This is a genomic window from Undibacterium sp. RuTC16W, assembly GCF_049339445.1.
In the GTDB taxonomy this organism is placed as follows: domain Bacteria; phylum Pseudomonadota; class Gammaproteobacteria; order Burkholderiales; family Burkholderiaceae_D; genus Undibacterium.
Map to the genome: position 1 here is coordinate 115,344 of NZ_JBMPPE010000009.1, position 54,644 is coordinate 169,987.

General features: G+C 48.5%; 49 protein-coding genes and 1 pseudogene (1 of these 50 only partly in view). 30 read left to right on the forward strand and 20 right to left on the reverse strand.

Annotation, left to right across the window (positions count from 1 at the left end; genetic code table 11):
* A protein-coding gene (locus ACO0K4_RS16560; RefSeq protein WP_422957766.1) for a hypothetical protein crosses the window boundary here: on the reverse strand, nucleotides 1-208 show its 5' portion. It extends 104 nt beyond the left edge of the window; only the first 208 of its 312 coding nucleotides appear in the window; its start codon is at nucleotides 206-208; its stop codon lies beyond the left edge, outside the window.
* 288 nt (nucleotides 209-496) lie between these two features.
* Between ACO0K4_RS16560 and ACO0K4_RS16565 the strand changes: the two genes are divergently transcribed.
* Complete coding sequence (locus tag ACO0K4_RS16565; protein WP_422957767.1) at nucleotides 497-2,695, forward strand: OsmC domain/YcaO domain-containing protein; 2,199 nt, start codon at nucleotides 497-499, stop codon at nucleotides 2,693-2,695.
* A gap of 58 nt (nucleotides 2,696-2,753) precedes the next feature.
* Here the strand turns inward: ACO0K4_RS16565 and ACO0K4_RS16570 are convergent, their stop codons facing one another.
* The 5 genes from ACO0K4_RS16570 to ACO0K4_RS16590 all read right to left on the reverse strand — a co-directional run bounded on the left by ACO0K4_RS16570 (nucleotide 2,754) and on the right by ACO0K4_RS16590 (nucleotide 7,688).
* On the reverse strand, nucleotides 2,754-3,293 hold the full coding sequence (locus ACO0K4_RS16570) for an REP-associated tyrosine transposase (protein WP_422957768.1): 540 nt from the start codon (nucleotides 3,291-3,293) through the stop codon (nucleotides 2,754-2,756).
* A gap of 472 nt (nucleotides 3,294-3,765) precedes the next feature.
* Entirely contained in the window at nucleotides 3,766-4,479 is a 714-nt protein-coding gene (locus tag ACO0K4_RS16575; RefSeq protein WP_422957769.1) for a hypothetical protein, read from the reverse strand.
* A complete protein-coding gene (locus ACO0K4_RS16580; RefSeq protein WP_422957770.1) occupies nucleotides 4,476-5,015 on the reverse strand; it encodes a hypothetical protein in 540 nt (179 codons plus the stop codon). The genes ACO0K4_RS16575 and ACO0K4_RS16580 overlap by 4 nt, the downstream gene beginning before the upstream one ends.
* Nucleotides 5,012-5,848: a ParA family protein gene (locus ACO0K4_RS16585; RefSeq protein ID WP_422957771.1), complete on the reverse strand. Its 837-nt coding sequence runs from the start codon at nucleotides 5,846-5,848 to the stop codon at nucleotides 5,012-5,014. Before ACO0K4_RS16585 ends, ACO0K4_RS16580 begins: the two co-directional genes overlap by 4 nt.
* A gap of 73 nt (nucleotides 5,849-5,921) precedes the next feature.
* On the reverse strand, nucleotides 5,922-7,688 hold the full coding sequence (locus ACO0K4_RS16590) for a glutamine--tRNA ligase/YqeY domain fusion protein (protein WP_422957772.1): 1,767 nt from the start codon (nucleotides 7,686-7,688) through the stop codon (nucleotides 5,922-5,924).
* 400 nt (nucleotides 7,689-8,088) lie between these two features.
* On the opposite strand from ACO0K4_RS16590, the gene ACO0K4_RS16595 reads away from it, so the two are divergent.
* Both ACO0K4_RS16595 and ACO0K4_RS16600 read left to right on the forward strand, forming a co-directional pair.
* On the forward strand, nucleotides 8,089-9,216 hold the full coding sequence (locus ACO0K4_RS16595) for a DUF2157 domain-containing protein (protein ID WP_422957773.1): 1,128 nt from the start codon (nucleotides 8,089-8,091) through the stop codon (nucleotides 9,214-9,216).
* 151 nt (nucleotides 9,217-9,367) lie between these two features.
* The gene (locus tag ACO0K4_RS16600; RefSeq protein WP_422957774.1) at nucleotides 9,368-10,159 is read left to right on the forward strand and encodes a DUF1223 domain-containing protein; all 792 of its coding nucleotides are present in this window, start codon (nucleotides 9,368-9,370) and stop codon (nucleotides 10,157-10,159) included.
* 144 nt (nucleotides 10,160-10,303) lie between these two features.
* Here the strand turns inward: ACO0K4_RS16600 and ACO0K4_RS16605 are convergent, their stop codons facing one another.
* The 4 genes from ACO0K4_RS16605 to ACO0K4_RS16620 all read right to left on the reverse strand — a co-directional run bounded on the left by ACO0K4_RS16605 (nucleotide 10,304) and on the right by ACO0K4_RS16620 (nucleotide 13,745).
* Complete coding sequence (locus ACO0K4_RS16605; RefSeq protein WP_422957775.1) at nucleotides 10,304-10,855, reverse strand: hypothetical protein; 552 nt, start codon at nucleotides 10,853-10,855, stop codon at nucleotides 10,304-10,306.
* Between the two features lie 411 nt (nucleotides 10,856-11,266).
* A complete protein-coding gene (locus ACO0K4_RS16610; protein WP_422957776.1) occupies nucleotides 11,267-11,752 on the reverse strand; it encodes a GNAT family N-acetyltransferase in 486 nt (161 codons plus the stop codon).
* A 15-nt stretch (nucleotides 11,753-11,767) separates the two neighbouring features.
* Complete coding sequence (locus tag ACO0K4_RS16615; RefSeq protein ID WP_422957777.1) at nucleotides 11,768-12,607, reverse strand: LytR/AlgR family response regulator transcription factor; 840 nt, start codon at nucleotides 12,605-12,607, stop codon at nucleotides 11,768-11,770.
* Between the two features lie 49 nt (nucleotides 12,608-12,656).
* Nucleotides 12,657-13,745: a sensor histidine kinase gene (locus ACO0K4_RS16620; protein WP_422957778.1), complete on the reverse strand. Its 1,089-nt coding sequence runs from the start codon at nucleotides 13,743-13,745 to the stop codon at nucleotides 12,657-12,659.
* 514 nt (nucleotides 13,746-14,259) lie between these two features.
* On the opposite strand from ACO0K4_RS16620, the pseudogene ACO0K4_RS16625 reads away from it, so the two are divergent.
* Nucleotides 14,260-16,062: pseudogene (locus ACO0K4_RS16625) on the forward strand (M2 family metallopeptidase).
* Between the two features lie 169 nt (nucleotides 16,063-16,231).
* On the opposite strand, the gene ACO0K4_RS16630 reads toward ACO0K4_RS16625, so the two are convergent.
* Both ACO0K4_RS16630 and ACO0K4_RS16635 read right to left on the reverse strand, forming a co-directional pair.
* Nucleotides 16,232-16,795, reverse strand: coding sequence for a glycine zipper 2TM domain-containing protein (locus tag ACO0K4_RS16630; RefSeq protein ID WP_422957779.1), 564 nt, complete (start codon nucleotides 16,793-16,795; stop codon nucleotides 16,232-16,234).
* 112 nt (nucleotides 16,796-16,907) lie between these two features.
* Nucleotides 16,908-18,164, reverse strand: coding sequence for a CaiB/BaiF CoA transferase family protein (locus tag ACO0K4_RS16635; protein ID WP_422957780.1), 1,257 nt, complete (start codon nucleotides 18,162-18,164; stop codon nucleotides 16,908-16,910).
* A 55-nt stretch (nucleotides 18,165-18,219) separates the two neighbouring features.
* Here ACO0K4_RS16635 and ugpQ point away from each other — a divergent pair, with 55 nt between their 5' ends.
* From ugpQ to ACO0K4_RS16680, 9 genes are all read left to right on the forward strand, one after another.
* Nucleotides 18,220-18,951 (forward strand): glycerophosphodiester phosphodiesterase, encoded by a 732-nt coding sequence (gene ugpQ, locus ACO0K4_RS16640; protein WP_422957815.1) that lies wholly within the window; start codon nucleotides 18,220-18,222, stop codon nucleotides 18,949-18,951.
* A gap of 170 nt (nucleotides 18,952-19,121) precedes the next feature.
* The gene (locus tag ACO0K4_RS16645) at nucleotides 19,122-19,457 is read left to right on the forward strand and encodes a hypothetical protein (RefSeq protein ID WP_422957781.1); all 336 of its coding nucleotides are present in this window, start codon (nucleotides 19,122-19,124) and stop codon (nucleotides 19,455-19,457) included.
* A 225-nt stretch (nucleotides 19,458-19,682) separates the two neighbouring features.
* Nucleotides 19,683-22,295, forward strand: coding sequence for an alanine--tRNA ligase (gene alaS, locus ACO0K4_RS16650; protein ID WP_422957782.1), 2,613 nt, complete (start codon nucleotides 19,683-19,685; stop codon nucleotides 22,293-22,295).
* A 100-nt stretch (nucleotides 22,296-22,395) separates the two neighbouring features.
* A complete protein-coding gene (locus tag ACO0K4_RS16655) occupies nucleotides 22,396-22,809 on the forward strand; it encodes a GNAT family N-acetyltransferase (RefSeq protein WP_422957816.1) in 414 nt (137 codons plus the stop codon).
* Between the two features lie 10 nt (nucleotides 22,810-22,819).
* On the forward strand, nucleotides 22,820-23,341 hold the full coding sequence (locus ACO0K4_RS16660; RefSeq protein WP_422957817.1) for an NUDIX domain-containing protein: 522 nt from the start codon (nucleotides 22,820-22,822) through the stop codon (nucleotides 23,339-23,341).
* A gap of 178 nt (nucleotides 23,342-23,519) precedes the next feature.
* Nucleotides 23,520-23,747: a sulfurtransferase TusA family protein gene (locus ACO0K4_RS16665; protein ID WP_422957783.1), complete on the forward strand. Its 228-nt coding sequence runs from the start codon at nucleotides 23,520-23,522 to the stop codon at nucleotides 23,745-23,747.
* Nucleotides 23,748-24,061: 314 nt separating this feature from the next.
* A complete protein-coding gene (locus ACO0K4_RS16670) occupies nucleotides 24,062-24,814 on the forward strand; it encodes an electron transfer flavoprotein subunit beta/FixA family protein (protein ID WP_422957784.1) in 753 nt (250 codons plus the stop codon).
* Between the two features lie 71 nt (nucleotides 24,815-24,885).
* Nucleotides 24,886-25,815, forward strand: a complete 930-nt coding sequence (locus ACO0K4_RS16675) for an electron transfer flavoprotein subunit alpha/FixB family protein (protein WP_422957785.1) — start codon at nucleotides 24,886-24,888, stop codon at nucleotides 25,813-25,815.
* A 148-nt stretch (nucleotides 25,816-25,963) separates the two neighbouring features.
* Nucleotides 25,964-27,754 carry an acyl-CoA dehydrogenase gene (locus tag ACO0K4_RS16680; protein ID WP_422957786.1) on the forward strand — a complete coding sequence of 597 codons (1,791 nt, stop codon included), beginning with the start codon at nucleotides 25,964-25,966 and terminating at the stop codon, nucleotides 27,752-27,754.
* A 66-nt stretch (nucleotides 27,755-27,820) separates the two neighbouring features.
* Here the strand turns inward: ACO0K4_RS16680 and ACO0K4_RS16685 are convergent, their stop codons facing one another.
* Complete coding sequence (locus ACO0K4_RS16685) at nucleotides 27,821-28,237, reverse strand: NINE protein (protein ID WP_422957787.1); 417 nt, start codon at nucleotides 28,235-28,237, stop codon at nucleotides 27,821-27,823.
* A 197-nt stretch (nucleotides 28,238-28,434) separates the two neighbouring features.
* Between ACO0K4_RS16685 and rpsP the strand changes: the two genes are divergently transcribed.
* From rpsP to ACO0K4_RS16725, 8 genes are all read left to right on the forward strand, one after another.
* Complete coding sequence (gene rpsP / locus ACO0K4_RS16690) at nucleotides 28,435-28,686, forward strand: 30S ribosomal protein S16 (RefSeq protein WP_262838614.1); 252 nt, start codon at nucleotides 28,435-28,437, stop codon at nucleotides 28,684-28,686.
* 35 nt (nucleotides 28,687-28,721) lie between these two features.
* Entirely contained in the window at nucleotides 28,722-29,264 is a 543-nt protein-coding gene (rimM, locus tag ACO0K4_RS16695; protein WP_422957788.1) for a ribosome maturation factor RimM, read from the forward strand.
* A gap of 47 nt (nucleotides 29,265-29,311) precedes the next feature.
* Nucleotides 29,312-30,061 carry a tRNA (guanosine(37)-N1)-methyltransferase TrmD gene (gene trmD, locus ACO0K4_RS16700; RefSeq protein WP_422957790.1) on the forward strand — a complete coding sequence of 250 codons (750 nt, stop codon included), beginning with the start codon at nucleotides 29,312-29,314 and terminating at the stop codon, nucleotides 30,059-30,061.
* Nucleotides 30,062-30,176: 115 nt separating this feature from the next.
* Nucleotides 30,177-30,560 (forward strand): 50S ribosomal protein L19, encoded by a 384-nt coding sequence (gene rplS / locus ACO0K4_RS16705; RefSeq protein WP_422957791.1) that lies wholly within the window; start codon nucleotides 30,177-30,179, stop codon nucleotides 30,558-30,560.
* Between the two features lie 120 nt (nucleotides 30,561-30,680).
* Nucleotides 30,681-31,346 (forward strand): CoA pyrophosphatase, encoded by a 666-nt coding sequence (locus ACO0K4_RS16710; protein WP_422957792.1) that lies wholly within the window; start codon nucleotides 30,681-30,683, stop codon nucleotides 31,344-31,346.
* A 116-nt stretch (nucleotides 31,347-31,462) separates the two neighbouring features.
* On the forward strand, nucleotides 31,463-32,413 hold the full coding sequence (locus ACO0K4_RS16715; protein ID WP_422957793.1) for a CobD/CbiB family protein: 951 nt from the start codon (nucleotides 31,463-31,465) through the stop codon (nucleotides 32,411-32,413).
* 85 nt (nucleotides 32,414-32,498) lie between these two features.
* Nucleotides 32,499-32,936, forward strand: coding sequence for an inner membrane protein YiaA (gene yiaA, locus ACO0K4_RS16720; protein WP_422957794.1), 438 nt, complete (start codon nucleotides 32,499-32,501; stop codon nucleotides 32,934-32,936).
* A 323-nt stretch (nucleotides 32,937-33,259) separates the two neighbouring features.
* A complete protein-coding gene (locus ACO0K4_RS16725; protein ID WP_422957795.1) occupies nucleotides 33,260-33,616 on the forward strand; it encodes a DUF3579 domain-containing protein in 357 nt (118 codons plus the stop codon).
* A 48-nt stretch (nucleotides 33,617-33,664) separates the two neighbouring features.
* Here ACO0K4_RS16725 and ACO0K4_RS16730 read toward each other — a convergent pair whose 3' ends face one another.
* Nucleotides 33,665-34,579, reverse strand: a complete 915-nt coding sequence (locus ACO0K4_RS16730) for a LysR family transcriptional regulator (RefSeq protein WP_422957796.1) — start codon at nucleotides 34,577-34,579, stop codon at nucleotides 33,665-33,667.
* Nucleotides 34,580-34,683: 104 nt separating this feature from the next.
* Between ACO0K4_RS16730 and ACO0K4_RS16735 the strand changes: the two genes are divergently transcribed.
* The 5 genes from ACO0K4_RS16735 (at nucleotide 34,684) to ACO0K4_RS16755 (ending at nucleotide 40,221) form a co-directional block, all read left to right on the forward strand.
* A complete protein-coding gene (locus tag ACO0K4_RS16735) occupies nucleotides 34,684-35,418 on the forward strand; it encodes a histidine phosphatase family protein (protein WP_422957797.1) in 735 nt (244 codons plus the stop codon).
* A 10-nt stretch (nucleotides 35,419-35,428) separates the two neighbouring features.
* Entirely contained in the window at nucleotides 35,429-36,211 is a 783-nt protein-coding gene (locus tag ACO0K4_RS16740) for an SDR family oxidoreductase (protein WP_422957798.1), read from the forward strand.
* A 53-nt stretch (nucleotides 36,212-36,264) separates the two neighbouring features.
* A complete protein-coding gene (locus tag ACO0K4_RS16745) occupies nucleotides 36,265-37,494 on the forward strand; it encodes an acyl-CoA dehydrogenase (protein ID WP_422957799.1) in 1,230 nt (409 codons plus the stop codon).
* A 104-nt stretch (nucleotides 37,495-37,598) separates the two neighbouring features.
* Complete coding sequence (locus ACO0K4_RS16750; protein WP_422957800.1) at nucleotides 37,599-38,363, forward strand: SDR family oxidoreductase; 765 nt, start codon at nucleotides 37,599-37,601, stop codon at nucleotides 38,361-38,363.
* 160 nt (nucleotides 38,364-38,523) lie between these two features.
* Complete coding sequence (locus ACO0K4_RS16755; protein WP_422957802.1) at nucleotides 38,524-40,221, forward strand: long-chain-fatty-acid--CoA ligase; 1,698 nt, start codon at nucleotides 38,524-38,526, stop codon at nucleotides 40,219-40,221.
* Nucleotides 40,222-40,342: 121 nt separating this feature from the next.
* On the opposite strand, the gene ACO0K4_RS16760 is transcribed toward ACO0K4_RS16755, so the two are convergent.
* The 4 genes from ACO0K4_RS16760 to ACO0K4_RS16775 all read right to left on the reverse strand — a co-directional run bounded on the left by ACO0K4_RS16760 (nucleotide 40,343) and on the right by ACO0K4_RS16775 (nucleotide 45,117).
* Complete coding sequence (locus ACO0K4_RS16760) at nucleotides 40,343-40,852, reverse strand: GAF domain-containing protein (RefSeq protein ID WP_422957803.1); 510 nt, start codon at nucleotides 40,850-40,852, stop codon at nucleotides 40,343-40,345.
* 281 nt (nucleotides 40,853-41,133) lie between these two features.
* Complete coding sequence (gene sppA / locus ACO0K4_RS16765) at nucleotides 41,134-42,990, reverse strand: signal peptide peptidase SppA (RefSeq protein WP_422957804.1); 1,857 nt, start codon at nucleotides 42,988-42,990, stop codon at nucleotides 41,134-41,136.
* A gap of 249 nt (nucleotides 42,991-43,239) precedes the next feature.
* Nucleotides 43,240-44,253 carry a S1/P1 nuclease gene (locus tag ACO0K4_RS16770; protein WP_422957805.1) on the reverse strand — a complete coding sequence of 338 codons (1,014 nt, stop codon included), beginning with the start codon at nucleotides 44,251-44,253 and terminating at the stop codon, nucleotides 43,240-43,242.
* A 150-nt stretch (nucleotides 44,254-44,403) separates the two neighbouring features.
* On the reverse strand, nucleotides 44,404-45,117 hold the full coding sequence (locus ACO0K4_RS16775) for a PEP-CTERM/exosortase system-associated acyltransferase (RefSeq protein ID WP_422957806.1): 714 nt from the start codon (nucleotides 45,115-45,117) through the stop codon (nucleotides 44,404-44,406).
* A 427-nt stretch (nucleotides 45,118-45,544) separates the two neighbouring features.
* On the opposite strand from ACO0K4_RS16775, the gene ACO0K4_RS16780 reads away from it, so the two are divergent.
* Both ACO0K4_RS16780 and ACO0K4_RS16785 read left to right on the forward strand, forming a co-directional pair.
* On the forward strand, nucleotides 45,545-45,961 hold the full coding sequence (locus ACO0K4_RS16780; protein ID WP_422957807.1) for a hypothetical protein: 417 nt from the start codon (nucleotides 45,545-45,547) through the stop codon (nucleotides 45,959-45,961).
* A 204-nt stretch (nucleotides 45,962-46,165) separates the two neighbouring features.
* A complete protein-coding gene (locus ACO0K4_RS16785; protein ID WP_422957818.1) occupies nucleotides 46,166-47,797 on the forward strand; it encodes a peptide chain release factor 3 in 1,632 nt (543 codons plus the stop codon).
* A gap of 70 nt (nucleotides 47,798-47,867) precedes the next feature.
* Here ACO0K4_RS16785 and ACO0K4_RS16790 read toward each other — a convergent pair whose 3' ends face one another.
* Entirely contained in the window at nucleotides 47,868-48,602 is a 735-nt protein-coding gene (locus ACO0K4_RS16790) for a YoaK family protein (protein WP_422957808.1), read from the reverse strand.
* A gap of 122 nt (nucleotides 48,603-48,724) precedes the next feature.
* On the opposite strand from ACO0K4_RS16790, the gene ACO0K4_RS16795 reads away from it, so the two are divergent.
* Nucleotides 48,725-49,612: a pirin family protein gene (locus tag ACO0K4_RS16795; RefSeq protein WP_422957809.1), complete on the forward strand. Its 888-nt coding sequence runs from the start codon at nucleotides 48,725-48,727 to the stop codon at nucleotides 49,610-49,612.
* A 1-nt stretch (nucleotide 49,613) separates the two neighbouring features.
* Here ACO0K4_RS16795 and ACO0K4_RS16800 read toward each other — a convergent pair whose 3' ends face one another.
* Nucleotides 49,614-50,585, reverse strand: a complete 972-nt coding sequence (locus tag ACO0K4_RS16800; protein ID WP_422957811.1) for a cupin-like domain-containing protein — start codon at nucleotides 50,583-50,585, stop codon at nucleotides 49,614-49,616.
* An 886-nt stretch (nucleotides 50,586-51,471) separates the two neighbouring features.
* On the opposite strand from ACO0K4_RS16800, the gene ACO0K4_RS16805 reads away from it, so the two are divergent.
* Nucleotides 51,472-54,189, forward strand: coding sequence for a TonB-dependent receptor (locus ACO0K4_RS16805; RefSeq protein WP_422957812.1), 2,718 nt, complete (start codon nucleotides 51,472-51,474; stop codon nucleotides 54,187-54,189).
* The last annotated feature ends 455 nt before the right edge of the window (nucleotides 54,190-54,644 follow it).

Sequence of the window (54,644 nt, forward strand, 5' to 3'; positions counted from 1 at the left end):
CCGGTGCGCCAGCGATTGTCAGTGTGCATTCGCCTTGCAATACATACAGTACAAAAGCATGCCCCGCCTTGATGCTGACCGCTTCAGACGCCGGGTAGGTATTCAGATACAGCTTATGGGATTCTGCCGGATGTAATTCACGCACTGTGTCTTCAGAAATAGCAAGCGGTGATAAATCAGACCAGGATTGTGGGTGGGCGTGCGTCATATGGATTCCTTTCAATATGTCAGATAAAGAGCCAGCCAGCGCTACAGCCTATTTGCCAAAAGGCGCGAGTATAAGAGAAAACGCGGTGAGAAGACAGCGAGCCGGCAGAAATAAATGTGAGCAAGCGCCATGTGGGACGCGTGATCTGTCGGTCGCAAGCCGATACCATCACACTGGCTGAAATGCTTCTGAGTAGCAAGGCTATTTGTGCGAATACACCTAAAAGAACGGATAATGGCGCCTAACTCACTTTTAATGCGCTTTTGGCCGCCTTTTTGGAACACTCTCATGGAAATTAAAGTCAACTTTCTCGATAAGCTTCGCCTCGAAGCCAAGTTCGATGATTTTACGGTCATCGCTGATCAGCCTATTCGTTATAAAGGCGACGGCTCGGCACCTGGGCCTTTCGATTACTTCTTGGCGTCATCGGCGTTGTGCGCCGCTTATTTTGTGAAGTTGTATTGCAATACGCGCAATATTCCTACCGAAAATATCCGCCTCTCGCAAAACAATATTGTTGATCCAGAAAATCGTTACGCGCAAATCTTCAAGATTCAAGTTGAATTGCCTGCCGATATTTCTGATAAAGATCGTCAAGGCATTTTGCGTTCTATCGACCGCTGTACAGTAAAAAAAGTCGTGCAAGAGGGACCAACGTTCGTGATCGAAGAAGTAGAGAGTCTCGACGCCGATGCGCAGGCTTTGTTGACCTTAAATCCAGATGTGGATGCTGCCACCTACATCCTCGGAAAAGACTTACCGTTGGAAAAAACCATCGCCAATATGTCTGGCTTGCTGGCGGGTCTCGGCATCAAAATTGAGATTGCCTCATGGCGCAATATCATCCCGAATGTATGGTCACTGCACATCCGCGATGCGCATTCACCGATGTGTTTTACCAATGGCAAAGGCGCGACCAAAGAAAGCGCTCTCGCATCGGCATTGGGTGAGTACATTGAGCGACTGAGTAATAATCATTTTTACGCCGGTTCGTTCTGGGGCGACGACATCGCCAACGCCGAGTTCGTCCATTACCCCAACGAGCGCTGGTTTAAGCCAGGGAAAAAAGATGCGTTGCCAAAAGAGATATTGGATGACTACAGCCGGGATATATACAACCCGGATGGCGAGCTACGCGGCTCGCATCTGATTGACACCAACTCCGGCAATGCAGAACGCGGCATTTGCTCATTGCCATACGTGCGGCAGTCGGATGGCGAGACTGTTTATTTCCCGTCCAACCTGATCGAAAACCTGTTCGCTAGCAACGGCATGAGTGCCGGTAATACGCTGGCAGAAGCGCAGGTACAATGTCTGTCAGAGATTTTTGAACGCGCCGTCAAACGTGAAATTCTCGAAGGCGAAATCGCCTTGCCTGATGTGCCCCAAGAAGTGCTGGCGAAATATCCCGGCATCCTGGCAGGTATTCAAGGTCTGGAAGAACAAGGCTTTCCAGTGCTGGTAAAAGATGCCTCGCTTGGCGGACAATATCCCGTCATGTGCGTCACCTTGATGAACCCGCGCACAGGCGGTGTGTTTGCCTCCTTCGGTGCGCACCCGAGTCTGGAAGTAGCATTGGAACGTAGCTTGACCGAGCTACTGCAAGGTCGCAGTTTTGAAGGCCTCAACGATTTACCTCAGCCCACCTTTGTCAGCCAGGCTGTTACCGAGCCGAATAACTTTGTCGAACACTTCATCGATTCTAGCGGCGTCGTGTCATGGCGCTTTTTCAGTGCCAAGTCCGACTACGAATTTGTAGAATGGGACTTCACCAGCGAAGGTAGCAATGCCAATGCGGACGAAGCCGCCACCTTATTCGGCATCCTCGCCGAGATGGGCAAAGAGGTCTACATGGCGGTCTACGACCAGTTAGGCGCGACCGCTTGCCGCATTCTGGTGCCGGGCTATTCTGAAGTGTATCCAGTCGAAGATTTGATCTGGGATAACACCAACAAAGCCTTGTTATTCCGCAACGATATTTTAAATTTGCATCAGCTCGACGACGACGCCTTAGAAGCACTGCTAGATCGTTTAGACAACAACGAGTTAGACGACTACAGCGACATCGCCACCTTGATTGGTATCGAATTTGACGAGAACACGGTCTGGGGACAACTCACCGTGCTGGAATTAAAACTCTTGATCAATCTCGCCTTAGAACAATTTGAAGAAGCGCAAGAGCTGGCGCAAACCTTCTTGCAATACAACGATAATACGGTTGAACGCGGATTGTTTTATCAAGCCTTGAATGTAGTGTTAGAGGTCACGCTGGATGATGACTTAGAGCTAGCCGATTACGAAGTCAATTTCCGCCGCATGTTTGGCAACGAGCGGATGGACGCGGTACTGGGATCAGTCAACGGCAGCGTGCGCTTCTTTGGCTTGACGCCAACCAGTATGAAGCTGGAAGGCTTGGATAGACATCAGCGTCTAATTGATAGCTACAAGAAGTTGCATGTAGTGCGGGCGAAGAGTCGCGGTCAATAAATCAAAGATCATTAGAGGTAGGGTGCGCCATGCGCACCAATCTATCCACAGCACATACCTATTCCCCAAAGACCCCGACAACATTGGCAGCAATCCCCCAATCCGACGGCAACATCTCTTGCGCCACATAACGATGAAAAGTCGAATGTGGCCAATCACCCGCACGCGTAACCAGACCATGCTTTACCGGGTTCCAATGAATATAATCGACATGCCGTGCGAAGTCATTCTCGTCACGGATTTGATGTTCCCAGAAGCGTCGTTGCCAGATACCCGATTCTTTTCTTTGCGTTCGTGAGGCAGATAAATCATCCACGCCAAACTCATCGGCACAAGCTTGTGAGACCAAACGTTTGATCATCGACCAGCGAACAGAGAAGTCCTCATCACCCTGCGGCAGCGTCCAGATGCAATGCAAATGATCTGGTAGAAGCACCCATGCATCAATCTCAAACGGATGTGTCAGACGTGTTTTTTGAATCGCCAGGCGTAAAGCATCACGCAATGATTCGGTGGCCAAAATTGGCCGACGACGAGAGCTATTCACGGTGAAGAAATACATGCCGCCAACGATATGTGAGCGTCGGTAATTAGACATGAGAAATGCAGGAGAAATAACATCACAGCCCGCCTTGAACGCAATAGCTCGTTAATCTTTATGAAAACAATACCCCAGCAAAGATGCCCCCCGTGGCACAAAAACACGCCACAAGCCGCATAAAAATTACGTAGGGTGCGCCATGCGAACCAATGATCGAAAAACGAACGGCTTAAAAAATGAGAATATCCATTGAAACGGTGCGCATGGCGCACCCTACGGAGGCACGCACGCTACGCTTGCTGCTTTGAACGCGATATCTCGTCAATCTCTGTGAAAACGATCCCCCAACAAAGATGCGCCTCGTGGCACAAAAACACGCCACCAGCCGCATAAACATTACGTAGGGTGCGCCATGCGCACCAATGATGGAGAAACGAACGGCTTAAAAATGGGGGTATCCGGTGGAATGGTGCGCATGGCGCACCCTACGGCGGTACGCACGCTACGCTTGCTAATTTTTCTTTATAAATCAGTGACCATTTAAATATTTTTTGATGGATTTATCCAAACTAGCGGTTACGATTTCTTTATTCTCGAAATGCATTTTCAAAAAATAGTTTTTATAAAAAATACATCCAATTGCCAAAACTATTCTAGAGGTATCGATTATGATTTTTTTCGCCTCGCTCGAACTTTGTTTGTCGAAAGACGGAAAAGTATTCAGTGCACTTACGTGAGCCATATTTTTTGTAGTTGCAGTATGCACGTCTTTGCAAAGCTCTCCATAGATTGTCTCTAATTGTGCGAACAATTTTCCTTCGATCTGCCGCTGAAAAAAAGCAGTTTTTTTTGCTTCGTCGAGCACACCAAAAACACTTTTGCTGACTAAAACATTTGGAAATTCATTGGCAGTAATTCCTTTTATAATTGTCTCGATTGAACTACGAATCATTATCTTACTTGGCTTAATCGTTCCATGAATAAAACAAAAATATGATGAACCAATATCTGAAATTGATTCTTTAAAATATGAATGGGTTTGTAAAAAATTAGGATCTTGTAGGAGCCTTGAGTCATTTGCCTGGGTTTCAACCTCTGCGAGAAGGGTAAGCAGAGCGAGATATCTTTTGTGAATGCCCTTGAGAAGTGGTGCGAAATCTTGATCAGCTAACTTGTCATTGAGTGTGTATTTTTCTAGAAACGAAATCAGCGAGGCATAGTCCTTCGGAATAGTTCGACTCATTTCGTTAGCCGTTTTATTGTGTCGTTCCACGAAAAATATTTGTTTTCTCTTTTTTCGTTTGCTATTCGTTCGATATTTGAATCGCTTTCGACAATTGCAGTAAGTTTAGATACCAAGTCATAAATTCTATTTTGTTCAAATTCATTTATTTTACAAATTACCAAACCAATTAGTTCATATCTTGATCTTTTCTCAAAACGAGAAACAAGAACATCAAGTACCTCATGTGTGAACTCAGCAATGTCTTTGTTTGTAGGGAAAATATCGAGATTCTGAAAGAGGTTTGGGAGTATTCCTATAAGCAGGTGTTTATTGGGATCACTTGACCTGAAAGAGTTTGTTGCAGTTTCTAGTTTTCTACTTTGGAGTTTATTTTCTTGATTGACTTCGTAGCGAACATCCACAAGAAATTCACGTAGATCTTGTAAGCTTGAATGAGTTTGTTTGGAGTCTAATAACCAGAAAAGTTCTTCAATAAAAGAGATAGCTTCTGCAACCCGCTTCCTTTTTTGGTTCGAATCATTTCGTGAAGTCATATGTCCCCCAATCTTTTTCTAAGTTCACTTGTAATTCCGGCTAATGCAAGTCGTGAAGGTGCATGTTGTGAGTCACAAATAAGCTTATGATTCATTTGTTCACGTGCGATCTCAGTTCGTTTGAGAAGCATTTTTTTAAAAAGTAGCTTGCTGTGATCTGGATCCTTTTCCAAGTAATTTTTGCAAATTGAATATACTTTAGTTGACTCTTCAACGATTGTCATCACAATGCCAATGCAAGTTATATTTAGACCGAAGTTTTCTTTTTTGTCCTCCACTACGGATTTCAGTAAATCAATTCCTGTGAAGGATATTGGATCTGGTTTTACAGGTATTAGATAAAAATCGGATGCTAATAGAGCACTTGTCATCCACACTGATGGAGTAGGTGGTGTATCAATTATGACGTAGTCATAATTATTAGTAGATTTTAGATGTTCTACAAAAATTTTTAACCTGTTTTCTCTTCCACCTCCAGCAGGCATCTCCATTTTGTAAAGGTTCAGATTGCCCGGCAATAAGTCAAACCCTGCACTCGTTTTTATTGGAACAATGGTTTGAAGCGATTTGCTTTTTACTAAAGTCTTTCCAGTGACGGCGCTCGCAGTCGCCTTCGAGTTTGCTTCGAAAATGTCTAAAATGCTATCTTTTCCAGCATCTAAGTGTTTTTCATACTCTTCAGGTTTTATTAGACATTGTGTAGCATTAAATTGAGGGTCAACATCTATAACTAAAACTTTCCTGCCATTACGGGTTAAATCATGCGCGACATTAATGGCCAATGTTGTTTTAGCTACGCCGCCTTTCATATTTATGAAACTTATCACGTACATGGCTTACCCTTTTGAGATATAAATATTTTGTTCGTTCAGGATTTTTCTAAAATCGACTTTCGAAATCAATTTCTCACTTCCCCCACGAATCCTTCAAAGTAGTCACCCGATTAAACACCGGTTTCCCGACTACAGAATCCACACGATCAGCAACAAAATAGCCGTGACGTTCAAATTGCAAACGCGTATCGGGCGTCACGTCTTTCATGCCTGGTTCTACGTAGGCTTTGACGACTTCTAGTGCGCTTGGATTGAGCAAGGTCATGAAGTCTTTGCCGCCCGCATCTGGGTTTGCATCGGTGAACAGGCGGTCGTACAAGCGCACTTCGACCTCTAGTGCATCGGCAGCGCTCACCCAGTGGATGTTGCCTTTGACTTTGTAATTGGCGCTGCCTTCGGTGCCGGATTTGCTGTCGGCGAAGTAGTTGCAGTGGACGGCGATGATGTTGCCGTCGGCATCTTTGTCTGCGCCTGTGCATTCGACTACATAGCCGTAGCGCAGACGTACCTTGTTACCCGGGAAGAGGCGGAAGTAGCCTTTGCTTGGGACTTCCATAAAGTCTTCTTGCTCGATCCAGAGTTCTTTGCTGATGGTGAATTCGCGGTTGCCGCGCTCTGGGTGGTGTGGGTGGACTGGTGCGCTACAGGCGACGTTTTCACCCTCTGGGAAATTGTCGATGATAAGTTTGAGCGGGCGCAGCACGGCGGTGGCGCGTGGTGCTTTGGGGTCGAGGTCTTCGCGCAGGCAACCTTCTAGCGTGCTGTAGTCGATCCAGCCGTCAGAGCGGGTGACGCCGATGCGTTCGCAAAACAGTTGCAGTGCTTCTGGTGTGTAGCCGCGACGACGGATGCCGACGATAGTGGGCATGCGTGGGTCGTCCCAACCGCTGACGATGTTTTGTTCTACCAGTTGGCGTAGTTTGCGTTTGCTGGTGACGACGTAGGTCAGATTGAGGCGGGCAAATTCGTATTGGCGTGGCACGGGTTGTTTGAAGAAACCGCCTTCGGCTGCGCGTTCGATAATCCAGTCGTAGAACGGACGGTGATCCTGAAACTCTAAGGTGCAGATCGAGTGGGTGATGTTTTCAATCGCGTCTTCCAACGGATGGGCGTAGTCGTACATCGGATAGATGCACCATTTGTCGCCGGTACGATGATGATGCGCTTGACGGATGCGGTAGATTGCCGGGTCGCGCATATTCATATTGGGTGACGCCATGTCGATTTTGGCGCGCAGGATGTGTTCACCGCCTTGGAATTCACCAGCCTTCATACGACGGAATAAATCCAGGGATTCTGCTGCTGTGCGGTCGCGGAAAGGCGAGTTGACGCCGGGCTTAGAAAAATCACCGCGATTGGCAGCCATGTCGTCCGCAGATTGGCTGTCGACGTAGGCGTGTCCGGCGTTGATCAGGTATTCGGCAATAGCGTAGAAGGTGTCGAAATAATCGCTGGCGTAATACAGGTGACTGCCGCCGCCCTGTTCAGGGCTGTCGTTCCAGTCGAAGCCCAACCATTTGACGCTGTCGATGATGGTATCGACATATTCCTGATCTTCTTTTTCTGGATTGGTATCGTCAAAGCGCAGGTGGCAACGACCAGCATAATCGCGTGCCAGACCAAAGTTCAGGCAGATCGATTTGGCATGGCCGATGTGCAGGTAGCCGTTGGGTTCTGGCGGGAAGCGGGTGATGACGTTGGGCAAACCGTCGCGGGTGTATGTGCCGGCGGCAAGGTCGTGATCGATGATGCCACGCAGGAAATTCGATACTGGGGCAGGGGTGTGGGCGGATGCGTCAGATTTGGTATCGGTTTTTTTTGTGTTTGCGTCGTTGCTCATGGTGCCAGTCATTCCAATAAATAATGTGATGACAAGCATTTTACCGCAGGGCACTACGATCCCGTAGTGCTGAGCTGTATAAATCTGGGATTGTGGTTGTTGGCGTGCGCAAGCTGCACACGCTGTGGCTGGGCGAGCTTGCTATTCGCTTGCATTAGCTTGTACTAAGTCGCGCCTGGATCAATCTGGCGGTAGAAAAAATCGAGGCAAAAAAAGCCGCAGACATCACGACAAAAGGTGATCTGTAGAAACAGGTGCACAGATTTTTCTTATTTTAAGGTCAATATTCTCGACCTGAAGTATCGACTCGCGATACTTCCTGAGTACTTCCCATCTTGCGGACAAAAAGGATTTTAATAAGCTCTGCAGTAAAAAAATGATGAGGTCGGAGGGACACAGAATGAGCAAATTATGTAAGCGAGACGCCTTGATGGAGGCGGCAGATTTGGGCTTGTTGCACTACGGACAGGTGGATCCGTTGTTGCAATTTTTGGAAGCACGGGCGCGCAAATCCGGATACAAAGGCCATAGCGGCATGATCGGTCGCCAGACTCCGACACGATTTAGCGGGACGACGGTGCTGTATTACCTGGGCGGGATGCTGGCGATTGCGGCGTGCTCGTTATTTAGTACGCTGGCGGTGGAGCGTTGGGGCATGCCTGTGCTGCTTGATATGAGTCTGGTGTATCTGGTGTTGGCAGTGGCGGCGGCGACCTGGCTGGATAAGCGCGGTCTGGGCGTGCCGGCGGGGATATTTGCGACGCTGGCGATTGCGCTGGTACCGCTGGCGATATTTGCACTCCAGCATGTGCTGGGCTGGTGGGCTGATGGCGTTGATAGGGCGACGACAGAGCATTATCGGGATTTTCATCGCTGGATAGACTGGCATTGGCTGACGATGGAGCTGGCGACCTTGCTGGCAGGCGCGCTGATGCTGTGGCGCTTTCAATATAGTTTTTTGGTGATGCCAATCTCTGTGACGCTGTTTTATATGGGCATGGATGTGGTGCCTGCGATCCTGTTGCAAGATGATGCTGGCATGTTGAGCGGCAACTGGCATGTGCGTCAGCAGATTTCGCTGGTGTTTGGTCTGGGGATGCTGGTATTGGCTCTGATTGTGGATTTGCGTTCGCGTCGCGGGGTTGATTATGCGTTCTGGCTGTATCTGTTTGGCTTGCTGACGTTCTGGGGCGCGTTGTCGTCGATGGGCAATGGTGCGCTGTCGGGTAAGTTGATTTATCTGGCGATTAACGCGGGCCTGATCTTTATCGGGGCGATTCTGGCGCGCCGGGTATTTGCGGTGTTTGGCGGGATCGGTCTAGCGATGGTACTGGGGGATTTGTCCTGGCATTTGTTCAAAGACAGTTTTGTGTTTGTGGCTTTGCTGACTTTGCTGACTTTGCTGGGCTTCGCGCTGATTGCGGCGGGCTTGTGGTGGAGTAAGCATGAGGCACGTATCACGGAGGCATTGTCGGCGATGTTGCCGGAGTCTTTGCAGTCGCGACTGATCTTGCGCGGTATCGCCTGACAAGGTTGTAAGGAAATCGACCTCTTCTGCGACTATGATGAACAGGGTGTGGTTTGCACTGCATCGTCGTGTTTGACATTGAGATTGACATTGAGATTGACATTGAGATTGACATTGAGATCGCCATCGCCAATGTCGCAGAGGAGGTTCTATGCAGCATAACAATTCCCGTTGGGTATTTTGCCTGACGTCGGTTCTGACACTAATCCTGGTGGCAAACACCGCCACAGCAGCAAGCACACCCGCATGCAGCAAGAGCAGCCCGCTGCATACGGTGGCCTTGCTGGAGCTGTACACCTCGGAAGGTTGCGACAGTTGTCCTCCCGCCGATAAATTTGTCAGCAATCTCTACCAATCCACAGGCCTGACCGCCGATCAATTATTGCCGCTGTCTTTGCACGTCGATTACTGGGATTACATTGGCTGGAAAGATGTATTCGCCAAACCCGCGTTCACGCAACGCCAGCGCTGGCTGGCAGAGCTAGCCTCGTCACGCAGTGTGTACACGCCAGAGATGTTCGTCGCCGGACATGAATTGCGCAACTGGCGCGGGGATGTGAAGGAGACAGTCAAGCGTATCAATCAGGTACCGGCGCGTGCGGATATCCGCATCAGTCTGGACGCGTTACATGGTCAGCAATTGTCGGTGCGTGTCGACAGCAAGACCGAGCATCCGGGTAAATTGTATGTTGCCTTGCTTGAAAATAATCTGGTATCGAATGTGCAGGCAGGCGAGAACCGCGGTGTGAGCTTGCAACATGATTATGTGGTGCGCGAATGGGGCGAGCCGGTTCGCATGATGAATAACAGTGCCAACGTGACGCGGCAGATCAGCATCCCGGTGAATGCGGTACGAAAGAATCTGGCGGTTGCTGCGTTTGTGCAATCGGATAAAGGAGATGTCTTGCAGGCATTGTCCTTGCCCTTGTGCAGCAATCTGTAAAACAGGAAATGCTTGCCGTCTTGCAGGATACTGTGATGACGGCAAGCATTCATGTGGTGCCTTATGTTGTAACCGAGTTCGCAACTGAGTTTGCAGCTAAGGCCGCAAATAAGGTGGTAACTAATCTGGCAACTAATTTGACAACTAATGTGGCAATTGTTGAGGCGATTGATGCAGGGTGCCACGTGTTGCCAGCAGTCGCTGAGTGACAAAAACTTGCCAGTCGGTGCTACCGTAACTGGCCATCAGATCGTAGCCTGCCGTGCGCCAGCGCGGTGTATCGACCTGGAGACCAATCATTGCAAGATAAGGTGGTTCGACCACGACAAACTGCGTGCCATACGGCAGCAAAAAGCGGTCTGCGCTTGCCTGGACAAAAGCTAGCGCGACATCGTATTCCACAAACCAGGCGTTCATAAAGACACTACAGGCTTTGTCGTCATACCAGAATTGCCCCATATCGTCGCCAATTTTTGCCTCGCCTTGCAATACGGTGCGTGCATGATCCCAGCTACGAAATCCAACCTCGATTGAGACCAGATTCAGACAGAGTTGCAGACTGTATGTATCGGGCTGTGGACGGCGGGCGCGTTTCGAGAGTTGCTGGACTTTGAGTATCGCTGCCGGGGTTTGTTTCTCTAGGGCGTTGAGTAAAATGCGGGCGCGGGTTTTGAGTTCGTCAGTCGCTTGCTTCATGATGGTTCTCCCATGATGCTTGATAACGACAGAAGGCTGAGTTTGCTCTGAAGAGCGTTTAAAAAATGGCAGAGAAGTGTTTGCATGTGCTTGTTCCTTTTCGTGTATCGGCTGCCCGCTGCGCCATACGAATTGGTCAATCACATCCATAAACGGAAGGAGTAAATAAGGGTGAGAGCCTCTTGTGCGGGAGGGCGTCCCTTTACGCCCGGCTATGCTGTTTTTTTAAATTTGCAGCATGCCGGATTGTACAAGAGAAAAGGGGGAGGTTCAAATGGATTTCTATCAGCTTAATGAGTGGGAACATCCGGCAGAGCCGATGACATGAAGTGCGTTGATAGGCAAGCTGACTATATGATTCGGTTAGATAGATGAGATAATTTGACCAGATAATTTAATCAGATGCTCTCACTAAGCACTGCTCGCTGGACGCAGCATTTCCACATGCGGAATATCATCTTCGAGATACATTTCCGATACGGTGACAAAACCGAAACTGGCATAAAATTTTTCCAGATAGGCTTGCGCACCGATACGCACCGGCTGTTGCGGATAGTGTTTTTCCAGGTGGAGCAGTCCCTGTATGATTAGCTCTTTACCTGCACCGCTACCACGAAAATCTTTGGTCGTGATGACCCGTCCTAGCGATGCTTCTGTAAAAGTAAGGCCTGGCGGAACAATACGCAGATAGGCGGCGACGGCTTCTTTGCCGTCCCGCTTACCCCAGCCTGTCAGGTGCAGACAGACTTTATCCACACCGTCCATGTCGAGAAAAACACAGTTTTGTTCGACCACGAAGACTTCGCTGCGTGCGGCAAACACATCGTAGAGTTGAGTCGCCGTCATGGCATCGAGACTGGCACATTGCCATTGCAGTTCTGTAGATTGAGTAGTCATAAAGCGATCTTGATTTTACATTTGCTTGAAGAGATGGGCGTACACACGGCTAACCTGAAGCTTATCATCACTGCCGCGCAGTTTGAGTGTCAGTTTGCCGGTCTCATCTTTGATGGCGGTATGAATGTAGTGTGTATTGACGACCGTGCTGCGATGGATTTGCCAAAACTGGTTGCCGTCCAGCTGCGGTAACAGCTCGCGCAAGCTCACGCGTATCAGCGAGGAGTGTTCGGCAGTAACGACATTGATGTATTTGTCTGTCGCTTCAAAATATAAGACATCGCCAATCGGGATCATGCGAATCTGATTGCCGATGGCTGCGCGTATTAAGCTGAGTTTTTCGACATGGCTGTTACCGGTATTGCTTGTGCTTCCTATGCCGCCGGAGTTCGCAGAATTACCGATGCCGGGCATCAGATTACGTAGTTGTGCCACTACCCGCTCCAGTTCGCCGGATCGCTCTTGTCCGTTGTCGAGACGGGTTTGCAGACGCTTAACCGTTTTGCTCAGCCGGTCTTCGCTGACTGGTTTTAGTACGTAATCTGAGGCGGCGTGTTCAAACGCATCGACAGCAAATTCATCATAGGCGGTGACATAGACAATCAGCGGGAAGGGTTTGCTATCGGGCCATTCTTCGGCTAATTCTTGTGCGACTTCGAGTCCCGTTTTACCTGGCATTTTGATATCCAGAAACAGAATATCCGGCAACTGGGCGAGCGCTTCCTGGACTGCGAATACACCGTTGTCGACGACGCTGCAAATCTGCAGGTCGGGCCATAATTTTTCTAAATGCTTGAGTAGTGTCAAGGACAGAATCGGTTCGTCTTCAGCGACGAGGGCGCGTAGTTGTGTCATGGTCTGGTGTGATTTGGTCAGTATGTTTGTTCGTTCGCTTTTTAGTAGCTTAGTTGAGCGGTATCGTGAGGTGAGCGACCACGCCCTCAGGCTGATTAGCGCTCAGACTCAGTTGGGCATCTTTGCCATATAACGCAAGTAGTCGTTCACGCACATTGGCATTGCCAACATGGCTGACGTTGTCATTGGCTGGCGGTGCTTCGTGATAATCAAAAGGTAGTCCCATACCGGTATCGCTGACTTTGACGTGCAAGACTTTGCCTTCCATTGATGCCGTCACCTGGATAGTGCCACCTTCCATTTTGGGTTCTACGCCATGCTTGATCGCATTTTCAACGAGTGGTTGCAGGAGCATGGGAGCGATCTCTATCTCCTGTAATTCTGGTGGTAAATGAATGCTGTAGCTCAGGCGCTTACCCATACGGATTGCGAGCAGCTCAAGATAGGCATTCATCAATCCAAATTCTTGTTTTAACCTTGTCTTATCAGTGCGGGAGGAGTTGAGGCTGGCACGCAGATACAGAATTAATTGTTCCAGCATGTATTGTGCACGGTGCGGGTCAATGGCAATCAAGCCTTGCAAATTCGCTAGGGTGTTGAACAGCATATGCGGCTCAATCTGCGCTTGCAGGAGTTGCAGTTGCGCTTGCATTGCCTGACGTTCTATGGCGGCGTTGCGAGCTTTTTCTTTCTCTGCCTCAGCTTTTAATTCTGCGAGTTTACTTTGGTTCCAGAAAAAGAAACCCGAAATCAGACTCAGAAAAATACACATGACGACCATCGCGCGATCACCGCGTTCACTGAGCTTAGTCAATTCGGAGGTCGGAAATCCAAATGCCAGCGTGCCAAGGAAATGTCCGAAGTAATAACCAATCGGTGCGGCGACGATGCAGATCGTGATAAAACCAACCGGGTGTGGTTTGTTACGCCGCCAGATCAACCACCGGCTCCCATCGACTAGCAGTGTGATGCTGCTACCAATCAGCATAGAAAACACCCAGTTCAGTTGAAATGTTCCGCCTCCCTCACGAACAAAGGTCAGATACAAGGCGATCAGCGTATTAAATCCGGTCAGCGCCAGTATGGTCCTGATGAGAATAACTTTTTGATCACCGCGTGGGAAAAGCAATGGAAACATAGTGAGTCAGTGGTCAGTGATGAGGTTGAGTTTCGTTAAGTACGTAGGTACATCTGTGATATTCGCGCTTTTGTTGAGCGTTTTAGCCTGATCGGAATGATCGCCCAATCTGCTGTAAGTGGCTAGATCAAAGCGATGAATGAAGACATTTATGTCGCCAATGGCCGTCGTTTCATCGTGAAATTACTACCATGGTATAAACGCAACACAGTGTAACAAGTCAAATAGATTGCTGATATATTGAGCGGCCTTTAAATTTAAAGCCAGATTTTTCGCTAACCCAACCCATTTCATTGGCATGATGATGGATGGATGGATGGATGGAGGTTTTCGGTGAATAAGTACTGATGAAGTACGGATTGCTGAGTCCGATGAAAAATCCGGGTTTAATGCAACACCATCCCCTTAAATTGATACTCTGGTCTCGTCATTATCCATGGCGAAGAGCCCCAAAAAGGATTTTATGCGTTATTTCAAACACCTGATTTCACCTCGAATTCCAGCACTGATGACGATGTCGCTGGCACTTGCTTATCCAGTGAGTAGCTTCGCACAAACGGCACCTGCTGTGAAAAAGGTCGTATCCGCGACGTCCGCACCAACAGTGGCGGAGGCGGAACGGTTTTTACGTGATGCTGAAGTGCGCTTGCAGCAGTTGTCCGTGATTGCGCAACGCGCAGCGTGGGTGTACGAGACGCATATTACCGATGATACTGAGGCGATGTCTGCACAGGCGAGTGAGCAGGCATTGACGGTGGGCAGTGAGATTGCGATCCAGGCACGCCGTTATAACGCCTTGCCTTTATCGGCAGACAGCAAGCGCAAGTTGAAGCTGCTGCAATTGAGTCTGAGTTTTAAAGATGCTGCGGATCGTGAGGCCTATACCCGTTTATCTACCTCGCTCGCGGGGGAATATGGTAAGGCGAAATATTGTAAAAATCCTGCTGATGCGAGTACCTGTCTGGATCTGGGACAGATGGAAGAAATCATGGCGCAGAGCCATGATCCTGCCGTATTAAAAGATGTATGGATGGGCTGGCATCAACAGGCCAGCAAATATAAGGACAGCTACGTGAATTACGTCGCGGTATCCAACAAGGGCGCACGTGAAATGGGCTTCGCTGATACCGGCGCCTTGTGGCGCTCGCAGTACGATATGTCGTCGGATGCATTTGAGGCAGATACAGAGCGCCTATGGCAGCAAGTGAAGCCTTTATACGATTCATTGCATCAGTACGTGCGTTTGAAATTACGTCAGACCTATGGTCCTGATGTCGTACCGCTGACAGGCCCGATCCCCGCGCATTTGTTTGGCAATATGTGGAGCCAATCCTGGGAAAATTTATACCCGATTGTAAAGCCGCAAGAGCAGGCTGCGTCCTTAGATGTCGGCGCGGTATTGAAGCAAAAAAATATCGGCGCCAAAGCGATGGCGCAATATGCAGAAGGCTTTTACACCTCACTGGGAATGGAGAAATTACCTGAGTCGTTTTGGCAGCGATCCATGCTGACGAAACCGCGTGACCGTGAAGTGGTCTGCCACGCGTCGGCCTGGGATCTGGATAATCTGACCGATGTACGAATCAAGATGTGCATTAATCAGACGACAGAGGACTTCATCACAATTCATCATGAGTTGGGGCATATTTACTATGATCTCGCTTATCGCAAGCAGCCGCATTTATTTAAAGGCGGTGCAAATGACGGTTTCCATGAAGCGATTGGCGACACTGTAGCTTTATCTGTGACGCCAGAGTATTTGAAAAAAATCGGCTTACTCAGTGAGGTACCTGATGCGTCGCAAGACATTGGCGTCTTGTTGAGCCGCGCATTGGAAAAAGTGGCATTCTTACCGTTTGGCTATCTGGTGGATCAATGGCGCTGGAAGGTGTATTCCGGCAAAGTCGCACCGAAGGATTACGATAAAGTCTGATGGGAACTACGTGAAAAATATCAGGGTATCAAACGTCCTGCGCCAATGGAGGCGAACGGATTTGATGCCGGTGCTAAATACCATGTTCCTGCCGATACGCCTTATGCGCGTTACTTCATTGCACATATCTTGCAATTTCAGTTCCACCGTGGTCTGTGTAAAGAGGCGGGTTATGTTGGGCCACTGAACCGCTGCTCGATTTTTGAGGATAAAAAGGCCGGTGCGAAATATCAGGCAATGCTGGCGATGGGAGCGAGTCGACCATGGAATGAGGCGCTAAAGGCGGTATCCGGTGAAGAGAAGATGGATGCCTCAGCGATTCTCGATTACTTCGCACCACTGAAATTCTGGCTAGACGCACAGAACAGGCAGTTAGCGCAATAAATAAAATCCTTATCGTGATAGTGCTCGTGATCGCATGCACAAACACTATTACGATAACGACTGTTGTTAAAGAAAAAGGCTGAATCACTCAGGTGACTCAGCCTTTTTATCTTTGGTTGTTTAGTAAAAATTACTGAATAAATTTAACGGAAAAAATTAATGACAAAAATTATTGAACAATATTTAGCTGACCATTTTGATGAATGACCTTGATGCGGTCACCAATCCGGTAGTAAGAACCTGGTTCAATCAACACAGTTCTTTGCTCACCATTTGGCATACGTAAGCTCATTTCAGTTTTCATTTTTTGCGGAGCATTATTTCGCTCCACCTCATTGCCAACGATGCCACCGGCAATTGCACCACCGAGTGTCGCCAGATTGCGACCATCGCCTTTGCCGACCTGATGTCCGATCACACCACCCAAGACTGCTCCGACCAGGGCACCTGCGCCGCCTTGATTGTGATTGGCCTGTCCTACTTCACGCATGCCAATGATGGTAGCGACTTCGACATAAGTAGGGGCGGGTGCCTGATATCCTTGCGGATATTGAGGATAGGTTGGCTGCGAATATTGATTTGGATAGGCAGGGTTCTGTGCCGGGTAAGCTGTCTGGTAGTTTGACGGATACGGGGAACTGGAAGAACTCTGGTATCCCTGATAACCCTGTGTAGCGCAAGCCGTTAATTGGCTTGCAACCAGGACAGAAATGAGGATCGCTACTTTACGCATGACAGACTCCGCAACATTGATGATATGTCCTTAACGCAGCGTAGCGCGCTGTTGTTGACCTTGGTTTGCGGGACAAGGTAAATAATCGTTAATTTCTTAATTCCTTAATTTGTTATAGCGGTTTGATACCGATTATGCCGCTTTGTCTTAGTCCGGCAATTTTTTCATCGTCATACTGGAGTAGGTCTTGTAAAACCTGATCGGTATGCTGTCCAAGTAGGGGCGGTGCAAGCGGATACACAGTCGGCGTTACTGACATCCTCATCGGGCTGCCAACAAGCTTGACGTTGCCCGCACTTGGATGCGGCAAATCCATTTGCATCTGCCGTGCGATGACTTGTGGATTGTCGAAGACTTCATCGAGCGAGTTGATCGGGCCGCAAGGTACTCCTGCCGCCTCCAGCAGATCAATCCACTCTTGCTTGGTTTTTCGTTGCACCATGTCTGCCAGCAGCGGAACCAATATGTCACGATGCTGCACGCGTAAGGGATTACTGATAAACCGATCGTCATTAGCCAGATCCTGACGTCCACCAGCCTGAACGAATTTACGATATTGCCCGTCATTACCTGCCGCGACAATAATATGGCCATCAGAGGTTGCAAAGGTTTGGTAAGGCACGATGTTGGGATGGGCATTGCCCCAGCGTTTTGGCGCGTTACCGCTGGCAAGATAATTCGTATTCATATTGGCCAGCATTGCGACCTGTACATCAAGCAGTGCCATGTCGATATATTGGCCCTCGCCAGTGCGGTCACGGTGGGTCAGTGCGGCCATTACGGCGATGGTTGAGTACATCCCTGTCATCAGGTCGGCGATGGCAACACCTGCTTTTTGCGGACCTCCGCCGGGCAGATCATCACGCTCACCGGTCAGCGACATAAAGCCACCCATGCCTTGCACAATAAAGTCGTAACCCGCACGATGAGAGTAAGGGCCTGTCTGTCCAAAACCGGTGATCGAGCAATACACCAGGTCTGGTTTTAATAACTTGAGACTGTCATAGTCCAGCCCGTATTTCTTAAGCTGGCCAACTTTGTAATTCTCAAGAACCACATCGGATTGCTGTGCCAGTTCTCGGATAATTTGCTGACCCTCTGTTGTGGCTATGTCCACAGTGATTGCTTGTTTGCCTCGGTTGGCAGCGAGATAGTAGGCCGCTTCAGTCGTGTTGTTGCCGTCCGCATCTCGCAGATACGGCGGCCCCCAGGTGCGGGTGTCGTCGCCAGACCCGGGTTTTTCTACTTTAATCACTTCTGCACCGAGATCTGCGAGATTTTGTGCGCACCATGGACCGGCCAGCACGCGTGTCAGATCGAGAACACGAATATGTCCTAGTGCGGTCTTGTTTTTTTCTGTGGTCTGCATATATCCTGTACGTTTTCTTCTTGTGCAAATCGGAGAGTCAACATGGAGACTAATGATGTGGCCTTATCCTAAAGTTGTCGCTCATCGGGGCGGCGGCATTCTGGCTCCGGAAAATACCATTGCTGCGATGCAGTGTGGTATCAGGTATGGCTTCCATGCGGTTGAATTCGATGTCATGTTATCAAAGGATGGCATACCTGTGCTGATGCATGATCCTTTATTTGGCAGAACGGTCCGTGGTGATAGCGGCGTTGCCAGTACGACGGCACATGATTTATTGCAGATGGATGCGGGTAGCTGGTTTTCAAATGACTTTGCGGGAGAGCTCGTCCCTGGCTATCAGCAAGTATTGGCATTCTGTCTGGAGCACAGTATCTGGATGAATGTAGAAATTAAACCTGTGCCAGGTTTTGAGGCGGAAACGGGTAAGGTGGTTGCGCAGATGACCCGGCAAATGCAAGCGGGGACACAAGTTTTATTTTCATCGTTCTCATTTGATGCCCTGATGAGTGCCAGAGAATCCGCTCCGGAGATCCCTCGCGGATATCTGACGGATCAGATTCACAATGACTGGCAGCAGCGACTACAAACTCTTTCGGCAGTTGCTTTGCACACAAATCACCGTCACTTGACCGCTGACCTGACTAGGCAAATCAAGGCTGCAGATTATGGTGTATTTTGTTATACAGTGAATACACCTGAACGGGCGCGTGAGATTGTCGGATGGGGTGTGGATGCGTTCTGTACCGACAGGATCGACTTGATTTCTCACGATTTTATTACCTAGAATAGTGGCAGGATTGTCGACTGGGCTGATGGTTACGATTTCTTACACGGCTTACAGTTTTCATGTCATCAGCCAGGTATTCGACCTCGTTATAGGCTCATGAGTGATACAAAAAATGACTCAGATAAACTAAGAAGCGCTCCACTTTTACAACACAGAAAGGCACTATCATGAAATCAGTTAAACTCGTTTCCGTACTCGTTGCAACTTTGTTTGCTATCCCTGTGTTTGCACAAAATACAAACACGCCTAACATCGACAAGCGCCAAGAGAATCAGCAAAAGCGTGTCGCTAACGGTGTGAATAGCGGCGCTTTGACCGCACAAGAAACAGCGAATCTTGAAAAGCGCGAAGCAAAAATCGAAACAGATAAAGAAGCCGCTAAAGCAGACGGCAAAGTAACGAAAAAAGAACGTGCGAAACTGGAGCATGAAGAAAATCGCGCAAGCAAAAAAATCTACGCGAAAAAACACAATGCCCGTACTGCAAGTAGTCCGGCACAATAAGTAAAACGTTTTACTGTCGTATTTTTCTGTAGAACCCGTCTGGCATTCGATGCCAGACGGGTTTTGTTTTATCTGTGATGCTGAGAATATTATTCTCGGTTGGTATGTCGGCAGTCGCTGATACTTGCCTGGCCGAAATGAGTTTTGACGAGAAAATGCGCGAAGTTATCACGTATAATCAAGAGCTAACCTTTAAAACCGCATCAATCTGCCCTGAAAATTACTATGAACTCGTCTGAAATCCGCGATAAATTCCTCAGCTTTTTCGAATCCAAAGGCCATACACGAGTCCGTTCGTCCAGCCTGATCCCCGGCAATGACCCGACCTTGCTGTTCACTAACTCCGGTATGGTGCAATTTAAGGATGTCTTCCTTGGTCAGGATAAACGCAATTACACGCGTGCGACTACAGCGCAGCGCAGTGTACGTGCCGGCGGCAAGCATAACGATCTGGAAAATGTGGGCTACACAGCGCGTCACCATACCTTTTTTGAAATGCTGGGTAACTTCTCGTTTGGCGATTATTTCAAACGCGACGCGATCAACTATGCCTGGGAATTGCTGACAGTCGTCTACGGTCTGCCAAAAGACAAATTGACCATGACCGTGTATCAGGAAGATGACGAAGCCTACGATATCTGGAAAAATGAAATTGGCGTACCGCCTGAGCGCATCATCCGCATCGGCGACAACAAAGGCGCACGCTACGCATCAGATAATTTTTGGCAGATGGCGGATACCGGTCCGTGCGGCCCGTGCTCTGAAATTTTCTATGATCATGGTCCAGAAATCTGGGGTGGTCCTCCGGGCTCCCCTGATGAAAACGGCGATCGTTTTATCGAAATCTGGAATCTGGTGTTCATGCAATTCAATAAGGATGAACAAGGTGTTTTGCATCCTTTACCAAAACCCTGCGTTGATACCGGTATGGGCCTGGAGCGTATTGCGGCGGTATTGCAGCATGTGCATTCCAACTATGAAATTGATATCTTCCAACATCTGATTAAGGCCGCTGCGCGCGAAACAGGTTGTACAGATCTGAATCACAACTCTTTAAAAGTCATTGCCGATCACATTCGCTGTGCAGGCTTTTTGATTGTAGATGGCATCATTCCTGGTAATGAAGGTCGCGGTTATGTCTTGCGTCGCATCACGCGCCGTGCTTTACGTCACGGACACAAGCTGGGTCAGCCTCAGCCATTTTTCTACAAACTGGTTGCGGATCTTGTGAAAGAAATGGGAGTTGCTTATCCCGAGTTGGCGGAGGCTGGCGAGCGCGTTGCTCAGGTCTTGAAGCAAGAAGAAGAACGTTTTGGCGAAACGCTGGAACACGGTATGAAAATTCTTGAGGCTGCTCTCGCCAAAGATAGTAAAAATCTGGATGGTGCGACGGCATTTACTTTGTACGACACTTACGGCTTCCCGCTGGATTTGACCGCAGATATTTGCCGTGAGCGCAATGTGGTGCTGGACGAAGCCGGTTTTGATGCTGCGATGGCGCATCAGAAACAAACAGCACGTGCTGCAGGTAAATTCAAAATGGCCGCTGCAATTGAATACAGTGGCGACAAAACAAAATTTGTCGGGTACGAGCAATTGAGTAACGACAGCAAAGTGATCGCTTTGTATGTGGATGGCAGTGCTGTGTCCAAATTAGAAGCAGGGCAAGCTGGTATTGTAGTACTGGACGTAACGCCTTTCTATGCGGAATCCGGCGGCCAGTGTGGTGACTCTGGCGTGTTGAAATCGTCTAGCGGCGCCGTATTTGAAGTCGCTGACACGCAAAAAATTCAGGCGGATGTCTTTGGTCATCACGGTACTCTGATCTCAGGCGCGTTAGAACTTGGTCAAAGTTTGCATGCGCAAGTCGCAACGGCGGTGCGTGCGCAAACAGTGCGCAATCACTCGGCGACGCATTTGATGCACAAGGCTTTGCGTGAAGTGCTGGGCGCTCATGTATCGCAAAAAGGCTCACTGGTTGATGCTGAAAAAACCCGTTTCGATTTCAGTCACAACGCACCGATGACAGATGCCGAAATTCTGCAGGTTGAAACTATTGTTAATCGTGAAATTTTGTCTAACGTCGCTGCGCAAGCACAGGTGATGTCGTATGACGATGCGATCAAGCATGGTGCAATGGCATTGTTCGGTGAAAAATATGGTGACGAAGTGCGTGTATTGGACATCGGTACGTCGCGTGAGTTGTGCGGCGGTACCCATGTGTCGCGTACAGGCGACATCGGATTGTTTAAGATTGTGTCTGAGGGTGGTGTTGCTGCAGGGATTCGTCGCGTCGAGGCTGTCACTGGGGAAGTCGCTCTGGATCTGGTGCAAACCCTAAATCAACGTGTCAATGACATTGCCAGTGCGTTAAAAACGCAACCGGAGAAATTGACACAACGCATAGCACAATGGCAAGATCATGTTAAATCTCTTGAAAAAGAATTAACGGTATTGAAATCCAGGCTGGCAGCGAATCAGGGTGATGCTCTGCTGGAACAAGCCGTAGACGTCAACGGTGCCAAAGTGTTGGCTGCGGTCATGGAGGGGGCAGATGCGACGGCTCTGCGCGAAACTATGATCAAGCTGAAAGACAAGATGAAAACAGCCGCAATCGTTTTAGCTGCTGTGAATGATGGCAAGGTCAGTTTGGTTGCTGGTGTGACTGAGGATTCAACCTCTAAACTTAAGGCGGGTGAACTGGTCAATTTCGTAGCGCAACAGGTTGGTGGTAAAGGTGGCGGTCGCCCTGATATTGCTCAGGCCGGCGGTACTGATGCTAGCGGTCTGTTAAAAGCGCTGGCTGATGTACCTAACTGGATTAAAGAGCGCCTATGATCTTTATACGCCGTGCCGAACCAGCAGATGCTGCCCAGATCCAACGGGTGTATGCAAGTACTAATGCGTTACAAGTACTTTGCAATTGCCACACCCGACGGTGGAGATGTGGCAGGACCGATTAAAGCAATTTAATCCCGACGACACTTTGTTAATTGCAATGTATGACGGTGTTGTAGTAGGCACGGCAGGTTTGCATCTCGAAAAAAAATCACGCCGTCGTCATGTGGCAGGTCTCGGCATGGCTGTGGCGGATTCGTTCACCGGGCGGGGAGTTGGTACCGCCTTGCTGGCCGAGATTTTGAGTCTCTCAGACAATTGGCTTAACGTATTGCGTATTGAATTGACGGTGTATTGTGATAACGCGGCGGCAGTCCATTTGTACAATAAGTTTGGCTTTGAGATTGAGGGTACGATGCGTGCGCATTCGCTGCGCAACGGCGTATTTGTAGATGCATATTCTATGGCGCGCTTTCATCCGAAGCAGCCGCAAATCCCTCGCACCGGTCGTTAATCGACTTCCAATAATGGAACTAAAATTTTGTCCTGTATGCGCCTCGTCACTGGTGTGCCGCGCAGACGAGCAGGAAGCCTCAAAACTTAGACTAGCGTGTCCGGAGGGGCATTGGACGCATTGGGATAACCCACTTCCGGTATTAGCTGCGCTGGTCGAGGTTGAGGGACATATTTTGCTGGCAAGAAATGCTGCCTGGCCAGAAAAAACTTTTGCCCTGATTACTGGTTTTATGGAGCGTGGCGAGACCCCGGAAGAGGGAATCGCACGCGAGTTAAAGGAAGAGACTAATCTCGATGCCGATCATGTGAGTCTGATCGGCGTATATGAGTTCATCAAAAAGAACGAAGTCATTATCGCCTACCATGTAAAGGCCTCGGGCAATATTCAATTGTCCTCCGAGTTAGTAGAATATCGTCTGATCAGCCCTGAAAAATTACGTCCCTGGCGTGCGGGAACTGGTTATGCGATGGCAGATTGGATGCGTGCCCAAGGCCTGGAGCCGGTATTTGCTGAGTGGGCAAGTTCCTGAGTGATCAGCTAACAACAGATACTCACTAAAATTGTGCAAACAATTGTTAATAAATGTGGAATCCGTGGTCTCGTTGTTGCGTTGCACCATCTTGATTAAATTTCCGGTAGAATTGGTGCAAATGTTTTAGTAAGTATTTTGCTGTTCAAATTGTTTATTCCCGCTACTGGAAAAAATCATGCAATACAATAAAGAACTGGATGCACGTGGATTGAATTGTCCGCTTCCAATTTTGAAGACCAAAAAAGCCTTGGCAGATATGATCACTGGTGAAGTATTGCATGTCATTGCAACTGATCCCGGCTCAGTAAGAGATTTCAAAGCATTCTCCAAACAAACTGGTAATGAATTGTTATCTCACCTGGAAAACAGTAAAGAGTACGAATATTTTATTAAGCGTAAATAACAGCGTGTCAACAGCACGTCAGCGCTAAGTCGCCAAATTGCAGTATTTTAAAAAGCTCACGATAAGTGAGCTTTTTTTATGCATGTTTTATGTCGCAGTTTGTTGTGAAAAGCTCTTCGTTTAGGGGTTCTGCTCTACTGCGATTCTGGATTGAAAAGAACGATCGTGCTAAATTGTGTGATCTAGGCCATTTTAGTCTTATAATTGATGAACTTTACGTATACGTCAATTTGCTGCACTTGCAACATTCGTTTCATCAGAATTAATCCGTTTCACCATCTCTGTTCAAAAATTAGCTCATTAAAGGCAGAACTATGAAAGTCCTGGTACCAGTTAAACGTGTAGTCGACTACAACGTCAAAGTACGCGTCAAATCCGATGGCACTGGCGTGGATATCGCCAACGTCAAAATGTCGATGAATCCTTTCGACGAAATCGCCGTAGAAGAAGCCATGCGCTTAAAAGAAGCAGGCGTTGTGACTGAAGTCGTCGCAGTGTCTTGTGGTGTCGTGCAATGCCAGGAAACTTTGCGGACTGCGATGGCGATCGGCGCAGACCGCGGCATTTTAGTTGAGAGCGATGCTGAACTGCAGCCTCTGGCAGTGGCGAAATTGTTGAAAGCGCTGGCAGACAAAGAACAGCCTCAATTGATCATCCTGGGTAAGCAGGCAATTGATGATGACTGCAACCAGACCGGTCAGATGCTGGCAGCCTTGCTGGGTTGGCCGCAAGCGACTTTCGCATCGAAGGTTGTCGTTGCTGACGGCAAAGCGACCGTGACACGCGAAGTTGACGGCGGACTGGAAACTTTATCGTTGACTTTGCCAGCGATTATTACGACAGACTTGCGTCTGAACGAGCCGCGCTACGTCACTTTGCCAAACATTATGAAGGCTAAGAAGAAGCAATTGGACAATGTAAAGCCAGCAGACTTGGGTGTAGACGTGACCTCACGTGTGAAGACTTTAAAGGTCGTTGAGCCAGCAAAACGTTCTGCTGGTATCAAAGTGCCTGACGTCGCGACTCTGGTTGCCAAGCTGAAGAATGAAGCTAAAGTTATCAGCTAATTCCTTCGTCCTTAGTCCTTAAGAATAATCTTTGTGCCAGATGATCTGGTTCAATCAATGTGGAAAACATCATGACTACACTTGTCATCGCTGAACACGACAACGCTTCCTTGAAGGGAAGTACATTAAACACCGTTACTGCTGCCATTCAATGTGGCGGTGACGTTCATATATTGGTCGCGGGCCATAATGCTGCAGCTGCTGCGCAGGCCGCATCTCAGATTGCTGGTGTCAGTAAAGTATTGCATGCAGATGCGACTTATTTCGCTGATGGCCTGGCTGAAAATGTTGCTGAACAAGCGCTGGCAATTGCTTCTGCTTACAGCCACATCCTGGCACCTGCTACCGCGTATGGTAAAAATATTTTGCCACGTGTTGCGGCCAAACTCGACGTGTCACAAATTTCTGAAATTACTAAAGTAGATTCGGCTGATACGTTCGAGCGTCCAATTTATGCTGGTAATGCAATCGCAACCGTGCAATCTGCCGATGCGGTGAAAGTGATCACCGTGCGCAGTACTGGTTTTGATGCTGCCGCTACCGGTGGATCTGCTGCGGTTGAGAGCATTGCTGCCGTTGCCGATTCTGGCAAATCCGCATTCGTTTCCCGTGAAGTCGCTAAGTCAGATCGCCCTGAACTGACTGCGGCGAAAGTGATCGTTTCTGGTGGTCGTGGCATGGGTTCTGGTGATGCATTTAAAGTCCTGGAACCGCTGGCTGACCGCCTTGGTGCTGCGATGGGTGCGTCACGTGCGGCAGTTGATGCTGGCTTTGTGCCAAATGACTGGCAAGTTGGTCAAACCGGCAAGATCGTTGCTCCGCAGTTGTATATTGCAGTCGGTATCTCTGGCGCGATTCAGCATCTGGCAGGCATGAAAGATTCAAAAACCATTGTGGCAATTAACAAAGATCCTGAGGCGCCAATTTTCTCTGTGGCTGATTACGGTATCGTTGGCGATTTATTCGAAATCGTACCGCAACTGGTTGCAGAGTTGGGCTAATCAATGTGAGCACGGCAAACAGGGTTTGTCGTGAGCAGTCTTGGAATATTAACAGGACAGGATAGGCAGGTTTGTCGTGAAGCTGGCAGAGTATTTTCTCTGGTTCTGACATGATCCTGATCATCCTGTCCTTTTTCATGGAGTAAATATGAGCTATGTAGCGCCGTTGAAAGACATGCTGTTCGTGATGAATGAACTGGCGGGTCTCGCCGAAGTCAATGCCTTGCCAGGTTGCGAAGACGCGACGCCGGAAACCGTTGAGGCGGTACTGGAAGAAAATGCAAAATTTACCGGCGAAGTTGTGGCCCCTTTAAATTGGCCGGGAGACCAGGCGCCGAGTTACTGGAAAGAAGGCGAGGTCTTTACAACTAAAGGCTTTAAAGAAGCGTTCAAAATGTTTGGCGAGGCAGGTTGGCAAGGTGTGCAACATCCGGCTGATTTTGGTGGCCAGGGCTTGCCAAAGCTGGTTGCAACGCCGTGTATTGAAATGTTGAATTCAGCGAGCGTTTCTTTTGCCTTGTGCCCATTGTTAAGTGATGGCGCGATTGAGGCTTTATTGACGGCGGGCAGTGATGAGCAAAAAGCGATTTATCTTGAAAATCTGATTGCCGGTAAATGGACTGGCACGATGAATTTGACTGAACCGCAGGCGGGATCAGATCTGGCAATGGTGCGTTCACGCGCAGTTCCTCAGGGCGACGGTACTTATAAAATTTTCGGTACAAAAATTTTCATTACCTATGGCGAGCACGATATGGCTGAAAATATCGTTCACCTGGTGTTGGCTCGCACACCAGACGCACCCGAGGGCGTCAAAGGTATTTCTCTGTTTATTGTTCCTAAATTCCTGGTAAACGCGGATGGTTCCCTGGGTGCGCGCAATGATGCGCACTGCGTCTCGATTGAGCATAAATTGGGCATCAAGGCGAGTCCGACGGCAGTGCTGCAATTTGGTGATAACGGCGGTGCGATAGGTACTTTGGTAGGTGAAGAGAATCGTGGTCTTGAATACATGTTCATCATGATGAACGCAGCTCGTTTCGGAGTCGGTCTGCAAGGTATTGGTATTGCTGAGCGCGCGTATCAAAAAGCCGTTGGATATGCGAAAGACCGTGTTCAGTCGCGTGATTTATCGGGTTCTGCTGGCCCCGTTACTATTATCCATCATCCGGATGTGCGTCGCATGCTGATGTCGATGCGTGCGCAGATTGAAGGTGCTCGTGCTCTTGCTTATGTAGCCGCAGCTGCGAGTGATGCAGCTCATCACCACGTCGATGAGTCTGTACGTAAAGCAAATCAAACTTGCTACGAATACTTGGTACCTATTGTCAAAGGCTGGTCTACTGAAATGTCGCTGGATGTTACTTCAACAGGTGTTCAGGTACATGGTGGCATGGGCTTTATTGAAGAGACGGGAGCAGCTCAGCATTACCGTGATGCCAAGATTCTGACGATTTATGAAGGTACGACGGCGATTCAGGCAAACGATCTGGTTGGTCGCAAAACTGCTCGTGATGGCGGCGCAACGGCCAGGGCGTTGATTGCCCAGGTGCGTCAAACGGCATCCGAATTGGCTGCAGTGCAATCCGATGATTTGCAGGCAATCCAGCGTCAGCTGGTATTGGGTGCAGATGCTATGGAGGAGGTAGTTGCTTTTGTCGCTGCGAATTTTAAATCGGATATTAAGGCAGTGTTTGCCGGTAGTGTGCCATATTTGAAACTTGCTGGTATTGTGCTTGGCGGCTGGCAAATGGCTAGGGCTGCATTGATCTCTCAGAATAAATTGCAGGCAGGTGAGGGCGACTCTAGTTTTTATAAGGCTAAAATCGCTACGGCACGATTCTTTGCCGACCATATATTGTCTGCGGCTCAGGGATTGCGTACTTCTATCGTGGAAGGTAGTGCAGGCGTTTTGGCATTAGCTGAAGATCAGTTCTGATTAGTGTGATGATCAAGCAATAAAAAAGCGGCTGAGGCCGCTTTTTTATTCATATTATTTTTCATATCAGCCGAAAGAGCCGCCCGTGTATAGCAGGTCAAAAGCGCGTGCAATTGTGGCAATTAATGCAAAAGCTCCTACGCCAAGACTTAATACCAAAATCAGTGCCAAGGGCCATGAGGATTCGCTGGTTTGCCCGGATTGCGTATTGTATTGCTGATCCCATTTTTCATCGGCTGTCAGCCCAAGTACCAATGCTTCTAGCATAGCAATTAAAAATGACAAGACGAGTGGACTCGCTGTCATAAGTAGCGGTGAGCCAAAAAAGAAATGGCCAAACAACCATGACAACGGTAGTGTTGCCAAGTGTAGCCAGCCCCAAATGTCTTGCTTGCCTCGTAAATAGAAGCGGTGTAGACCTGCGCTTCCTAGAGTGGCAGCAAGCAGAGTTGTGATAGTTTTGTTTTTATGGAGGGTATTCATAGGTATTCTGCAAAGTAATGCGTGATTCTAGAGCAAGACGATGCCTCTTGTTGGCTTATTCTCAAATCTCGGCTGACTTAATCGCCCGGGCATCGTCGGTAAAACACGACTGAATCTTGGATAGTGCTTGCGGTTTTGTCTTGAAGCAGGCTATAATTTGCGGCTTTTTCCGCGTTTAGACATTTTTTGGAAATATTATGGTCGTTATTCGTTTAGCTCGTGGTGGCGCAAAAAAGCGCCCTTTCTACAATATCGTTGCAACAGATTCACGCAATCGTCGTGATGGTCGTTTCATCGAGCGCATCGGTTTTTACAATCCGATCGCAAATGGTAATGCAGAGACAGTACGTGTTGCAGCAGACCGTCTGGCTTACTGGCAAGGCGTTGGTGCACAATTGTCACCAGCAGTTGCTCGTCTGGTAGCGCAATCTGGCAAAGCTGCAGCTTAATTGCTGCTGATTGTTAGCAAGTGATATCAGTTGGAGTGCATGTTCCTGAAGATTTAGTCCTGGTGGGCTACGTCTCGGGAGCATACGGTATTCATGGCTGGGTAAGAGTGCACCCTTACTCCAATGATGCCGATGCGTTGCTCAGCGCCAAAACATGGTGGCTGGAAAATGCAAAAATATGGCCTGAATTGCACGATGTTGATCGCATGGAATCCAAGATTCACGGCGAGGATGTTGTGGCGAGATTAATGGGCGTCGCTGACAGAAATGCAGCGGAAGCGCTTAAAGGCACAATTGTTAAGATTCCCCGTAGTCATTTTCCAGCCTTACCGGATGGAGAGTTTTACTGGGTGGATCTGATAGGCGCATCAGTGCACAACTTGCAGGGTGAAGACTTAGGTCAGGTCAGAGACTTGATGGATAACGGTGCTCATCCTATTTTACGGGTTGCAGCAGCTGATGTTCCTGAAGCTGATCTAGCTAAATCGGAGCGTTTGATTCCCTTTGTAGACAGCTTTGTCAAAGAGGTTGATCTGAAGGCTGCCAAAATTGTTGTCGATTGGGGCTTGGATTATTAAGCGTGCTGCAATGAGAAATGGTTTTATGAGATCGGAAGGCATGCCATATGCAGTTTGATGTCATTACATTGTTTCCTGAAATGTTTGCAGCGCTGACTAAATCCGGCGTAACCCGTCGTGCTTTTGAGCAGGGGAAGTGTGCTATATCTCTGTGGAATCCCCGTGACTTCACAGCAGACAAACATCGTACCGTGGATGACCGGCCTTATGGTGGTGGCCCTGGTATGGTGATGCTGGCTAAACCTTTGCAGTTGGCAATTGATGCAGCGAAACAGCGTCAGGCGCAGTCCGGAAATAATGCTGTCCCCAGAGTAATTTATCTATCACCGCAGGGGCGTCCTTTGACGCATCGACGTGTAATGGAGTTATCGCAACTGGATGGCGTTGTTTTACTGTGTGGTAGGTACGAAGCGGTTGATCAGCGTTTGCTTGACCAGTACGTGGACGAGGAAGTTAGCCTAGGCGATTTTGTATTATCTGGTGGTGAGATTCCGGCGATGGCTTTGATGGATGCTGTCATCAGGCAGTTGCCAGGAGTTTTGCATGATGATGATTCAGCTGTGCAAGACAGTTTTGTAAACGGCCTCCTTGATTGCCCGCATTACACAAGGCCTGATGTATTTGAAGAAATCCCAGTTCCTGCCGTCTTGATAGGAGGAAATCACGCTGACATTGAAAAATGGCGTCGTGAACAATCGTTAGTAGCGAGCTTGCGTAAACGTCCCGATCTGATTACGCAGGCGCGTCAGGCTGGTTTGCTCAGCAAGGCTGATGAGAAGTTTTTGAGTAGTTTGTAGTTTAGTCATTTCTTAGGATTTGACTTTAAGTGCAGGTATTGGCCTGCTTGTTTAACCCCATCCTCTACTGAGCATAGCAGTTACAGCGTCAGCAAGATGGTATCAGGAGTAAAAAATGGATCTGATCCAAAAATTAGAGGCAGAAGAAATTGCACGCCTCGGCAAAAATATCCCTGTATTCGCTCCTGGCGATACAGTAGTTGTTAACGTCAACGTAGTTGAAGGCACTCGTAAGCGTGCACAGGCTTACGAAGGTGTTGTCATCTCCCGCCGTAACCGTGGTTTGAATTCAAACTTCATCGTTCGTAAAATTTCATCTGGTGAAGGCGTTGAGCGTACATTCCAATTGTATTCTCCGCTGATCGCTTCGATCGAAGTTAAACGTCGCGGTGACGTACGTCGCGCTAAGTTGTACTACTTGCGTGAACGTTCAGGCAAATCTGCTCGTATTAAAGAGAAATTGCCAACACGTAAGACAGCAGCTGCTAAAGCAGAGTAATATTGTTTGTCATGCGTTGAAAGAAAGGGATGCCTCGGCGTCCCTTTTTTGCATTTTGAAATGGAATAAACTTTAGCTCATTCGCTAAAACCCCCGAGTAGTTTAATTAAGGAAGTCGGTGTGAAATTGAAGTTCAATCCAGAGGAATTACCTGTGCACTCTGTTGCAGGAGAGGATGCAGTACCAGAATCTCATTTATCCTCAGCATGGCTAAAGCAGCGTTTTGCACAGCCGGGACTTTGGACTCCGGAAACGACGGATGAGCATTTGCTCTCGACGATTTACAGCTTTAAACCTGCTTCAGTATTGATGCCACTTGTATTGCGCGACACGGGCTTGACGCTACTGCTCACCCATCGTGCAGCTCATTTGAATGATCACGCAGGGCAAATTAGTTTTCCCGGCGGTCGGTTTGAGGACAGTGATCGTTCGGCGATCGAGACTGCCTTGCGCGAGACTGAGGAGGAAATTGGCCTGCATCGCAAGCACGTAGATATTCTGGGCGTGCTACCCGATTATAAAACCGGTACCGGCTATCAGGTTACGCCGGTTGTGTCGTTAGTACAGCCTCCGTTTGATTTGAAAACAGATCCGTTTGAGGTCGCTTCATTATTCGAAGTGCCTTTGTCTTTTTTAATGGATGGGCGCCATCATCAGCGCCGCATAATTGATTTGCCTGATGGAAAAGGCCAGAGAATTTTCTATGCGATGCCTTACGGTGAGCACTTTATCTGGGGGGCAACGGCAGGCATGTTACGTAACTTATTTCATTTTTTACGGGCATAAGGCGATAAGCGCTCAGGCTTGCAATAATGCTGGGCTTCATAAACCAGCTAAATCAGTTTACACTTGCCGCATTAACAAATCCATTTCAAGCTGGAAACGATTTAAACTACCTCACCATGACATTCATTTCCATACTTTGTGCGCTCCTGATCGAACAATTGAAACCTTTACGGGTCGACAATCCGATTTATTTACAGGTACAAAATCTGGCAGAAAAGATCGAGTCGTGGTGTAACGCAGGTAAGGCCAAACACGGCCGCATGGGATGGTGGATACTCGTTATCGCACTGACTTTGCCTACGGCATTGATCTATTGGCTGTGTTTGCGTATCAATCCATTTGCAGCGCTTGCATGGAATGTTCTGATCGTTTATCTGACTCTCGGTTTTCGGCGCTATAGCCATTATTTCACCTCCATCCAGCTTGCACTGAGCTCTGGTGACGAAGATGCTGCCAAAGCACATCTCGCTGAATGGACGCATCTCGATACGTCCGGCATGGATATCTCTGAAATTTCCAGGATCGCGGTTGAGCGCTCACTGATCGCGACTCACCGCAATGTATTCGGTGTATTTTTTTGGTTCCTGATGCCTGTGGGGCCAGCTTGTGCCGTAATGTATCGGGTTGCTGAGTATCTGGCGCGTGCCTGGAATGAACCTGAGCACATGAAAAATGAAGAGTTCGGTCAATATGCAACGAAAATTTTTTACTGGATCGACTGGATCCCGGCTCATCTCACGGCGATTGCATTTGCTGTCGTAGGTAATTTTGAGGACGCAGTGTACTCATGGCGTAATTATGCTGACCGCTGGTCAGATGAACTGGTCGGGATCATTCTGTCGGCTGGTGGCGGTGCCCTAGGGGTGCGTCTTGGCGAACCTGAAGCAAAAGCGATGGTGCTGAACGCTGATGCCAGTGCTGTGGATGTTGATAGCCTGGATATCGAAAGCCAACCAGGTGCGGAAGCCTCACCAAGATCATTGCAAAGTGCCGTCGGGCTGGTCTGGCGGGCACTGTTATTGTGGATGCTGTTATTGTTATTACTCTCCTTTGCGGTTTGGTTATAAATTTGCCGCGTGCCCTTTTTTTACAAAGATAAAGTGTATCTAACTTACCCATTGCAGTATTGCAAAAAAGACTGAAGGAAATCCATTGAAACTAAAACAAAGTGCCCCATCCGGCGCATTTATCGGCGCGTCCTGGCTTGCCCTGTTTATCGGCGCCCTTACTTATTCAATTGGTCTGTGGAATGCGACCATGCAGCTAAATGAAAAAGGGTATTACTTCACGCTGATCTTGTATGGTCTGTTCTCTGCGATTTCTTTACAAAAATCCGTGCGTGACAAACAGGAGGGGATTCCAGTGACGGGTCTGTATTTCGGATTGTGCTGGTTATCCGTTGGTGCTGCCTTGCTCTTACTTGCCGTGGGTTTGTGGAATGCAACGATTGTCCTGAGTGAAAAGGGTTTTTACGCGATGTCTTACGTACTGAGTTTGTTTGCTGCCGTAGCGGTGCAAAAAAACGTACGGGATGCAGCGCTGTTCAAAACTGAAATGAATGCTTCGGATTTTTCCTCCGAGGATGCCTGAAGCGGGAGTTTACATTTGTATCAAGGTGAGAAAAAAGGCTTGCGCATTCCGGCAAGCCTTTTTCTTATTGAACAGTTCAACCTGTAGTTTCGTTACTGTTTTACTGAAGCATTCTGCCAATAAGCTTTACTAAGTTCGTAAATACACTATAGTTAGTGGGTAACATTTCTTCGTATGCATCAAAATGGGTTTATCTGCGATCAGTTTTTGAATCAAGTCTTCTATAAGATATAATACTGAGGTTATTTGAAAGCTTGGCGCAAGGTTTATCGACCTACAATGGATGCCAGGTTGTCTTCTTAGGTTCAGAGCAAGCCGATCACATGGCCGATTCCATCAAAAACACTTCATCACCGATACGCGAATTTTTCATCCAGGGACTTACCAGTGATGGAAAACAATTTCGTCCCAGCGATTGGGCTGAGCGCCTGTGCGGTGCCATGTCTTGTTTTCGTCCTGATGCAGGGAGGAACGCACACCTGATTTACTCACCTTATGTACGCCCTATTTTGTTGGACGGTGTGCGTTCTGTTGTCGTGAATGAGGCCTTACGTGAGATTGAGCCGCTGGCCTACCACTTCGTTCTTAGCTTTGCAAAAGATAATGATTTGCAAATTGTCGATGCGTGTTTATTGCCTGATCCACAAGTTGATTCAGACTCGAATAAATCGACAAAGTAATTTTCTGAGATTTCCCCAAGAAGTAATCAAATAGGCTTTGTGTAAATCTTATTTGAGCTTTGTCAAAAATGCTGCTGTGACTTGTTCACGCAGCCAGCGGTTGGCCGGATCGTTTTCTACATTTTCATGCCAATACAAATAAACATCCCAGGACGGCATTGGTAATGGCAGCGGCAAAATCTGATTACCAAACTGTTGATTCGCAATCCGTGCATAGCCTTCTGGCATAGTCAACAACAGATCTGTCTGACTAGCCACACGGCAAGCCGCAAAATAATGCTGGCAGCGCAGGCGTATGCGCCTTTGCAAGCCGAGACGGCTCAATTCAAAATCTTCCAATCCCATACCCTTGCGTCTTGAACTGGCGAGCACATGCTCGGCTTGCAAATAAGTATCCAGGTCTAACTTGCCTTTTTTAATTGCCGGATGGTCTTTGCGTGCGATGACGACGGTGGTGTCCTGTACTATTTTTTGACGGCGGATTTCATTCGGTAAAGGTAATAACATATCAATCGCCAGATCAATACTCCCTGCGGCAAGTTCGCTGACCAGTTCGCGGCGCTCGACTTGAATCGCCGCAAGGCTGACCTGCGGCGCTTGCTCCGTGATGTTCTTAAGTAAAGGCGGTAGTACTGTTGACTCCAGTACGTCACGCAAAGCCAGGTTGAATTGCTTGTTCGCCAGCATCGCGTCGAACTTGCCTGCATCCGCCAAAGTAACTTCCAAGCCGCGTAACGCTTGTCTTACGGGTTCTATGATGTTACGTGCCAATGGTGTAGAAACCATGGCATGCCCCTGGCGGGTGAATAGGGGATCTTCAAAGATGATGCGCAGCCTGTTCAGTGCGTGACTGATCGCCGGTTGCGTCAGAAGCAGCTTCTGACTTGCGCGGGTCACGCTGCCCTCGGTATAGATAGTCTCGAATACCGTGAACAGATTCAGGTCGACTTTTGATATATGCATGAAATTAATTTAACTTGATAATAACTATTTATTTGATCAATTATATCCTGAGCCTTACACTCGACTCATTCTGAATTCGCTCTGCAAACTGAGGGGTCGTCGCAATGGCACAAATTTATCTGGTTCGACATGGGCAGGCTTCCTTCGGCAATCAAAATTATGATCAGCTATCTGAGTTAGGCAAGGAGCAGGCGCAGCATCTGGGGCGTTGGTGGGCCGCACGCGATCTGAGCGTGTCGCGGGTAGTCACAGGTAAATTGCACCGTCACGTACAGACCGCACGTGCGGCGATCGCTTGCTTACAGGGCATCGCCGAAGACAGGCTCAATGTTGCGGACTGGGAGTGTGACCCTGACTTTAACGAGTACCACCACCACGAGGTATTAGCCAAACATGTGCCAGCCTTCGATGATCCAGCTGAGGTAAAGCGGTTCTTGCTCACGACACCAAATGGCAAACAGGCGTTTCAAGATATCTTTGCGCAAGCGATTACGCGCTGGATGTCGGGGCAGTTTGATCAGGAGTATTCAGAAACCTGGACGGCTTTTCGCCAGCGGTGTATTGCTGCTCTGGAGCGCCAGATTCATCATCCCGACACCGCAAAAAATATTGTGATATTTACCTCGGGTGGCACGATTTCTGCCATTTGCCAGCATGTACTGGATTTTCCTGACGCGAAGTTTTCTGAACTGAACTGGTCGCTGGTGAACAGCGCCGTGACCCGTCTTCACTTACAGCCGCCATCGGAGGGCAAGCCCGCCAGACTGGCGCTTGCCTACCTGAATAATTTTGCTCACCTTGAACAATTAAATCTCCCCAAACACATTACCTACGTATAGGAGCTGGCGCATGACAAATTCGACTGATTCGGTTGATCTTTTTGATCTGAGCGGCAAAGTGGCGCTCGTCACCGGTGCCAGTCGCGGCATTGGTGAAGAAGTGGCAAAAACGCTGGCAGCGCATGGTGCCACCGTGATTGTATCCAGCCGCAAGGCAGATGCCTGTGAGACGGTTGTCGCCGCCATCAAGGCTGCTGGTGGCAAGGCAGAGGCACGTGCCTGCCACATCGGTGAGCTGGCGCAAATCGACGCCTTGTTTGTCGATATAGAAGCCGCGCACGGACGGCTCGATATTCTGGTCAACAACGCCGCAACCAATCCTCACTTTGGACATATCACGGAGACCGATGCCAGTGCCTTCCAAAAAACGGTGGATGTGAATATCCGCGGCTACTTCTTCATGTCATCCGCCGGCGTCAAAATGATGGCAAAAAACGGTGGTGGCAGCATCGTCAATGTGGCTTCTGTCAACGGCGTGATTCCGGGGGCAATGCAAGGTATCTATTCCATCACCAAGGCTGCCGTCATCGCCATGACCAAATCGTTTGCGCTGGAGTGTGCCCCCATGGGCGTCCGTGTCAATGCCTTATTACCTGGTGCAACCGATACTAAATTTGCCTCTGCTTTATTTCACAACCCGGTGATTCTGGAAAAAGCCTTAAGCCGTATTCCGGTGAAACGGATTGCCGAACCCAGCGAGATGGCGGGCACTGTCCTGTATCTCGCGTCGCAGGCCGCAAGCTACACAACAGGCGCCTGTATTAACGTTGATGGTGGCTATCTGATCAGTTGATCAGCTCATTTTTATAAGACAAACGACTACCCATTTTTTTGCAAGGACACAGCATGGATTTCCAATACAGCCCCAAAGTAAAAGCACTGCAAGCGCGTTTAATCGCCTTCATGGATGAACATATTTATCCAAATGAAGCCACCTTCTACGGCGAGATCGAAGCGAACCGTAAAACTGGTAATCCCTGGATTCCAACGAAGATTGTCGAGCAACTGAAAGCCAAGGCGCGTGCAGCTGATTTGTGGAACTTGTTCTTGCCAGAATCCAGCCACGGCGCGGGTCTCACCAATCTTGAGTATGCGCCGCTGTGCGAAATCATGGGCCGTTCTCTGTGGTCTGCTGAAGTCTTTAACTGTGCTGCACCGGATACTGGCAACATGGAAGTCTTTGCCCGTTACGGGACACCGGAGCATCAGGAAAAATGGCTGAAGCCTTTGCTGAATGGCGAGATCCGTTCTTGCTTCGCGATGACCGAGCCTGCGGTGGCTTCATCAGATGCAACGAATATCGAAGCATCGATTGTGCGTGAGGGTGATGAGTATGTCATCAATGGACGCAAGTGGTGGTCTTCCGGCGCTAATGATCCACGCTGCAAAGTTTTTATTTTCATGGGTAAGAGCGATCCGGATAATGCCGATCGCCATAAGCAGCAATCGATGATCATCGTGCCGCGTGACACCAAGGGTGTAACGATTTTGCGCGCCTTACCAGTCTTTGGTTATGACGACGCACCACACGGACATGGCGAGGTCGTTTTTGACAATGTACGTGTACCGGTATCGAATATTTTGTTGGGTGAAGGACGTGGTTTTGAAATTGCCCAAGGTCGCCTTGGCCCTGGCCGTATTCACCACTGCATGCGCCTGATCGGCTTGGCAGAGCGCGCGCTGGAAGATATGTGCAAACGCTCATTGCAACGGGTTGCTTTCGGCAAGCCGGTAGCAGAGCAGGGCGTTACCCTGGAGCGTATTGCCAATAGCCGCATCTTGATTGATCAGGCCCGCTTACTGGTCTTAAATGCTGCGCAGATGATGGACACCGTAGGCAACAAAGCTGCCGCGAAAGAAATCGCGATGATCAAAGTCGCTGCACCGAATATGGCCTGCACCGTCATTGACTGGGCGATCCAGGCGCATGGTGGTGGTGGGGTCTCGAATGATTTTGGGGTTGCTTATGCTTATGCGCAAGCGCGTACCTTGCGTCTGGCAGATGGTCCTGATGAGGTTCATCGTAACCAGATCGGCAAAATGGAATTGAAAAAATATAAGATCGGCGCACACTAATCAGCACCGTTATTCTTCGCCCCGGTAAGCTTTAATTCGATATTGAAGCTTGCCGGGGATTTTCGCATCATAGAACTGTAAATTAATTCAACGGGAACGAAGCAATGACAGATATGACATTTAAAGAAAAATCCGTATTGGTTACTGGCGCGGCCAGCGGCATTGGTCGCGCTGCGGCACTGGCATTTGCCAGAGCCGGTGCCCGCCTGACGATTGCTGATATTGATGTGGCTGGTGCTGAAGAGACGCAGGCGATGATCGCGCAAGCAGGTGGTACGGTACGTTTTGTGAAAACGGATATCGCGAACGCCGCTGAAGTCGAGGCACTGATCCATGGGATTGTCGATGCTTACGGTCGATTGGACTGCGCATTCAATAATGCCGGGATCGAGATTGAACATTTACCACTCGCTGGTTCGGACGAGGCGACCTTTGACAAAATCATGAATGTGAACGTCAAAGGTGTCTGGTTATGCATGAAGTATGAGATTGCCCAGATGCTGAAGCAAGGCGGCGGCAATATCGTCAATACCGCCTCGGTCGCAGGTCTGGTCGGAGCACCCTTGCAGCCGATCTATGCTGCAAGCAAACATGCGGTAGTTGGCCTCACCAAAACGGCGGCGGCAGAATACGGTCGCGCCGGTATTCGCGTCAACTCCGTTTGTCCCGGTGTGATCCGTACGCCGATGCTGACACATGCGCTTGAGCGCGAACCTCGCCGCGAAAAAACCATCAAGAGTATTCATCCGATTGGCCGCATTGGCGAAGCCGAAGAAATCGCCAATGCAGCGCTGTGGCTGTGTTCTGATTTATCATCATTTGTGACGGGACATCAGCTTGCAGTGGATGGGGGGCTGACGGCAATCTGATCACGGTCTTTGTGCCATTAAATATAGATTTAAAAGGGAGTATGTCAAAAAATAGGGCATATACTTCAGGTTTTTATTGGGTGATTAAAAAATACAGGTGGGAGTATGGTAATTTACTACCCACGATATATTTCATTTCCAACCGAGTGAGAGAGACAATATGAGTGATTTTCCCTGGATACAATCTTACCCCGCTGGCGTACGTTGGGATGCGGAGTTGCCCATCATGCCGGTGCCGCAATTGCTCGATGAGGCGTTTGCCAAATGGCCGGATCATGTTGCGCTGGAATTCATGGGCAAGAAAACCACGTATCGTGAATTGCACGCCCAGGTCAATCAGGCGACCAAAGGATTTCAGCAGATCGGTGTGAAGCCTGGCGTTCATGTCGGCCTGTTCTTGCCCAACACTCCGCACTATGTAATCAGTTTTTTTGCGGTCCTCAAAGCAGGTGGTACGGTCGTCAATTACTCGCCTCTCGATGCTGAAAAAGTCCTCGAACATAAGATAGCCGATAGCGAAACCGATATGCTGGTCACGCTGGATATGGTGATGCTGTATCCGCAGATGGCGAAAATGCTCGGTCATACGCGCCTGCAAAAACTCATCATCGGTAACATCGCCGAGATGTCGCCTTACCCAGATGCAGTACGCGCCAGTCTCGACAAGGCACAGCAGCTATGCGCCATTCCGGCAGATGCCTTGCACGTGCCTTTCGCACAGTTACTGGCAAACGACGGACAGTATCAGGCAATCGCTGCGACAGATCCCAAAGAGACGGTCGCGGTCTTGCAATACACCGGTGGTACCACGGGTTTGCCAAAAGGTGCGATGCTCACGCATGGCAACCTGACCACTGCGGTCAGTCAGATCATGGAGACCCTGAATGTCGATCCGCCCGTATTGACCGAAGGGGCAGAGCGCCTGCTTGCAGTGCTGCCGCTATTCCATATCTATGCCCTCACGGTAGATATGTTATTCGGCATACGGCTGGGCGCCGAGATCGTTTTGCATACGCGTTTTGATGTCGATGCCGTAGTCAAAGATTTGTCATCGAAAAAGATTACCGTATTTCCAGGTGTGCCGACGATGTACACCGCGATCATCCATTATCCCGATATCAAGAATCATGATTTGAGTTCGCTAAAATTCTGCAACTCCGGTGGCGCACCTTTACCAGCGGAAGTGCTGCAACAATTTCAGAGCATCACCGGCTGCACTTTGCTTGAAGGCTGGGGAATGACTGAGACCTCGCCGACCGGGACCTTTACATCTATCATGAGTCCGCGTAAGCCCGGATCGTGCGGATTACCAACCCCAGGTATTACGTTTAAATTTGCTAGTGTCGACGACGCACGCAAATATGTCCCCATAGGTGAACGTGGAGAAATTTGTGTCGCCGGAGCGAATATCATGAAAGGATATTGGAAGAAGCCGGAGGCCACTGCCGAGTCATTTACGGCGGATGGTTTCTTCCGTACCGGCGATGTCGGCTACATGGATACAGAAGGCTTTGTCTACATTGTAGATCGCACGAAAGATATGATTTTGTGCGGCGGTTACAACGTCTATCCGCGCAATATCGAAGAGGCGGTATATGAGCATCCATCGGTAGCCGAAGTCAGTGTGATCGGTATACCTGATGAGTATCGTGGCCAGTCACCGAAAGCTTTTATCAAGCTCAAAACCGGTGCTGAAGGCTTTACTCTGGAAGAGTTAAAGGAGTTCTTGAACGACAAACTGGGCAAGCATGAAATGTTGCAGGCAATGGAGATCCGTGCCGATTTGCCAAAGACACCAGTCGGTAAATTGTCTAAAAAAGAATTGTATGAAGAAGAGGCAAGAAAGTCCCGTGCTTAATTATTGCTACTCCGGGTAATTCAAATAATTTCAGTAATTCAGTAATTCAGTTTTAATTAAATTTGAGGAATAAAAAAAGCACCGGCATTCACCGGTGCTTTTTGTTTTTTCTGCAAAACGACTATGTAAAATCTGTCGCAGCGACAAAGGCCGCAACCATCGCCTCTAAGCCCGCCTGATCTTCTTCATTGAATCGATTCAGGCTTGGGCTATCGATATCAAACACGCCATACAGCTCGCCATTTTTTATCACAGGGATCACGATCTCGGCATTTGACGCAGAGTCGCACGCGATATGGCCCGGGAACGCATGTACGTCTGGCACTAAAATAGTCCGGCGTTGCGATGCCGATGCGCCACAGACACCTTTGCTGAATGGGATACGGGCGCAGGCAACTTTACCCTGAAACGGACCAACTAATAATTCCTGCTGCGTACCGCCGGAGCTAGCTTTCGCCGGTTTAACCAGATAAAAACCTGCCCAGTTCAGATCGGCAATCGTGTCATACACCAGCGCAGAAAATTGTGCGGCATTCGCCGTAAGATCGGTTTCACCTTCCAGGATACTGCTGACTTGACGGATGAGCAGAGCGTAATCGGGTTGTGTACTGGCAGCAGGAGGTGTGAACATAATGGGACTGAGAAATAAAGACTAAGGTTGAGCATTATATCGCTGTGCTGACATGAGTGCTGAGCCCGAATTTCAAATGGCGTAACGGTGTATGTAGGTATTGGGTGCAACTAATCTCACAAAACAGGAAGTCGGTTTTGCTATTATTTTTTCCTAATGCTTGGAAATACAGAGACTCGGAATTTTAAAAAACTCAAACTATCAAACTTGAAAATAAATACTGAAAATAAAAAAGCGAGCTATCAGGCTCGCTTTTTTCAGATCATCTGAGAATCGACGATTCAGGGAACGCCGCACAGACAATGTGTCATCACCGCGTAGCCTTTGCCTTCTTTATTCAGGTCCGCCAGCCAGCTCAACTCTTTAGCGATTTGTGTTGCCGCTGCTGGTGGTACACCCGTCGGTACTAAGGCGAGCTTAAACTGATCATTCAAGACTTGGGTAACGGAGGCGCCGAACATAGTGAAGAGGCGATCAAATTTTGAGGGTTCCCGTTCGATGTAAGAAACGCGGAAATCTTTGCCGAGTTTGGCGCGTGCTGCCGCAGATTTAATTGCGTCACCATAGCTGCCCACCGTATCGATCAAGCCGCGTTCTTTGGCTTGCTGACCTGTCCATACGCGGCCTTGTGCCACTGCATCGATTTTGTCCGGCGTGGTCTTGCGCGCTTTGGCGGCTTTGCTAGTGAAGTCGTCATAAATATGATTGATACTTGCCTGAATGACTTCGCCGAATTTTGGGTTCAAAGGACGCATAGGATTGAAACCATCGCCCAGCCAGGTCGTTGTTGTACCACCGGTATGGACGCCAATTTTATCCAGTGCTTTTTCAGCCGTCGGCAAGATGGCAAATACGCCGATTGATCCTGTCACTGTCGTTGCATCGGCAATCACTTCATCTGCCGACATCGAGATCCAGTAACCACCAGAGGCGGCGACATTGCCCATAGAGACGACAACGGGTTTGCCTGCATTGCGAGTCAGTTCAAGTTCTCGACGGATGAGTTCTGAACCGAAGGCGCTGCCACCAGGTGAGTCGACGCGTAAGACAATCGCTTTGATCTGGTCGTCCTCGCGCGCTTTGCGAATCAGATTTGCTGTTGACAGTCCGCCGATTGATCCGGCTGGCGCAGTGCCTTCGCTGATCTCGCCGGCTGCAATCACAACACCGACGGCATCACCGAGAAATTTGGGTACCTGACGAGCCAGATAATCGTCAAAGCCAACCTGCTTGAAGCTCTTGTTCTGATCGTCTTTGACACCTTTGCCTATCATCAGTTGACGCAACTCGTCACGTGTCTTCAGACCGTCGACCAGTTTGGTATTGACGGCCATTTTGGCGATGTCTCCGCCTGTGACTTTGAGCAGTTCCGGTAATTGGTCGATGCCTTGCATGATGCTGCCAGCAGGCAGCTTGCGCGCTTTTTCTACATCGCCGGTGTAGGTTGCCCACATCGCGTTATACAAGAAGCTCTCGGCTTCGGTCGCGGCGGCAGACGGTTCATTGGCAATGTACGGTTCGGCAAAACTCTTATAGGTACCGACCTTCAGTAGATTGACGGTGATCCCGATTTTATCGAGTGCATCACGATAGTAATTGCGATACCGGCCAAAGCCGTTCAGCATGATATTGCCCATAGGGTGCAAATAAACCTCGGTGGCATGCGAGGCCAGATAGTATTGGCGCTGATCGTAACTAGAGCCCCAGGCGACGACCGTTTTGCCATTGGCCTTGAAGCGATCAATCGCGGCGGCGACTTCGCGCAGCATCGGCAAGCCTGCACCTTGCATCTCATCGAGCAGCAAGACCGCACTGGTGATCTTGGGATCTTTGCCTGCTGCATCGAGTACGGTCAGGATGTCACGCAACTGCGTTGTTTTTTTTGCGTTACCTTGCGCTTCTGCCAGAACGTTGTCACGCAGACTGCCGGCATTTTGTTCAACCAGTGTGCCTTTCAGATCCAGCAGCAGAGCTGTTTTGTCGTCAATTTTTTTTGCAGATCCACCAAATATGCCTACCGCCAGCGCAATCAGGAGTGCCAGTAAAATGAAATTGAGGATCAGCCGGCGGCCAAAATCCAGCGTCTTCCAGACAAAAACGATACTGTTCTTGATCCAGCGAAAGGGTGAGAAAGACATAGGCACTCCTGGTTATAGATTTTAAACACGCTGCGGACAGACGGCAGCGTTCAATGAAATAGTGACGTATCAATAGCAGTTCGGGCAACTACGCATAACGACTACCATAAACAAAAATTACAGAATACAGAAAACTAACATCTTAAATGTTGATTTCGAATGAACATCTCAAACGAATAATGAATGCCTTAGTTTGTCAGGATTTATCGAAGCAAAATAGCAATCCTGATGAGGCATTCATCTTACTCCTTAGTCAGGCCAGATCGTTTGCAGCAATTGCGCCAGATGCGCACCTGCTTTGGTCAGCGACTCTTCTTTGACTTGTGCCATCGTTCTTTCATACGCCAGAGGTAAGGCGATTGACCAGTTATTGCCTTTGACATTGGGTGTACGTTCACTGAACTGAGCGCCTGCAAAAACGATACGCGCATTGCGAATGGCGTCATCGGCCCACAGGACCGCCCACTGTTCCGGAGGAGCTGTGTCTTTTGCGATTGTCTTGGCTTTTTTCGTCAGGAAGTCGTTCATTCTGCCGCGCTTGAAGTTCTGTGGCAGGTCATCCCATAAAGAATGCAGATTGCCGCAGGGGCATTGCAGTGCATTGCCACCTATCGTATTAGTAGTTTTATCTAATCCCTTATCATCCGGGTTGATGATTTTGCCATCGGCGTCCAGAAAAATCGATCCTACATGCAGAGGCTGATGGATATCTCCAACATAGTGGGTCAGCAGCATCAGGGCTTCGCGCTCGTCCTTGATGTTGAACGGGGCTGGCGCTTTTTGCCCACGCAAGACAGCGATGGTTGCTTGAATAGCGTTCACGATGTCGTGATCATTGGTGCCGGCAAAGCCGGTTTTGTAATGATCATGCTGCAGGCTGATGTCGGTGTAGTGATATTGCTTGTGGCAGGTCTCTTCATCCGCGCCAGGATTGCAAGCATTGTTATTCCGGCGTACAAAATCGGCGAAGGCTTGAATATCCTCAGGATTTTCAAATGGCTGACATTCAGCGAAACGTCCCGTCACTGTGTACGCAAAATCTTTTTCGGGGCTGATTCCTTTGGCGCAATCTGCCCACACCGAGATCTGCTCTAGTGTGCGCGTGCCTAAAAGACTTTTGACTTTGCTAGCGGCCTTGGTGCCAGCCAGCATATTGTCAGCGATAGCCCCGACAGTCTGATGGCCGTCTGCTCCCCATGCAAAGGCGAGTTGCGGAAGCAGGGCGATACTGGCTAAGACGCCAGCAATAAATTTTTTTGTCATGCGAGATCCAGTGAAATTCAGGGGCGCTAAGCTTAGCGTTGATATAAGTTAACCAAGAGAAAGATTAAACCATCTTTTTACTCAGACTGCTATGTCTGCCGGATTGTTCCACGGAGTTTCATATAGGTAGCATCCGTTTTGGTATACCCATTATCTGAATTCTTTGGGAGGCCACATCGTTTCTTCATGAATACCAATTCTCGGGTCCGTCATATGTTTGGCAAATTCCAGGAAGAATTCACGATTTTGTTGCGAGAACTGTTCCTCGATTTCTTCCAGAGAGGCAATGCAGGGAATGACCTGCCCGTAGTAGTCGGTCGCAGGGCCTACTTGCCGAAAATTAAAATGATGGTATTGCAGCAGGCGCATCAGGCTAGGCTCCATCGCGGCGAGCCAATATTTGATGCCGCGCTGTTTTGAATAAGTAAACATCACGCGAAACAGTTCCATCAATAAATCGGAGATCCCAAAATCGGTAAAGTCGCTGCGTACTGCGCCGATTGAAGGCGGTGTCGTTTGTTTCGGTGGCCGTATCATGGCTCTTTTTTTCTTGCTGATGATAAGCCGGGATATTTCGGCAAACTCCAGCGAGCTTGCACCTTTGGGGAGTTGTGAGACCTTGCAGTGATCAAAAATCGGGAAGTGCATGGTGGTCGAACGCACCAGACGTAAGGAGCCCACGATATTGTCACCCGAGGCAAACGCACCCAAGTGAATTGCCGATTCATCATAGTCGTCATTCTCTGTGCCCTCGGGATAATCCTTGGCATCCAGGAACATCTTTTCGAGACAATACACCTGGTAGCGCAGAGCAAATATCTTTTGCAGCTCATCCTGCTTTTTTACTCTTTTTACATAAAACATCAGCAGCCTTGTGGAGACGTGGTCAACAATCAGAATCCTAGTGGTCTATCGTTTCTTCTCGTTGATCAAAGACGAAGTCATTACGCTTTCATTTATCAGTGTGATTATTCAAATAGTAATTGACTCTTTGTTGCATTTGATTGCGAATCAATGCTTAAGATTGTTTAACAAATTTGTAACCTTGCTTCACATTGTTAAATGGCCGAAGACACTAAAATTCAGTCATAGCATTGTCGTTCATTCACTATTTGACTGCAAACATCCGTATCAATTTTTGATCATTTGTTGCATCAACAAAGTGCCGAGTCTTTTGTAAAAAAGTTTCCGTATCACATGAACTCCTATGTCGATTCAACTTGGTTTTCAAGATATGCCAATAGTAGTACGCATTTCTAAAAACTTGTTATTACATTTATAAGAGTAGTGTATGCGACCCCACGGAAATTTTAAAATTTATACGGATGGCCAGATTTTGGTCTCAGAAGTGACCGGCCCCTGGAATACCGAGCTGGTTCAAGAGTGGGTAGATTCCATGCTGCCCACGATTCAGGAACTCTCGCTTAAAGGCCCTTGGGGTACGATTGCCATCGTCAGCAATTCCTTGCTTTGTCCAAAAGAAGCCTTGCAATTGCTCACAGATAAAGCGCGTGGTGCAGTTGGCAAATATCAGTTAGTTGGCAGCGTATATGTGGCGGCACCAGACGTAGACGGGCGGAATTTTATTGAGCCTGTGTACGAGAAATTTTATAAAGACATCTGTCCGATAGAATTTTTTGATGATTACCCAGATGCTCGCGACTGGGTTCGCCAGCGATGCCTGGATTATGCAAAATCGCATGTCTGATTTTGATCTGCCTTTTTTGAGCTGTCTTTATCTATGCCCCATGTCAGGCCAGGTTTGAGGTAGCTTTTCTCATCTTCGCTGTCGCGATTTTTGCCATAGCAGTAGTCTATTCGACACAAACCCTAAACACCGTTAAACTAGGCAGCTTTGCTTAATTTGGCCATTACCGTGTCTGACCTTACTCCTTCCAACGAATCTGAAGCAATTCAGTCCGACGCTCCTCTCAGTGTTGTCTCCAGCGATTTGATCCAGCGTGAAGTCGCCCGCCGCCGTACTTTCGGTATTATTTCCCATCCGGATGCGGGTAAGACAACACTGACTGAAAAGTTGCTGATGTTTTCCGGTGCGATCCAGTTGGCGGGTACGGTAAAGGCGCGTAAGAGCGGTCGTCACGCCACTTCCGATTGGATGGAGATCGAAAAGCAACGCGGTATTTCCGTCGCGTCCTCGGTCATGCAGTTCGAGTACCGAGATCATGTGGTGAACTTGCTGGATACGCCTGGTCACCAAGACTTCTCCGAAGATACCTATCGCGTATTGACCGCTGTCGATTCTGCCTTAATGGTGATCGATGCTGCCAAGGGTGTGGAAGAACAGACACTGAAGCTGCTGAACGTCTGCCGCATGCGTAATACGCCGATTATTACTTTCGTCAATAAGATGGATCGTGAAACACGTGATCCTCTGGAGTTGCTTGACGAGCTGGAGTCTGTGCTTAAAATCCAGTGCGCCCCCGTCACCTGGCCTATCGGTATGGGCAAGACTTTCCGCGGTGTCTACCATATTCTGCGCGACGAAATCTTGTTGTTCACCCCGGGTAGCGAGCGTGCCGATCAAGAGTTCGAAGTGATCAAAGGTATCGACAATCCGCGTCTGGCAGAAATGTTTCCGCTGGAAATCGAACAACTGAAGATGGAGGTTGAACTGGTACATGGCGCATCTCATCCGTTCAGTCTTGCTGACTTTTTGGCTGGCGTGCAGACACCGGTGTTTTTCGGTTCGGCGATCAATAACTTTGGTGTGCGTGAAATTCTGAACGCCTTGCTCGACTGGGCTCCCGCGCCGCGTGAGCGCGATGCCAGCGTGCGTTCTGTCGTGCCAACTGAAGTGCCATTCTCCGGTTTTATTTTTAAGATTCAGGCGAACATGGATCCGGCTCACAGGGATCGCATTGCTTTCCTGCGGGTTTGCTCAGGTCGTTTTGAACGCGGTATGAAACTCAAACACTTGCGTCTGAATCGCGATATCAAAGTATCGTCGGTCGTGACTTTTATGGCATCGTCACGCGAGCAAGTGGAAGAAGCATATGCCGGCGATATTATCGGTTTGCCGAACCACGGCAATATGCAGATCGGGGATAGTTTTTCTGAGGGTGAATTATTGCAATTTACCGGCATTCCTTATTTTGCACCGGATTTTTTCCGCACGGCACGTATTCTGAATCCACTCAAAATCAAGCAATTACAAAAAGGCTTGCAGCAGCTAGGTGAAGAGGGTGCAGTACAGGTATTCAAACCCGTAGTCAGCAGTGATCTGGTACTGGGCGCAGTCGGTGTCTTGCAGTTTGAAGTGGTCGCTAGCCGTTTGAAAAACGAATACGGTGTCGATGCCGTATTTGAAGGAACCAGTATCAGCAGCGCGCGCTGGATTACCTGCGATGATAAAAAAATGCTGGCAGATTTTGAGCGTTCCAGTGCCGGTGGCAATATTGCTTTTGATGCAGCCGGAAACATGGCTTATCTTGCGACTTCGGGTGTGAACTTAAAACTCACTCAGGAGCGCTGGCCGGGTGTTGTGTTCCATGCGACGCGCGAGCATGCTGCTAAATTGGATTGATCCTCGTCTGTAGCGAAGAACAAAAAAGCGCCTCATCACTGATCATGATGAGGCGCTTTTTTCTTTGCGTTTATACGGATTTGAATCGTGGCGCAATCGACAGTGCCACCAGTGCCAGAGCCAAAGGCAATGTCGAAATAAAGCCCAGATATTTAAATCCTGCGGCACCCAATAATCCTCCGCAAAAAAACGCACTGATCAGCATGAGATGTAATCTCAGTTTGTAGCGGTTAGCTACAACTTCCCCGTGACTTGGATTGACTTTATCCCGGTTCCAGTAAATCATTTTGCCTAGCTCTATTCCGACATCGGTTACCAATCCTGTGACATGTGTCGTTCTGATTTCTGCATTAGAGATTTTAGTAATCAGTGCATTTTGCAAGCCCATTACATAGCATAGCAATACTGCTGTGAAGGACACGGTGATAACTTCGTGCTGACGTAGACTTGTACCAACCAGGCCAAATACGATCAGCAAACTTGCTTCCAGCAGCAATACGGGGGCGTAAATATAATGTGGTGTATTACGCTTGGCATAATTCACCATGAGTGCGGTACTGGCAGATCCAAGAACAAAGGCGCATAGCATCAGCGCCGCGGCAAAGGCGGGAATCAGTCTGCCAAGGATCAAGTCATCGGCTGCGGAGGAGACAATGCCAGTCATGTGTGAGGTATATTGACCGACTGCCAGAAAGCCGCCTGCATTCAATGCGCCTGCGATACTCGCCAGCGTGACACCTAAGTGCAAATTCGCTTGAGCCGTGCGCTTAGGTGAGGTAAGTTGAGCGAGATACTGAATCGGCATGAGAGGCTATGACAGACTTTATGCGGGGCAAGAACTCAGTGTAGCGCGCTGACAGAAAATCTTGCAAGATGCTACCCTCAATTAATCTAGAAAAAAGATCATCCAGATACAAAGGACATGTAATGACTAGCATCCGTAAATTAATCCATGGCCAGACTCGTGACATCGGCTTTCCTATCCGGCGCCTGTTGCCGGATGCAGACGTGCGCCGTATCGGTCCCTTTGTGTTTTTTGATCATATGGGGCCGGCTTTATTTGAGGCCGGAACGCATGTGGGTGATGTACGACCACATCCGCATATTGGCCTGGCAACGGTGACCTATTTGTTTTCGGGTGCGATGATGCATAGGGATAGTCTGGGAAGCGTGCAGCGCATTGTTCCCGGTGATATCAACTGGATGACGGCGGGACGTGGAATTGTCCATTCTGAGCGTATGCCGGCAGACATCCGTGAACAGCAAATAGCAATTCAGGGTTTGCAGATGTGGGTAGCTTTACCCGCCAGTGATGAGGACATCGCACCAGCTTTTCATCACTATCCCGCGAAGGATTTGCCGATGATAGAGCAGGATGGTGTACGGTTGCATGTGCTGGCGGGACAGGCATACGGACAGATCTCCCCAGTCGCTTGTCATAGCCCTACCTTGTATGTAGCGGGCTGGCTTTCCAAAGGCCGCAGCTTATTTATTTCAAATGAAACCGCGAATTATCCCGAGCGCGGCGTGTACATCGTTGAGGGTAGTGTCCTTCTGGATGGCGAGCCTGTTCCTGCCGGTACATTGATTGTGCTGGAGCAAGGCCAGAATGCGACACTCCTGGCAAGTGCTGATACGACATTGATGTTATTGGGCGGCGCGGCGCTGGAATCACCACCAGCGTTATGGTGGAATTTTGTCGCCAGTAACAAGGAAAAAATTGATGCCGCAAAAATCGCATGGATGAATCAGGATACCTCTATTTTTCCGCCAGTACCCGGTGAGTCAGAGTGGATTCCGTTACCGGAGCGTTGATTTATATTGAGCGGCCGGCGAGCACCCCGCGCCGATTAGCAGGTAGATGTATAGCAGGATCGGCACTGCCATCAAATACATAATGCTGAAAAAGCGCGCCCCAGGCCTCGCGCTGATCGGGTGGCAGGTGCTTAAAACTGTTCAGGCAGTGAAGCAGACATTCGAAAGGTGTGCTCGCTTGCGCAGGAGCGACGGCATTGGTCCACCAGTAATTGACCAGCACATTAAAGGCATTCAGTGATTCCACATGATGCCACCACAAGGTCGGGATAAAAATCGCATCGCCGGGTTGCAGTTCAGTGAACTGCGCCTGGGTTAGTGCATCTTTAAATTTGGGATAGCGAACAAAATCCGGCTGCTTAAATGACACCATGCTGATTGGTGAATTGGTCGGCGCAAAGTCGAGCGGACCAATATAAAGATTGGCTACCTGAGCAGGCGGAAACAGAGTGAAACGACGTTTGCCGCTAACTACACAAGCGATATTGTAGGATGTGTCGATATGTGCGGGTGTGGTAATCGCATTGCCCAGCCAGAGTCTTGGCAAAATCTGTGTGTCCATGAAAGGCAGTGCATGCTCATCGATAAAGTGCGGCATGCATTCGGTAATCATCGCGCTTTGTATTGCGACAGACGGCGCTGTGGCGAATTGTGCATAACGCAATGCCTGATCGACGACGGAAGATACGCTGACCTGATTACGTAAAAAATTAAAGCCATCCAGATTTTCGTTATAAAAAATTCTTCCCCTGACTTCCGGTGGCGTCAGAATGGCATCCACAGGTTTGCCTGTGTCGAGCTTTTTTAGGTATGTGCTGATCGCTGCGGCCGATATTTTGGCATGCCGGACGGCTGGCCAGGCATCGACAAATCCTCGCAATACGGCTGGTTGACCGCCCGGAATAATCTCATTCAGAAGAGTCTTTTTGCTGACGTCGCGCCATTCACGTATGGCGGCTAATTGTGCTGTCATGGTTGTATATGTCGTTATTGATCGCCGCCACTGATCAGTGGTGGGCGAAATTGTGATTACTGGCGAGAGGCTTCGGTCATGGATCTTTGCATTTGGTATTTATTGTACCCAATAGTCCAATTTTTAATAAGACATTAATACCAATTTAAGAATGAAAATACATGTGACTATTACGCGCTTACTATTTGCATGCTTAACGAAACTAATAGCAATTTTCTTGCAGGCTACATGATTAAGGCCTGTTTTTCTATCTGTAGGGTACTTAAAATATCGCCCAGCATGAGATTTGTCGGGCAATCCCTGATTGTATTGGTGGCACAGATATTAAAAATTTCATCACAAAAACATTCTTCTCATAAGAGTAGATGAGATTCTTCTGCTGTTGTAAAAACTAATCAGTCCACTTCTCTAAAAAATTTAAATTATTCAAATAAAAATATTTTAAAAACATATGCTTATATGTTTTTCTTAATGACTATTATTAATACCAATAATGACTTCGATAATACCACGTAGATACCGCTTGACAACCACTTTTGAGGTATCTACAGTGAGTTCAATGCAAAAATCTTGAGGTAAAAATTTCGGAATATGTCGTGCCACTAGAATCTGGTATCGGTACGACGAGGTTTCGCAATTGGTTCTGCTGGTTTTGCTAAGGCTGGTGTAGGACGCCTGATCTTAATCGGATAAAAAAGCAGAAATATTTCAAAGAGCAGGCATTTATAGAGCGCATTAAAAAATATGTTTTCAATTGTGGTATTTAAGTGGTTTTGCAATTCAGGCTTAGTAGTAAGTTGTATCCAAACGCTCATCTGCTTGGAAAAACAAAAACTCTGGCAGTGGAGCATCAAGTAGTTTTGATTGATCAATCTTGGGGGAGTAAATGAAAAGTAATTCGACACCTAAACTGACGCCGATCGCTTCTGGCGTTGCTGTACTGGTAATGACAGCCGCCATTTCGGCACACGCGCAACAGGTTGAACCTAAAGCGCAAGAAGTTGTTGTGACTGGTATCCGTGCAGCGGCACAACAATCTTTGAATCAAAAGCGTAATGCGGAATCACATCTGGAAGTGATCACTGCAGAAGATATTGGCAAGATGCCGGACAAGAACGTTGCTGATTCTCTGCAACGCGTTCCTGGCGTAACGACCAGCTCCGCAAGTGGCAATGAAGGTGGTTTCGATGAAAACGATCGCGTCAGTATGCGTGGTACTAACCCAAGTCTGACCCAGACATTGATCAACGGCCACAATATGGCTGCAGGCGACTGGTTTGTATTGAATCAAAGTGGCCCTGGTGTTGGTCGTAGCATCAGTTATACACTGTTGCCATCCGAACTGGTCAGCCGTATTGAAGTTCATAAGAGCTCTGAAGCCAGTCTGGTAGAAGGTGGCGTTGCCGGTTCTATCGACATCATCACGCGTAAGCCGTTAGAGTTCAAAAAGCAATTTACCGCAGAAGTCACTTTGGGCGCAGTGTATGCCGATCTGCCTAAAAAGACAGATCCACAAGTCAGTGCCTTGCTGAACTGGAAAAATGACACAAACACTTTCGGTGTCATGGTTCAGGCGTTCTCGGAAAAGCGCAGTCTGCGTCGCGATGGTCAGGAATTGCTGGGTTACGAGCAGATCGGTGCGAATAGCAAAGTCGGAAAATCGAATCCCGACTTAGCCGGTGCTTATTATCCGGTGTTGGTTGGTTCTGCGTTGTTTGAACAAACACGTAAGCGTCAAGGTGGTTTGATCGATTTTCAATTCAAGCCTAACAATGATTTCTCGATTGATTTCAATGCTTTTAGCTCGACCCTGGATGCCGCTAACTACAATCGCAACTACATGATGTGGGGCACTCACTTCATCAATAAAGGCGATGGCCAGGCACCGGATGCTGGTTATGTTGTCACGACAACTAACGGTGTGAAGACTTTGACTAAAGCCAATTTTACAGGTGTCGCTGGTACGCAATATGGTATCTACGATCAGATTTCTCGCCCTGATGCTGGTTCTGAAACCAATTTCTACAACGTTGATGCAAATTGGAAAGTCAATAGTTCGTTGAAGTTGAATGCGCAGTTGGGCACTTCAAGTGGCGTCGGTAAAACGACCACACAAGACGTTGCTGAATGGGATACAGGTAAGGGCACTGGCGCATCATGGGCGTTGAACGGTATCGGTAGTGCCGCTAGCTGGGGTCTGGGTTCCGCGAATAATGCAAGTAACGCTAACACCAGTCTTGACTGGATTTTCGGTGATCAGCAAATCAACGTTAAAGACAAAGAAACGTGGGCAAAGCTTGATGGTGAGTATGCGATTAATCAAGGTGTGTTCACTACATTGAAATTTGGTGTGCGAGGTACTGAGCATAAGCGTAATAATGACTTCGTCAACAATCAACGCCCTGAGCTGAGTGGCGCGGTATGGAGTGCGTTACCTTCTGGTGGTACCGTAACTTATCCAGGTAATTTCGGTAGCGGTCTGGGTGGCAACTTCCCGACTAATGTCTGGTCTTACACGGCGGAACAACTGGCAGCTTATGCCTCTAAATACGCATTGCGTCCAACTGATGGTTCACGCGAAAACTGGGCGTCTGAGTTTGCGTTGAAAGAAAATACGACAGCAGCATATGTCCAAAGCAATCTGGAAGGTCAAGGCTGGAGCGGAAACTTCGGCTTGCGTTTTGTGCAGACAAAAGAAAGCGTTTTGTTACCTTTCTCTGCTGATGCAAAAGCACCTGGTGCCATCACAACTTCATTGTTTGGTCCATTCGTGCGTCAACAGTTTGACAATACTTATAATGATGTTCTGCCTAGCGGTAACTTGCGCTTTGACGTACAAAAAGATGTAGTCGCTCGCTTTGCGATTTCCAAAACGATGACACGTCCTGATTTCGGTGCTCTGGCGAGCTCTATCAGTCTGAGTCCTCCGGCAGTAGTCGGCGGTGTTGGTAGCGGCAGTGGTGCTAACCCGGATCTGAAACCAATTCGTTCAAACAACTTTGACGCGTCTCTGGAATGGTATTTCGCGCCACGTTCGCTGGTTTCTGCTGGTTTATTTTACATGGATCTAACTAGCTATGTAGGCATTGGTCAAGTCTCTAAGAGCTACATGACTTACAGCGCTCAGGTGCCACAAGGCGCGATGGTTCCTTACATCTTGTCTGTGCCGATCAACACCAGCGCTAAAGTCAAAGGTATCGAACTGGCTTACGAACAGCCACTAGGTAATCATTTCGGCTTCTCTTCTAACTACACTTATGCTGATGCAAAAGATGCAGATAACAAAGAGGTTGTCGGTGCATCCAAGAATACATTCAACTTGAGCGGTTACTATGAAGACGACAAGTTCAATGCGCGTGTATCTTACAGCTATCGTTCTAGTTTCTTCAGTGGTCTTGATCGTGAAACAGCATTCTCCCAGGCAGCAACGGGTGCAGTGTCCGCCTCCTTTGGCTATAAGATCAATGACAACTTCAGTATCTCTCTGGATGCGCAGAATCTGAACAATCCAACGTTGAAATACTATGCGCTGAACGAAGATCAGCCGCGTTCGATTTATCAAAGTGGTCGTCAGTTCTATCTGACATTGCGCGCGAAGATGTAATCGATATCCATGACATGCTGAGCCTTAGTATGTCTGCGATATTGTCCTCTGACACGAAGTGATGGAGCATTGCTCCGTCACTTTCTTCTTTGTCAGAATCGTCTCACCAATAAAAAATTTTGAATGCAGCCAGATTGATCGGTTGTGTGCATTCCCATACTCGTGTGATTTGCAACAAATTACCGCAGATGCATCCATGTCACAGTTTCTATTGACAATTTATTGCCTGGATTGCCTGGATCATATGATCAAGTGCTTCCCTCATCGATAAGACGTAAGTGCATTTTTTTGAGTTAACTGAATAAGCGTAAGAGACGCAGGAGTTGTTGTATGGATTTTTCAAATCGCCAGCAAGAGCCGGGCAAGAAGTTGCTAGGGATAGGGCTGGTCGTTGCATTTCACGTCGTACTCGTGTACGCCCTGATCAACGGATTAGGGGTCAAAGTAGTCGAGTT

Excerpts from the sequence above, each read along its gene's own strand:
- ACO0K4_RS16790 (WP_422957808.1), bottom strand. The coding sequence starts at position 48,602 with ATGCCGATTCAGTATCTCGCTCAACTTACCTCACCTAAGCGCACGGCT.
- ACO0K4_RS16580 (WP_422957770.1), bottom strand. The coding sequence starts at position 5,015 with ATGACTTCACGAAATGATTCGAACCAAAAAAGGAAGCGGGTTGCAGAA.
- sppA (WP_422957804.1), bottom strand. The coding sequence starts at position 42,990 with ATGTCTTTCTCACCCTTTCGCTGGATCAAGAACAGTATCGTTTTTGTC.
- ACO0K4_RS16605 (WP_422957775.1), bottom strand. The coding sequence starts at position 10,855 with ATGAAGCAAGCGACTGACGAACTCAAAACCCGCGCCCGCATTTTACTC.
- ACO0K4_RS16620 (WP_422957778.1), bottom strand. The coding sequence starts at position 13,745 with ATGTTTCCATTGCTTTTCCCACGCGGTGATCAAAAAGTTATTCTCATC.
- ACO0K4_RS16755 (WP_422957802.1), top strand. The coding sequence starts at position 38,524 with ATGAGTGATTTTCCCTGGATACAATCTTACCCCGCTGGCGTACGTTGG.
- rplS (WP_422957791.1), top strand. The coding sequence starts at position 30,177 with ATGGATCTGATCCAAAAATTAGAGGCAGAAGAAATTGCACGCCTCGGC.
- ACO0K4_RS16715 (WP_422957793.1), top strand. The coding sequence starts at position 31,463 with ATGACATTCATTTCCATACTTTGTGCGCTCCTGATCGAACAATTGAAA.
- ACO0K4_RS16760 (WP_422957803.1), bottom strand. The coding sequence starts at position 40,852 with ATGTTCACACCTCCTGCTGCCAGTACACAACCCGATTACGCTCTGCTC.
- ACO0K4_RS16600 (WP_422957774.1), top strand. The coding sequence starts at position 9,368 with ATGCAGCATAACAATTCCCGTTGGGTATTTTGCCTGACGTCGGTTCTG.
- ACO0K4_RS16795 (WP_422957809.1), top strand. The coding sequence starts at position 48,725 with ATGACTAGCATCCGTAAATTAATCCATGGCCAGACTCGTGACATCGGC.
- ACO0K4_RS16570 (WP_422957768.1), bottom strand. The coding sequence starts at position 3,293 with ATGTCTAATTACCGACGCTCACATATCGTTGGCGGCATGTATTTCTTC.
- ACO0K4_RS16730 (WP_422957796.1), bottom strand. The coding sequence starts at position 34,579 with ATGCATATATCAAAAGTCGACCTGAATCTGTTCACGGTATTCGAGACT.
- ACO0K4_RS16800 (WP_422957811.1), bottom strand. The coding sequence starts at position 50,585 with ATGACAGCACAATTAGCCGCCATACGTGAATGGCGCGACGTCAGCAAA.
- ACO0K4_RS16630 (WP_422957779.1), bottom strand. The coding sequence starts at position 16,795 with ATGCGTAAAGTAGCGATCCTCATTTCTGTCCTGGTTGCAAGCCAATTA.
- trmD (WP_422957790.1), top strand. The coding sequence starts at position 29,312 with ATGCAGTTTGATGTCATTACATTGTTTCCTGAAATGTTTGCAGCGCTG.
- ACO0K4_RS16775 (WP_422957806.1), bottom strand. The coding sequence starts at position 45,117 with ATGTTTTATGTAAAAAGAGTAAAAAAGCAGGATGAGCTGCAAAAGATA.
- ACO0K4_RS16675 (WP_422957785.1), top strand. The coding sequence starts at position 24,886 with ATGACTACACTTGTCATCGCTGAACACGACAACGCTTCCTTGAAGGGA.
- ACO0K4_RS16590 (WP_422957772.1), bottom strand. The coding sequence starts at position 7,688 with ATGAGCAACGACGCAAACACAAAAAAAACCGATACCAAATCTGACGCA.
- ACO0K4_RS16615 (WP_422957777.1), bottom strand. The coding sequence starts at position 12,607 with ATGACACAACTACGCGCCCTCGTCGCTGAAGACGAACCGATTCTGTCC.
- ACO0K4_RS16780 (WP_422957807.1), top strand. The coding sequence starts at position 45,545 with ATGCGACCCCACGGAAATTTTAAAATTTATACGGATGGCCAGATTTTG.
- ACO0K4_RS16770 (WP_422957805.1), bottom strand. The coding sequence starts at position 44,253 with ATGACAAAAAAATTTATTGCTGGCGTCTTAGCCAGTATCGCCCTGCTT.
- ACO0K4_RS16645 (WP_422957781.1), top strand. The coding sequence starts at position 19,122 with ATGAAATCAGTTAAACTCGTTTCCGTACTCGTTGCAACTTTGTTTGCT.
- ACO0K4_RS16750 (WP_422957800.1), top strand. The coding sequence starts at position 37,599 with ATGACAGATATGACATTTAAAGAAAAATCCGTATTGGTTACTGGCGCG.
- ACO0K4_RS16665 (WP_422957783.1), top strand. The coding sequence starts at position 23,520 with ATGCAATACAATAAAGAACTGGATGCACGTGGATTGAATTGTCCGCTT.
- ACO0K4_RS16680 (WP_422957786.1), top strand. The coding sequence starts at position 25,964 with ATGAGCTATGTAGCGCCGTTGAAAGACATGCTGTTCGTGATGAATGAA.
- ACO0K4_RS16610 (WP_422957776.1), bottom strand. The coding sequence starts at position 11,752 with ATGACTACTCAATCTACAGAACTGCAATGGCAATGTGCCAGTCTCGAT.
- ACO0K4_RS16740 (WP_422957798.1), top strand. The coding sequence starts at position 35,429 with ATGACAAATTCGACTGATTCGGTTGATCTTTTTGATCTGAGCGGCAAA.
- ACO0K4_RS16575 (WP_422957769.1), bottom strand. The coding sequence starts at position 4,479 with ATGAGTCGAACTATTCCGAAGGACTATGCCTCGCTGATTTCGTTTCTA.
- ugpQ (WP_422957815.1), top strand. The coding sequence starts at position 18,220 with ATGTGGCCTTATCCTAAAGTTGTCGCTCATCGGGGCGGCGGCATTCTG.
- ACO0K4_RS16595 (WP_422957773.1), top strand. The coding sequence starts at position 8,089 with ATGAGCAAATTATGTAAGCGAGACGCCTTGATGGAGGCGGCAGATTTG.
- ACO0K4_RS16635 (WP_422957780.1), bottom strand. The coding sequence starts at position 18,164 with ATGCAGACCACAGAAAAAAACAAGACCGCACTAGGACATATTCGTGTT.
- ACO0K4_RS16585 (WP_422957771.1), bottom strand. The coding sequence starts at position 5,848 with ATGTACGTGATAAGTTTCATAAATATGAAAGGCGGCGTAGCTAAAACA.
- ACO0K4_RS16670 (WP_422957784.1), top strand. The coding sequence starts at position 24,062 with ATGAAAGTCCTGGTACCAGTTAAACGTGTAGTCGACTACAACGTCAAA.
- ACO0K4_RS16725 (WP_422957795.1), top strand. The coding sequence starts at position 33,260 with ATGGCCGATTCCATCAAAAACACTTCATCACCGATACGCGAATTTTTC.
- ACO0K4_RS16805 (WP_422957812.1), top strand. The coding sequence starts at position 51,472 with ATGAAAAGTAATTCGACACCTAAACTGACGCCGATCGCTTCTGGCGTT.
- alaS (WP_422957782.1), top strand. The coding sequence starts at position 19,683 with ATGAACTCGTCTGAAATCCGCGATAAATTCCTCAGCTTTTTCGAATCC.
- ACO0K4_RS16735 (WP_422957797.1), top strand. The coding sequence starts at position 34,684 with ATGGCACAAATTTATCTGGTTCGACATGGGCAGGCTTCCTTCGGCAAT.
- ACO0K4_RS16685 (WP_422957787.1), bottom strand. The coding sequence starts at position 28,237 with ATGAATACCCTCCATAAAAACAAAACTATCACAACTCTGCTTGCTGCC.
- ACO0K4_RS16745 (WP_422957799.1), top strand. The coding sequence starts at position 36,265 with ATGGATTTCCAATACAGCCCCAAAGTAAAAGCACTGCAAGCGCGTTTA.
- ACO0K4_RS16565 (WP_422957767.1), top strand. The coding sequence starts at position 497 with ATGGAAATTAAAGTCAACTTTCTCGATAAGCTTCGCCTCGAAGCCAAG.
- rpsP (WP_262838614.1), top strand. The coding sequence starts at position 28,435 with ATGGTCGTTATTCGTTTAGCTCGTGGTGGCGCAAAAAAGCGCCCTTTC.